This window comes from Pseudomonas sp. RIT288 (assembly GCF_000631985.1).
Taxonomy (GTDB): domain Bacteria; phylum Pseudomonadota; class Gammaproteobacteria; order Pseudomonadales; family Pseudomonadaceae; genus Aquipseudomonas.
This window is the reverse complement of the sequence record NZ_JFYN01000004.1, coordinates 56718-103238: the sequence shown is the minus strand read 5'-3', so window position 1 is coordinate 103238 and position 46521 is coordinate 56718. Positions and strand designations below refer to the sequence as shown.

Annotated in this window: 34 protein-coding genes (1 of these 34 cut by a window edge); 9 read left to right on the top strand and 25 right to left on the bottom strand. The window is 59.7% G+C overall.

Going from position 1 to position 46521, the window contains the following annotated elements; all coding sequences use genetic code 11:
* Positions 1–276, top strand: a 276-nt coding sequence (locus BW33_RS30115; RefSeq protein ID WP_236645199.1) for a hypothetical protein, incomplete at its 5' end; no start/stop codon positions are given.
* 13 nt (positions 277–289) lie between these two features.
* Positions 290–1948 (top strand): phosphoethanolamine transferase, encoded by a 1659-nt coding sequence (locus BW33_RS05935; protein ID WP_047597736.1) that lies wholly within the window; start codon positions 290–292, stop codon positions 1946–1948.
* A 127-nt stretch (positions 1949–2075) separates the two neighbouring features.
* On the opposite strand, the gene BW33_RS05930 is transcribed toward BW33_RS05935, so the two are convergent.
* The 11 genes from BW33_RS05930 to BW33_RS05880 all read right to left on the bottom strand — a co-directional run bounded on the left by BW33_RS05930 (position 2076) and on the right by BW33_RS05880 (position 12825).
* On the bottom strand, positions 2076–2354 hold the full coding sequence (locus BW33_RS05930) for a DUF971 domain-containing protein (protein WP_047597734.1): 279 nt from the start codon (positions 2352–2354) through the stop codon (positions 2076–2078).
* Entirely contained in the window at positions 2351–3313 is a 963-nt protein-coding gene (locus BW33_RS05925; RefSeq protein ID WP_047597732.1) for a HEAT repeat domain-containing protein, read from the bottom strand. Before BW33_RS05925 ends, BW33_RS05930 begins: the two co-directional genes overlap by 4 nt.
* Positions 3310–4158 carry an ABC transporter ATP-binding protein gene (locus BW33_RS05920; RefSeq protein WP_047597729.1) on the bottom strand — a complete coding sequence of 283 codons (849 nt, stop codon included), beginning with the start codon at positions 4156–4158 and terminating at the stop codon, positions 3310–3312. Before BW33_RS05920 ends, BW33_RS05925 begins: the two co-directional genes overlap by 4 nt.
* Positions 4158–4940: an ABC transporter permease gene (locus BW33_RS05915; RefSeq protein ID WP_047597727.1), complete on the bottom strand. Its 783-nt coding sequence runs from the start codon at positions 4938–4940 to the stop codon at positions 4158–4160. Before BW33_RS05915 ends, BW33_RS05920 begins: the two co-directional genes overlap by 1 nt.
* Positions 4941–5076: 136 nt before the next feature.
* Positions 5077–6501, bottom strand: a complete 1425-nt coding sequence (locus tag BW33_RS05910) for an ABC transporter substrate-binding protein (RefSeq protein WP_177327462.1) — start codon at positions 6499–6501, stop codon at positions 5077–5079.
* A gap of 211 nt (positions 6502–6712) precedes the next feature.
* The gene (locus tag BW33_RS05905; RefSeq protein WP_047597722.1) at positions 6713–6958 is read right to left on the bottom strand and encodes a 4Fe-4S dicluster domain-containing protein; all 246 of its coding nucleotides are present in this window, start codon (positions 6956–6958) and stop codon (positions 6713–6715) included.
* 25 nt (positions 6959–6983) lie between these two features.
* Positions 6984–8714 carry a fumarate reductase/succinate dehydrogenase flavoprotein subunit gene (locus tag BW33_RS05900; protein ID WP_047597720.1) on the bottom strand — a complete coding sequence of 577 codons (1731 nt, stop codon included), beginning with the start codon at positions 8712–8714 and terminating at the stop codon, positions 6984–6986.
* Position 8715: 1 nt separating this feature from the next.
* The gene (locus BW33_RS05895) at positions 8716–9462 is read right to left on the bottom strand and encodes a GntR family transcriptional regulator (RefSeq protein ID WP_047597718.1); all 747 of its coding nucleotides are present in this window, start codon (positions 9460–9462) and stop codon (positions 8716–8718) included.
* A 211-nt stretch (positions 9463–9673) separates the two neighbouring features.
* Positions 9674–10642: a Gfo/Idh/MocA family protein gene (locus BW33_RS05890; protein ID WP_047597714.1), complete on the bottom strand. Its 969-nt coding sequence runs from the start codon at positions 10640–10642 to the stop codon at positions 9674–9676.
* 25 nt (positions 10643–10667) lie between these two features.
* A complete protein-coding gene (locus tag BW33_RS05885; RefSeq protein WP_047597712.1) occupies positions 10668–11555 on the bottom strand; it encodes a Dyp-type peroxidase in 888 nt (295 codons plus the stop codon).
* Positions 11556–11787: 232 nt separating this feature from the next.
* Entirely contained in the window at positions 11788–12825 is a 1038-nt protein-coding gene (locus BW33_RS05880; protein WP_047597709.1) for an AraC family transcriptional regulator, read from the bottom strand.
* A 210-nt stretch (positions 12826–13035) separates the two neighbouring features.
* Here BW33_RS05880 and BW33_RS05875 point away from each other — a divergent pair, with 210 nt between their 5' ends.
* The 3 genes from BW33_RS05875 (at position 13036) to BW33_RS05865 (ending at position 14706) form a co-directional block, all read left to right on the top strand.
* A complete protein-coding gene (locus tag BW33_RS05875) occupies positions 13036–13983 on the top strand; it encodes a SphA family protein (protein WP_047597708.1) in 948 nt (315 codons plus the stop codon).
* A gap of 272 nt (positions 13984–14255) precedes the next feature.
* Positions 14256–14447: a type II toxin-antitoxin system RelB family antitoxin gene (relB, locus tag BW33_RS05870; RefSeq protein ID WP_003225628.1), complete on the top strand. Its 192-nt coding sequence runs from the start codon at positions 14256–14258 to the stop codon at positions 14445–14447.
* Complete coding sequence (locus BW33_RS05865; RefSeq protein ID WP_047597707.1) at positions 14437–14706, top strand: type II toxin-antitoxin system RelE/ParE family toxin; 270 nt, start codon at positions 14437–14439, stop codon at positions 14704–14706. The genes relB and BW33_RS05865 overlap by 11 nt, the downstream gene beginning before the upstream one ends.
* A gap of 65 nt (positions 14707–14771) precedes the next feature.
* On the opposite strand, the gene BW33_RS05860 is transcribed toward BW33_RS05865, so the two are convergent.
* From BW33_RS05860 to gspG, 9 genes are all read right to left on the bottom strand, one after another.
* Positions 14772–27269: a filamentous haemagglutinin family protein gene (locus tag BW33_RS05860; protein WP_047597704.1), complete on the bottom strand. Its 12498-nt coding sequence runs from the start codon at positions 27267–27269 to the stop codon at positions 14772–14774.
* A 191-nt stretch (positions 27270–27460) separates the two neighbouring features.
* On the bottom strand, positions 27461–28573 hold the full coding sequence (locus BW33_RS05855) for a substrate-binding domain-containing protein (protein WP_047597702.1): 1113 nt from the start codon (positions 28571–28573) through the stop codon (positions 27461–27463).
* Between the two features lie 473 nt (positions 28574–29046).
* Positions 29047–30258 (bottom strand): type II secretion system inner membrane protein GspF, encoded by a 1212-nt coding sequence (gene gspF / locus BW33_RS05850; protein WP_003225634.1) that lies wholly within the window; start codon positions 30256–30258, stop codon positions 29047–29049.
* Positions 30258–31664 carry a type II secretion system ATPase GspE gene (gspE, locus tag BW33_RS05845; protein WP_047597701.1) on the bottom strand — a complete coding sequence of 469 codons (1407 nt, stop codon included), beginning with the start codon at positions 31662–31664 and terminating at the stop codon, positions 30258–30260. Before gspE ends, gspF begins: the two co-directional genes overlap by 1 nt.
* 304 nt (positions 31665–31968) lie before the next feature.
* Positions 31969–34350 (bottom strand): type II secretion system secretin GspD, encoded by a 2382-nt coding sequence (gene gspD / locus BW33_RS05840; protein WP_047597700.1) that lies wholly within the window; start codon positions 34348–34350, stop codon positions 31969–31971.
* Positions 34347–34895 carry a type II secretion system protein GspM gene (gene gspM, locus BW33_RS05835; protein ID WP_047597699.1) on the bottom strand — a complete coding sequence of 183 codons (549 nt, stop codon included), beginning with the start codon at positions 34893–34895 and terminating at the stop codon, positions 34347–34349. The genes gspD and gspM overlap by 4 nt, the downstream gene beginning before the upstream one ends.
* Positions 34888–36072 (bottom strand): type II secretion system protein GspL, encoded by a 1185-nt coding sequence (gspL, locus tag BW33_RS05830; RefSeq protein WP_047597698.1) that lies wholly within the window; start codon positions 36070–36072, stop codon positions 34888–34890. Before gspL ends, gspM begins: the two co-directional genes overlap by 8 nt.
* The gene (gspK, locus tag BW33_RS05825; protein WP_047597696.1) at positions 36069–37022 is read right to left on the bottom strand and encodes a type II secretion system minor pseudopilin GspK; all 954 of its coding nucleotides are present in this window, start codon (positions 37020–37022) and stop codon (positions 36069–36071) included. Before gspK ends, gspL begins: the two co-directional genes overlap by 4 nt.
* Positions 37023–37030: 8 nt before the next feature.
* A complete protein-coding gene (gene gspG / locus BW33_RS05820; RefSeq protein WP_047597695.1) occupies positions 37031–37489 on the bottom strand; it encodes a type II secretion system major pseudopilin GspG in 459 nt (152 codons plus the stop codon).
* A gap of 148 nt (positions 37490–37637) precedes the next feature.
* On the opposite strand from gspG, the gene gspI reads away from it, so the two are divergent.
* The gene (gene gspI / locus BW33_RS05815; protein ID WP_047597694.1) at positions 37638–38012 is read left to right on the top strand and encodes a type II secretion system minor pseudopilin GspI; all 375 of its coding nucleotides are present in this window, start codon (positions 37638–37640) and stop codon (positions 38010–38012) included.
* A 244-nt stretch (positions 38013–38256) separates the two neighbouring features.
* On the opposite strand, the gene BW33_RS05810 is transcribed toward gspI, so the two are convergent.
* Positions 38257–38616 (bottom strand): DUF6124 family protein, encoded by a 360-nt coding sequence (locus BW33_RS05810; RefSeq protein ID WP_047597692.1) that lies wholly within the window; start codon positions 38614–38616, stop codon positions 38257–38259.
* 571 nt (positions 38617–39187) lie between these two features.
* Between BW33_RS05810 and BW33_RS30070 the strand changes: the two genes are divergently transcribed.
* Positions 39188–40447, top strand: a complete 1260-nt coding sequence (locus BW33_RS30070; RefSeq protein WP_201771623.1) for an HNH endonuclease — start codon at positions 39188–39190, stop codon at positions 40445–40447.
* 103 nt (positions 40448–40550) lie between these two features.
* On the opposite strand, the gene BW33_RS29850 is transcribed toward BW33_RS30070, so the two are convergent.
* The 4 genes from BW33_RS29850 to BW33_RS05790 all read right to left on the bottom strand — a co-directional run bounded on the left by BW33_RS29850 (position 40551) and on the right by BW33_RS05790 (position 42835).
* Positions 40551–40718 carry a hypothetical protein gene (locus BW33_RS29850; RefSeq protein ID WP_160168813.1) on the bottom strand — a complete coding sequence of 56 codons (168 nt, stop codon included), beginning with the start codon at positions 40716–40718 and terminating at the stop codon, positions 40551–40553.
* An 84-nt stretch (positions 40719–40802) separates the two neighbouring features.
* Positions 40803–41132, bottom strand: a complete 330-nt coding sequence (locus tag BW33_RS05800; protein WP_236645198.1) for a hypothetical protein — start codon at positions 41130–41132, stop codon at positions 40803–40805.
* Between the two features lie 171 nt (positions 41133–41303).
* Positions 41304–41690 carry a hypothetical protein gene (locus BW33_RS05795; RefSeq protein WP_045122058.1) on the bottom strand — a complete coding sequence of 129 codons (387 nt, stop codon included), beginning with the start codon at positions 41688–41690 and terminating at the stop codon, positions 41304–41306.
* A complete protein-coding gene (locus tag BW33_RS05790; protein ID WP_047597688.1) occupies positions 41687–42835 on the bottom strand; it encodes a hypothetical protein in 1149 nt (382 codons plus the stop codon). Before BW33_RS05790 ends, BW33_RS05795 begins: the two co-directional genes overlap by 4 nt.
* A gap of 627 nt (positions 42836–43462) precedes the next feature.
* On the opposite strand from BW33_RS05790, the gene BW33_RS05785 reads away from it, so the two are divergent.
* Together BW33_RS05785 and BW33_RS05780 are read left to right on the top strand one after the other, a co-directional pair.
* Entirely contained in the window at positions 43463–45256 is a 1794-nt protein-coding gene (locus BW33_RS05785) for a hypothetical protein (RefSeq protein WP_152546087.1), read from the top strand.
* A 451-nt stretch (positions 45257–45707) separates the two neighbouring features.
* Positions 45708–46521, top strand: the 5' portion of a protein-coding gene (locus tag BW33_RS05780; protein ID WP_047597684.1) for a PIN-like domain-containing protein. The gene runs 605 nt beyond the window's last position; only the first 814 of its 1419 coding nucleotides appear in the window; it begins with the start codon at positions 45708–45710; the stop codon falls past the right edge of the window.

Here is a 46521-nt window from a genome sequence, read left to right as displayed (position 1 = left end):
CACCGCCAGTCGGCCTGGGTCGGCGATCCACAAAAATCAAAAGATCGCAGCCTCGTTTCACTCGTCAGCTCCTACAGAAGAAGACGACTCGGGAACCGTGTAGGAGCTGCCGCAGGCTGCGATCTTTTGATTTTGATTTTAAAAAGCAAGATCAAAAGATCGCAGCCTTCGGCAGCTCCTACAGGGAATGGGGTGTTTGTTACGAGATGTTTACGAATTTTTTACTATTGCTCTTCTACAGTTACGCGCGTTTCCGCGCGTGTTCTATTCGAGTAGAGGAATGTCTGTAATGGCTTTGGGCAAAGGACTGCGTTTACCGTCCATCACTTCCACCCGCCTGGTGCTGCTGTTTTCCCTGGCACTGGTGGCGCTGTACAACCTGGCGACCTGGAAGGCGCTGGGTACGTTGATCACCCTGCAAGGCGCGCACAAACTGGCGTTTTTCGCTTCGTTCGGCCTGTTCCTGTGGGCGGCGATTACCCTGCTGCTGACCCTGGTGTCGTTTCGCTGGACGCTGAAACCGGTGCTGAGCGTGGTCGCTCTGCTCTCGGCCTGCGCTGCGTATTTCATGAACGAATACGGGATCACCATCGACACGGTGATGATCCAGAACGTGTTCGAAACCAACCCCGGCGAAGCCGCCGCGCTGTTCAACGGCAAACTGCTGGCTTACGTGTTGCTGCTCGGCGTGCTGCCAGCGGCGCTGATCTGGCGCTGGCCGGTGAGTTATCGGCCGTTCTTTCGTGGTCTGCTCAACAAGCTGCTGGTGATTGCCGCTTGCGTGCTGGTGGTCGGTGCCTCGGTGGGCGCGTTCTATTCGACCTACGCGCCGATTTTCCGCGAAGAAGACAAGCTCACCCACTTCATCAACCCGACCAACTACATCTACGCCATCAGCAAATACACCAAGCAACGCCTGGGCATCAAAAAGCACTTTGTGGTGCAGGCCATCGGTGAAGACGCGGTGATGAGCGCGAAAGCCGCCAGCCGCGAAAAGAAATCGCTGATGGTGTTTGTGGTCGGCGAAACCGCTCGCGCCGATCATTTTTCGCTGAACGGCTATGCGCGCGAGACCAACCCCGAGCTGAGCAAACTGGACATCCTCAACTTCACCCAGGTGCACTCCTGCGGCACATCCACGGCGGTGTCGGTGCCGTGCATGTTCTCGATGTTCCCGCGTGAGGACTACAGCGACAAGAAAGGCAAAACCTACGAAGGCCTGCTGGATATCCTGCAACGCGCCGGCGTGCAGGTGCTATGGCTGGACAACAACAGCGACTGCAAAGGCACCTGCCTGCGCGTGCCGCACCGCGACATCGCGAAGAACCAGCCGGGGCCGTTCTGCGACGGCAACAACTGCCTCGATGAGGCGCTGCTGGCCGACCTGCAAAGCTACATCGACAGCCTCAAGGGCCACGCGATCATCGTGTTGCACGCCGACGGCAGCCACGGCCCGGAATACTACGAGCGTTATCCGCAAGCGCTCGAACGCTTCAAGCCGATCTGCCACACCAACCAGTTAGGCAGTTGCAGCCGTGATGAACTGGTGAACGTATACGACAACACGATCCTCTACACCGACCACTTCCTCGCCAAGGTCATCGAGTTGCTCAAGCGCAATCAGGACACCCTGGAGACTTCGATGCTGTACGTCTCCGACCACGGCGAATCGCTGGGTGAAAACGGCCTGTACCTGCATGCCGCGCCGTATGCGTTGGCGCCCGAGGCGCAGACGCATGTGCCGATGGTGATGTGGTTTGGCAACAACACTCTGGCGCAACTGGGGATTGACCGCGATTGCCTGCAAGGCAAGACCGGACAGCCGGATCTGAGCCATGACAACCTGTTTCATTCAGTGCTGGGGTTGTTCGAGGTGAAGACCGCGCTGTATCAGCCGCGGCTGGATGTGTTTCATGGTTGCCGGCCATCCATGACGGCTGCGCAGTAACCCGGAGTTGCACCTATACCCTTGCAGGAGTGAGCCTGCTCGCGATAGCGGTGTGTCATTCAACAATGATGTCGGCTGATACACCGCTATCGCGAGCAGGCTCACTCCTGCAAGGGGCTGTGGCACATCAAGAATCGAGCTGTGCCAGATAGTCCCACGGGTAGATCCCGCGTTGATGTCCGTCGCTGAACACCAGTTGCACGCCGTAGCCCTGCGGGTTGATCTCGATCAGACGAACACGCTCATCCACCAGCGGAGTCATGCCTTTCAGGCGAAACGCGCGGCACTGCGAGCACGGGCACTGGCGGCGCAGTTCGGCGTGATTGAACACCGATTCACGTCCGTCCGGCCAGCTCAGGCGCAACGTCTGAGCGCTCTGCGAGTTGCCCACCGCCTGCGGGTTCATTGCAGTTGACTCAGGGCAATCCGCACCGCTTTGCGCACTTCCGGATCACCGTCATCCTGCGCCGCCTGCAACGCCGCCGCCGCGCCGCGATCATGCAACTCACCGAGGGCCAGCGCGGCTTCCTTGCGCAGGTTGCTGATGCGATGGCCGAGGGTTTCGATCAGGGCGTCCAGCGCCGGCACAAAACGCAGGCGACCGAGGCTGCGGGTGGCGCGCAGGCGCACTTGCCAGTAGTCATCACCGAGAGCTGCGATCAACGCCGGACCGGCGTCGCTGTGGCCGACTTTGCCCAGGGTTGTTGCCGCTTCTTCGCGCACTTGCCAGGCAGCGTCCTGCAGCGCCTGACGCAAGGCTGGCAGCACCTCTGCGCCGGATGCCAGACCAAGGGCACCGGTGGCGGCGCGGCGCACTTCGGTGTCCGGGTCGGCGCTGGCCAGTTGCGCCAATGCCGGCAGTGCGTCGAGCTGCTTGAGCCAGCCGAGCACGCCTACGGCTTCGCGGCGCACGTTGGCGTCGGCATCGCTCAACGCGGTGATGGCAGCCGGTGCAGCCTCGGCAAAACGCAACTCGCGCAGTGCCCGAAATGCAGCGATTCGCACGCTGACTGCAGCATGATCGGTCCACGGCAGAATCACCCGACCTGCGGCTTCAGTTTTGAGCAGGCTCAGACTTTGCGCGGCGGCGGCCTGCACTGCCGGAGATGGATCGGTCAGCGCCTGACAGAGCGCAGCCACCACCGGTTCGTCTTCCCACGCCTCCAGCAGCCGCGCAGCTTCGGCGCGGACTTCTTCGGCCGGATCTTCACTGAGTTTTTCAACCAGCCACAGCAGGCCGTCCGGCTCCTCCAGATCAGCCAGTTCGATCAGGGCAATGCGTCGCACACCGGCATCGTCAGCGGTCAGACGCGGTTGCAGGGCGAGGATGTCGTCGTTGTCGGTCACAGCAAAAAATGAGGTCATAGGGCAAATCGCGGCAAAGGGTTTTCGGGAGGCAGGCCGAGCGGGTTGAGGCGCGGCAGCGGTCGGGAGTTGTCGTGGCGCAGCAGGTCGAGGCAATGGCGCTTGAGGCGAGAAAATTCGGCGCTGGTCACCAGCTCAGTGGTGCGCGGACGCGGGAAGTCCAGGCGCAGGTCTTCGATGATTCGCCCCGGACGTGCGCTCATCACCAGCAAGCGGTCGGCGAGAAACAGCGCCTCGTCGATGTCGTGGGTGACGAACACCACGGTGGTACGAATTCGCGTCCAGATGTCCAGCAGCAGCTCCTGCATGTTCAAGCGGGTCAGGGCATCCAGCGCGCCGAACGGTTCGTCCATCAGCAACAGCCGTGGACGATTGACCAGCACCCGTGCGATCTCCACCCGTTGCTGCATGCCGCCGGAGAGCTGATCGGGCCAGCGCTCGGCGAAGCCGTCGAGGCCAACCAGTTTGAGCATTTCATCCGCCGCGCGTTGGCGTTCAGCCTTGCCGATGCCACGCATCTTCAAGCCGAAGGCCACGTTGTCGCGCACCGTGCGCCACGGAAACAGCGTGTGATGCTGGAAGACCATGCCGCGTTGTGGCGACGGCCCGGACACCTCGCCGCCGTCGACTTTGAGGCTGCCGGTATGAGCGCTCAAGTGCCCGGCGAGTGCGCCGAGCAAGGTCGATTTGCCACAACCGGACGGGCCGAGAATGCACACGAACTGACCCGGCTCGATCTGGCAATCCAGACCCTGCACGGCTTCGAACGCGTGCTGACCTTCGCCAAGAACGATCGACAACTGGCGAATATCAATCCGCCCTTCGGGGGTTTGCATCGCGCTCATCAGGCTTTTCCTCGTGGTCGGTGCCAAGGCGTGAACAGCCCGCCCAGACGCTTGATCAGCAGACTGCTGCCCATGCCCAGCACACCGATCAGCAGCATGCCGACGACGATGTCGGCGTAGTTCTGAATGGTGTAGGACTCCCAGGTGTAGTAGCCGATGCCGAACTGCCCGGAGATCATTTCCGCCGTCACCAGGCAGAACCACGAGGTGCCCATGCCGATAGCGAGGCCGGTGATGATGCTCGGCGCAGCGCCCGGCAGAATCACTTCAAGCAAAATCGCCCGGCGCCCTGCCCCGAGGCTTTTGGCCGAGGCGATCAGCCGTGGATCAACGCCTTCGACGCCGTGCACGGTGTTGAGCAGGATCGGGAACAGCGCGCCGGTGAAGGTGATGAAGACCATCGACAGCTCCGATGACGGAAACATCAGGATCGCCAGCGGAATCCACGCCACCGCCGGGATCGGCCGCAGCACTTCCAGCGGTGGCAGCAGCAGGTCTTCGGCCCATTTCGAGCGGCCGATGGCTAGGCCCAGGGCAATGCCGATGATCAGTGCCGCGAGATAGCCGGCGAACACCCGGCTGAGGCTGGCCGTCAGGTGCTGCAGCAGTTTGCCGGAATCGCCCAACCCCAACGCCGCTTCGATCACCGCCAATGGAGTGGGCACGTTGGCGAAGGTGACGAGGCCGAGGTTCCAGTGGTGGCTGGCGGCGAGCTGCCAGAACAGCAGGCAGAGCAGCAAAGAAGCAGCCCTTGGAACCCAGCGCTTAACAGAACTGAACATAAATATTCCTTTCAACCGAGATCCCCTGTAGGAGTGAGCCTGCTCGCGAATGCGGTGTGTCAGTTGTTGATGTGTTGTCTGACACAACGCTATCGCGAGCAGGCTCACTCCTACAGTTGACCTAGGTGTTCTCGGGTTAGCGGGTGGCTACAGCCTGGGTCGTGGCATCGGTAAAGTCGAAGACCTTGCCGCCCTGCGCCGCCGCATATTGCTGCGCCTGGCCCTTGAGCAGGAATGCGCTCAAGCGCCCCTTGGCATCACTGGCAAACCACGCCTGATCGGCGAGCAACTTGATACCGCTGTCACTGGCCTGCGCATACACCGCGCGGATGTTTTTGCCTTGCTGCTTCAGCGCGGCCAACGCGGTGAAGGCCGATTCCGCCGAGGCATACTGGCGCACCTTGTCTTCGCCGCGCACCCAGATTTCGGCGACGTGGCTGAAGTCTGTGATGGCTTTGCCGGTCGCCGCATCCAGCGCTTGCAACGGCGTTTGCGCGTAGTTGGCGAGTTGCGCGCTGTAGTCCAGATTCGAGGCCTTGAAGGCGGCGCGGAGGTACTGATCGTCGATGAAGGTGTTGAGGTCGAGGCCGCGATCAGCCTTCTTCAGCAGCTTCAGGGTGTCGATCGCCGTGCCCACTGCCTGACGGTATTCCGGCTTCCAGCTCAAGTCGCGGGTCTGCACGCCGAGCGGGCCGTGGAACAGGTAGTTGACCTCGGCATCGACGCCGGTGACCTTGGCGATCAGCTCGCTGTACTTCTCAGGCTCAGCAGCCAGCAACTGATTGGCCTCGATGCTCGCCCGCAGGTAGGCGACGACGATTTCCGGGTACTGTTTCGCGTAGGCCTGATCCACCAGTGCGCCGTGGAAAGTCGGCGCATTGGCCTGGGCGCCGTCGTAGATCTTGCGGGCGAAACCACGACTCGGGAACAACTCGGCGAACGGCACGAAATCGGCGTGGGCGTCGATCTTGCCGGCCTGCAACGCCGAGCCGGCGACCTCCGGTGGCTGGGCGATGATGTTGACATCTTTCAGTGGATCCCAGCCCTGCTCCGCCACCGCGCGCAGCAACATGCCGTGGGCGGTTGAAGCGAATGGCACCGAGATGGTCTTGCCCTTGAGTTCGCTCAGCGCCTGCACCCTGGACGCGCTCGGCACCACGATGCCGTTGCCGCTGCCCTTGATACTGCCCGAAAGCACGCTGATGAACAGGCTGTGCTTGCCGGCGGTTTCGAACGCCACACCGTTGAACGCGCCGGGGAAATCGGCCATGGCGCCGAAGTCGAGTTTGCCGGCGACCATCTCGTTGGTCAGCGGCGCACCGCTGGTGAAGTTTTTCCACTGCACATCGTATTTCGCGTCTTTGTAGGCGCCATCGTGCGGCAGGTATTTGTCGAGCAGACCAAGCTCACGAATCAACAGCCCGCCGGCGGCGCAGTTGATCGTGGTGTCCTGGGTGCCGATGGCGATACGGATGGTTTCGGCCGAGGCCGACAGGGTAAATGAAGCCAGTACCAGACCGGCGATTGCTGCACGCAACATGAGTGTTTCCCCTCGAATCATTTATTGGATGTTCGTCTCCGCCGCGATCAGGGCGCGGTGGGAAACGAGGGGGTTTCGGTTATTCCAGCGTCCGGGGTATGCCGGATGGCTTATGGTTTGCCACAAATCCCTGTGGGAGCGAGCCTGCTCGCGAAAGCGGTTTGTCAGGTGTCGATGTGCTGGCTGGATCACCGCATTCGCGAGCAGGCTCGCTCCCACAGTGGATCGGGTTTCACCGCAGTAAATAAGGGATGTCGACTTTGACGGCGCCAGTCGGGCAGTCCTTTTCACACGGCATGCAGTACCAGCACTCATCAAATGCCATGTAGGCCTTTTGCGTGGACGGGTTGATCGCCAGCAGGTCCATCGGGCAGACGTCGACGCACACGGTGCAGCCCTTGTCGGCGATGCATTTGTCCTCGTCCACGGTGACCGGGGCGTTGGAGCGGAAGAAGATTTCCTGGGCTTGATAGGCCATGGTTCAGACTCTCTCTGGTGATGCATCAAGCGGCGAAAGCGCCCACCCGCAAGCGGTCGTAAGCCTGCATTTCTTCGGCATCGAGCGGGATGATGTACGGCTCGACGGGTTTCTTGAAACTGGTCATCCGGCCGTCTTCACCCTTCTTCAAATGACAGTGGCAGAACCACTCGTTGTCGTTGCGCTGCGGGTGATCGACGCGGTAGTGGTACAGGCCCCAGCGACTTTCGGCGCGGAACAGCGAGGCCCGGGCGGCCATTTCCGCGCAGTCGCGGATCACGCTGGTTTCCATCGCGCGCATCAGTTCGTGGGCGTTGTTGGCCTTCATCTGATCGAGGTCGCGCTCGATGTCGCTGAAGCGTTGCAAACCGATCTGCATTTTCCTGGTCACTTTCGGCGGTTGCAGGTAGTCGTTGACGAAGCGTCGCAGCTTGTACTCGACCTGCGCCGGCGGCAGACCCTGTTCGCGATCCAGCGGCGCGTAGACCCGCGCTTGCTCTTTCTCGATCTGCGCGGCATCCAGCGTCGAGAACTCGCGCCCGACGACGAAGTCCGCGGCGTTGTGCCCGGCAAACCAGCCGTAGGTGAACGCACCGAGCATGTAGTTGTGCGGCACCGCGGCCATGTCACCCGCCGAGTACAAGCCCTTCACCGAGGTCTCGGCCCGCTCGTTGACCCACACCCCGGACGCCGAATGGCCGCTGCAAAAACCGATCTCCGAGATGTGCATCTCGACCATCTGCGTGCGGTAATCGGTGCCGCGATTGGCGTGGAACTGGCCGCGACTCGGGCGTTCGTTGCTGTGCAGGATTTCCTCGATGTTCTGAATGGTTTCCTCGGCCAGGTGATCGAGTTTGAGGAACACCGGGCCGTTGCCGCTTTCCAGTTCCTGGTGGAACTCCCACATCATCTGCCCGCTCCAGTAGTCGCACTCGATGAAGCGTTCGCCCTTGTTGTTGGCGGTGTAGCCGCCGAGCGGGCCGGTCACATAGGCGCACGCCGGGCCGTTGTAGTCCTTGATCAACGGGTTGATCTGGAAGCATTCGAGGTTCGCCAGCTCGGCCCCGGCGTGATACGCCATGGCGTAGCCGTCACCGGCATTGGTCGGGTTTTCGTAGGTGCCCATCAGATAACCCGAGGATGGCAGACCGAGGCGACCGGCCGCGCCGCACGCAAGAATCACCGCTTTGGCCTTGATCACATGGAAGTCGGCGCTGCGGCAGTCGAAGCCCATCACGCCGTTGACCGCGCCCTCCTCGTCGGTGAGCAAACGGGTGCAGACCAGTCGGTTGGTGATGCTCACCCGCGCGCGTTTCAACTGCCGGTAGAGGACCTTTTTGATGTCGTGCCCTTCCGGCATCGGCAGGACGTAGGCGCCCATGTGGTGGACTTTTTTCACGGCGTAATCGCCGGTTTCGTCCTTCTCGAACTTCACGCCCCAGCGATCCAGTTGCTCGATGGTTTCGAAGCTATGAGTGGCATAGGCGTACACCGCCGCCTGATTGACGATGCCGTCGTTGGCGATGGTGATTTCCTTGGTGTACTGCTCCGGCGTCGAGTGCCCGGGGATGATCGCGTTGTTCAGGCCGTCCATGCCCATGCTGATCGCACCGCTGCGCTTGACGTTGGCTTTGTCCACCAACAACACGCGCAAGTCGCGGTTCTTCTCTTTGGCCTTGATCGCCGCCATCGGGCCGGCGGTGCCGCCGCCGATCACGACGATGTCGTATTCCTGTTCCAAGGTCTTGCGAGTCATGTCACGCCCCTTTTTGCCGGTCGATCCGCAGACGGTACTGGAACGCATCGCCACGGTAGTAAAGGTGTTCGAAGTCCAGCGGCTGGCCGTTGGCGTCGTGGGTCAGACGCTCGATGCGCATGATCGGCGAGCCGGCCTCCACGTTCAGCGCCTGGGTCAAATCGCTGTCGGCCAGCACCGCGTCAATCGCCAGATCGGCGTGGCCGAGGGCGATGCCGCAGTCGTTTTCCAGAATCAGGAAGATGTCGCGAGTCACCAGATCGGCCTTCTCCAGCCGTTCGCCGATGGCTTTGGGCAGGTAGGTGATTTCCAGAGAGATCGGTTCGCGGTTGATCAGGCGTACGCGTTTGATCTGCGCCACGGTCTCGCCTTCGGCGACTTGCAGGCGCTCGGCCACACGTTTGTCGGCGGGGATGAATTTGAAGCTGCGCAGGCGGTTGATCACCTCGTAGCCGCGCCCGGTCATGGACTCGGCAAGGCCTTGCAGGCTGCTGACGTTTTGAAAGGTTTTCGGCTTGGCGACGAAAGTGCCCTTGCCGTGGATCTTGAAGATCAGCCCTTCTTTCTGCAGATCGCCCAGCGCCTGGCGCACGGTGATGCGGCTGACTTTGAACAGCGTGCCGAGTTCGCTTTCGGAGGGCATCTGGCTGTCTTGCGGGTATTCGCCATCGAGAATGCGCGCACGCAGGACATCGCGCAGTTGGGTGTGCAACGGGACGCTACTGAGGGACAGGACGTTATCGGTCATCAGGGATCACTTGTTATAACGAGTTATGACGTGATCTTAGAGACGTTATGACAAGCTTGAGAAATACCGAATGGGCATAACCTTAGATGCTTCACACGATCGTTTTTTTGTAGGAGTGAGCCTGCTCGCGATAGCGGTGTATCAGAGACGAATCCGGTGTCTGACACTCCGCTATCGCGAGCAGGCTCACTCCTACAGGGGGAATTGCTTACTACTGGCGCTTGAGGATCTGATCCATGACCCAATCGGTCTTGAGGGCTTGTTCGGCGACTGCCGGATGGTTTGAATCACCACGAATATGTGCATTCATGCCCAGCACGTGATGCCACTGAATGTGCTCGTGATGCGCGATTTCCAGGCTGATCTGCTCATCGGCAAATAGCTGCACCGAATGCTCGTCAAACACGGAGAACGCGATGCGACCCTGACTGCCAATGATCTCCACCCGGTCCTCGCGGCGATCCGCCACAAAGCTCCAGCAACCCATGCCCAGCGCTCCGGAGGCGAAGCGCCAACTGGCGCTGACTGCGTCTTCCGCCGCATACAAACCGGCCTGACGCGCAGTGAAACCGGCGACTTCGACGATGTCGCCGAGCAGGTACTGGAACAGGTCAAAACCATGGCTGGCCAGATCGGCAAAGTAACCGCCACCGGCCACGCTCGGGTCGGTTCGCCAATTGGCGCTGCCGTCCAGATCCGCCGCTGACGGCGCCTTGGTCAGTGTCCAGCTCAGGTGCCGCACCTCACCGATGCGGCCCTGCTCCAGCCATTGCCGCACTTGGGCAAAGCGCGGCAACGAACGACGATAGTAAGCAACGAACAAGTGCAGACCGGCGTCAGCAAACGCCTGCTGCATCTCGCGGCTTTGCCCGGCGTTGAGCGCCATCGGTTTCTCGACGCAGCAATGCTTGCCGGCGGCAGCAACTTTCAGGCTGTAGGCATGGTGGCTGTCGGGCGGCGTGGCGATGTACACCGCGTCCACCTCAGGGTCGTTGATCAGCGCATCGACATCGGTGTAGACCCGGGCGATGCCGTGGCGCGCAGCGTAATCGCTCACCGCTTCAAGGCGCCGGCCCATCACCGCCACCAGCGCCGAGCCGGGCGCCTTGTAGAAGGCCGGCCCGCTCTTGCGTTCAGTGACGCTGCCGCAACCGATCATGCCCCAACGCATCACGTCCATGGTCAATTCCCTTTGTTTGAAAAACTCAGCCGATGCGCAACGCACGCAGATCGAGGTGGCCGTCCTTGATTGGCGGGCACCAGTAGTAGCCGCCGGTGATTGGCCGGCTGATGCGATACAGACCGTCAGTGATGCCGTCTTCCAGACCGCTCATGCGCCGCAGTTGGGCTTCGAAGGCGTCCAGCGAAACACCGAACGCGAGGAACATCAGGCCGGCACGCTCGCCTTCGATCCACGGCATCGAACGCCGCACGACGAACGCTTCGGGGGCGAAGCTTTCCTGCGCGGTGCGTTTGACGTGGGCGGAGACCGGCGCGTCGTCGATCTCTTCGTTGTCGCTCAAGCGACGGCCCATGATGTTGTCCTTGTCTTCGGCGGACAGCTTGTGGAAACCCTTGAGGTCGTGCTGCCACTGCTGGATCGCGGCGAAGCTGCCACCGACCAGACCATCAGCGCCCTCGCCCAGCAACGCTGCAGCGATCGCGGCGTCCTCGTGCGGGTTTTCGGTGCCGTCTTCGTAGCCGGTCAGGTCGTGGCCGTCCTTGTGGCGGAAGGCTTCCTGGGCCTGTACCAGGCGCAGCGCCGGGGCCAGCGCGGCTTCGAAAGCGTTGCAGCGATTGAGCAATTCACCCCGGTCGACACCGTGCAGCCAGACCCACAGCGCGTGCTGGGTCGACGGGTTTTCCACGCCGACGCCGGTCATGGCCGGGAAGCTGCGCAAACCGTCGATCTGCACGTTCAGCGCTTTGGTCAGGGATTCACCGAAACCGATCACAGCCGACTTGCCGTCCACCAGGTTCAGCAGGTTGTCGATCGCCTGCGGCAGTGCTTCAACCGACGCAAGGGCGAAAAACAGGTGACGTGCTTGCGCAGGAACGGGGGTGGCGAGAATGCCCGGCTGGTAGTAACTCATGTGAACTCCTTGGGAAAGTGCGCGGGAGTTTACCTGTAGCCGGAGATTTTGTGGGGCTGAGATACTGATGAGTGGCGCACGGAAGCCTGTGGCGAGGGAGCTTGCTCCCGCTCGGGGGCGAAGCACCCGCAAACCCCGCCGGCATGGTGTGTCTGGAGAAATGGCGTGGCAGGTTTTGGGGCTGCTGCGCAGCCCAGCGGGAGCAAGCTCCCTCGCCACAGGGGATCGATGTCTAAGCGGTGCTTGTGTCATGCCGCCACGCACTCGGGCTCATCCCCGTCCAGCGCTTGAACGCCCGGCGGAAACTGCGCACGTCGCTGTAGCCGACTTCTTCGGTAATCCGCTCGATCGGCATGTCCGGATTGGCCAGCAGACTCATGGTCCGCGCCTGACGTACCTGTTCCAGCAGCGCTTCGAAAGTCAGCGCATGCTCGGTCAAACGGCGACGCAAGGTGCGGCTGCTCATGTTCAGATCGCCGGCGATCTTTTCGATATGGCTGCCCCGGCTCAAGTCCCGGGCAATCGCCCGTTCCACCGCCTGAATCAGATCGAGTTTCTGGTGTACCTGCGCCGCTTCCAGCTCCAGCAACGCAACCGCCTGACGCAACGCCAGCGAATGATGATTGGGCAGGTTGACGTCCAGCCACCGGGCATCGATCAGCATGCGATTGTGCAAACATCCGAAGCGCACATCGGGCCCGAGCAAGCGGTGGTATTCGCTCAGGTAATCCGGCGCAGCGTGCACAAACTCAACGGCGACAGCCTTGAAATCATGGCCCGCCAAGGCCCGGCCATACACCAGCAGGCTGGCGAAAAACTCCTCGACGGCGAACACCTGCACATCGGCAAACGGCAAGCGACATTCGGCATCGACGTGCACCTTATCGCCGACCACATCGACGCTGGACACCACGATTCCGCCGGAGGTGTGCTGATGGCGGATGCCGAGGGCAAAGGCGTCGCGCAAGGTCTTGCACAGCGACAACACATGCCCGAGCAAGCCCAGTGTGCCCAACACATTCTGCGCGCCGACCCACAACCCCAGCCCCTGATTGGGCAGCACTTTGAGCGCGCGCTGAATCATCGCCACGGCCTGGCGGTAGGAAATCCGCTGCGCCGGATCCTGCAGATCTTCGAGGCTGAAACCCAGGCCACGGCACAGGCTTTCGGGGTCGATGCCTTTGTTCTGCACGACTTCGGCGAGGGTTTGCAGGAGAAACGGCGAGACCAGCGCCAATTCGAAAGTGGGGTCTTGGACTTTTACGTTCATGGGGGCTGACATTCCGGATCACGCTTGATTGTTATTTTTGTTACCGGTTATGTCGAAGGAAGTTAGCACAGGGTTGACCGACTGTCCGCAGAAGCCCCCCTAACTGTCCGCCAATACCCTGCCCCGTCGGGCGCCAAGCGCTTATTTCTAGGGTGCCGGACGGTCTGCGTACCGGCGCCACGTCCCACCACAATAATAATGAGGACAGCCATGAGCCCGAACCGCGCCATTTTCCCCTTGCGTCTGGCACTGACCTTGCTCGGTTGCACCGCGTCCCTGCAGGCCCTGGCCACCGAAGCCGGCGTCGACAACATCGGCCCCGGCACCGACGGGTTCTTCATGCTGCCGATGGAAGTCGACAGCCTTCCGCAGAACATGGTCGCGTTCAACCTCTACTACAACCATTACAAGTCGACCAAGCTCAACATCAGCTCGTTGGGCGGCAAGGTGCCGAATGTCGAAATCGAATCGACGGCGGTGATCCCGCGCATTGATTACCTGAGCCCGGTGCGCGTGTTCGGCGGGCGTCTGGCCGGCTACATCGCCCAGCCCTGGCTGAAGCAGGAAGTCTCGGTATACGGCCTCAGCGATACTCGCGAAGGCATGGGCGACACCACGATTGCGCCGATCATCCTGTGGGACATGGGCAAGAATCTGACCCTCGGCGCCGCCGTTGAAATCACCGTGCCCACCGGTGAATACAGCGTCGATCGGCTGGCCAACACCAGCAACAATTTCTACACCTACAAGCCGCTGTTCTCCTTCACCTGGCTGCCGACCGACAAGACCGAGGTGTCACTGAAGACCACCTACAGCTTCAACGAGAAGAACAAGGACACCGACTACAAGTCCGGGCAGATTTTTCACTTCGATTATTCGGCCAGCTACAAGATCACCGACGATGTGATGCTCGGTCTCAACGGCTATTACCTCAAGCAGACCACCGACGACAAACAATACGGCCACACGGTGCAATTCGCCGGGCAAGACGTGAATGACGGCGTGCGCGGCCAAGTGTTCGCGATTGGCCCGGCGTTGCATTTCACCTTTCTCAAGTACGCCAGCGCGGAGATTCGCTGGGCCAAGGAATTTGACGTGGAAAACCGGCCGGAGGGCGAAATGCTCTGGGCCAAGGTCAGCATTCCCTACGCCTTCTGACCTCGACCTGTAGGAGCTGCCGCAGGCTGCGATCTTTTGATCTTGCTTGTAAAAAACAAAGTCAAAAGATCGCAGCCTGCGGCAGCTCCTACACGGGCGGTGTTGTTGTGGGCGAATCCGATGACAACGTGCGTCGATTTTCCCTTATGGGCAAGGGAAACGTCTGACATCTTTCCCGCCAGCGCTTCGGGATACTTCGCACTTCGTCTTGCCAGTGACGACAGCGAGCCACATCCCCCTTAGACTGCTTCACATTGATCATGGAGGTCATTATGAGCGCCGAACTTTCACTTATCGTTTCAGATTTCGAAACCCCAGAGCAGGCCGCCAGCTACGATCGCTGGTTCCGGGCACAGGTACAGGCCTCGATGGATGATCCGCGGCCCAACATCCCCCACGAGCAGGTGATGGCCGAGATGCGCGCCCTCATCGAATCGAAACTCAACAAAAACAGTGCGGGTTGACTGGCGACCTGAAGCTCGCACTCAACTCTGGCAAACCCTGAACTACATCGCTGACCGTAACGCCGTTGCGGCCAGTCAACTGAACGCCGCCATCGAAGCGGCTACCTCGGCCCTTCCACGTCACCCCTACCTTTATCGCTTCGGCAAGGTCGCCGGTACCCGGGAAATCGTTGTCCATCCCAACTACGTCGTGGTTTATCGGGTGACCGACCGGATCGAGATTCTCAACCTTTTGCACGCTCGACAAGCGTATCCCTAAGCTTTCCGCATCCACATAAAAAAAGGGCGACCCACCGGCCGCCCAAAGTACTACACGAGAGTCTTTTACAACGTCAGTTGCCCACGCTCCTCTTCGGTCAACTGCTGCCTGGCCTGTTCATCCAGCGCCCCTGCCCCCAACACCTGCACCGGGCTGTTCGGGTTGTATCCGGTCGCCGGGGCACGACTGGCGCCATCTCGGGTCGGCGTCAGTTGTTCGTTGCCGAAACTCAGCACTTGCACGGTGAACACCGACGCCTGGCTCTGCCGCGCTGCCGCTTGTTGCTGACGCGCCACGTCCTCAGCGGCCTGGGTCGCCGAAGACGCCGCCGAACTGGCCGAGGTGATCGCGCCGGTGTTCACCGACGCCACCACCGGTACGCCACTGGTTTTGCCCTGCACCGCGATGTTGGCGGCGTTGACCACGGTCAGCGCGGCGATGTTGACGTTGCCCGAGACGCGAATCCCCGCCTCGCCCGCATCAATGGTGCCCAGCGGCGCGATCAGGTCGATGTCGCCGGGCGCCACTTCGGCAATCGGGTTAAGGGTGGCGATACCCGCACCGGTGCTCGGCACCGATGGTGACAGCGTCACGTTGCCCCAAGTGTCATAGACGCGTTTTGGCGGGGTGTAGACCACGGTGGTTTTCGAGCCGCGACCGGCGTTGATGTCGCCCTCGGCGGACCAGCCGAGGATCGAGCCGCCGAAGGTGGTCATGATCCGGCTCTGGCCGAGCAGGATGCTGCCCTGCGAGTAGAGCTGAATGTTGCCCGAACCCTGGGTGATGATCCCGGCGGTGGACGGTGGCGCCGCGCCTTCGATGCCGAACACCTGACCGCCGCCCGGCGTGAGCATCTGGATATCGCCGCCGAACAGCGTCTTGACCCCTGCTCCGCCATACAGCGTGATGTCGCCGTCGTAGCGGAGCGGATTGCCCGCCACATCGGTGCTCGGGAACAGCGCAGCGATGGCGTTGCGACCGCGCAGATAACTGCCTTTGCGCGGGCCGTCAGCGTCGTTGTATTCCAGGCCGCCGGCGCGCAGTTCGGCGAAGTACACCTTGCGGGCGAAGATTGCCTGCTCGGCACTCGGCAGCGCGGCGTAGAACGCCTGTGCCTGTTCTGCGTTGCCGCTGAAGCCGTAGCCGAGCGTCAGCCAGCTCTGCAACTCGTCGAGGTAGGTCTTGACCACTTTGCCCGGCTGACCGTTGAGAGCGGCATTCGGATCAGCAAGGTTCTGCGGGTTCAGGTAACGCGCGATGAACCTTGTGTAATCCGGCCCCTGCGCGCCCACGCCCGCCTGCAATACCACGCTGGCACCAGGCCGCGGATCCCCGGCCATTATCGCGCCGAGGCTGGTAATGCTGGCGCGGTTTTCCATCAGGATGTTGCGCCCGGCATTGATATCCAGCGTGCCAGGGCCGGCGATATCGAAACTGCTGTAGAGAATGTCGCGGCCCGCCGAGACGCGCGATACATCTCGCGGATCGTTATGAACGAACAGGTTGCCGGTGGAAAAAATGTTCTCCTTGCCGCTACTCATTTCCACTGTCGGCGCGGCCGCAGGCTGCCCCAGGGTAGTGCCGGAAGCAACGATGTCGCGTCCGGCGATCATCCACACAGGCCCCGCCGCTTCGTACCAGGTGCGTCCGGAAGTGGAAAAGCTCAACGTTTCGCCACTGCGAATGCCCACCAGGTCCCCCGTCAGCGCATAGAATCGCGCCGGCCCCTGTACGTCGTTCAATCCCGAGTAGCTGTTGGGACCGAAGGCAAACAGCGGATATCGCACGTTGCCCTCTGGCGCCACGCCATCGTCGCTGTAGTTGGTGCGCAGCGGTTTGCCGGCGCTGCTGTTGGCGTAGGCATTGAATGCCGGGTTGAACGGGGTAGCCATGGCCATCGGACTGGCCCCCGACTGGTTGATCGCATAGCCACCGGCGTAGATAGAGTCACCTGCCAACAGTTCAAACTGTCCCGACTTCGACGGCGCGAGAAGCAGCGAGTAACCTTGCAGCGGGTAGTTGTTTACGCCAGTGAACGTCGCGGATGGCCCCGCATAAATGGACCCCTGGCCCGCCACCGCGCGCAAAATCGATGGATAGACAAATCGACCGTCGGTAGGCGAGGTATTGCGGCCCGTGATCAGGCCGTTGGATGTACTGAATTCGGCTATCTGCGTGCCCGGCGTCAGGTTCCCGCCAGCCGAGAACAGATCGATTGCGGTGTGGTCCGTCCACAATGAAAAGCCACTCAGGATGCCGCCCTGCTGGACGCTTGCGTCGGCCGCCATGATCGGGCTGGCGTTCATCAGACTCACTCGCCCAGGATCCGCTGCACCGCCCAACACCAGATCTCCGCGGCTGCTCAGGCTCATGCCCGAGTCCCCCGGAATCAGCACCACGCCTCCGGAAGCGCTACCGGTGGTCGAGGTAAACGGATCAAGTGCGCGGGTTTCCCGAAGATCATTGAACACGGCGCCGGCGCCGTACTGCAGGTTGATGCCGCCGAGTGCTCCACCCGTCATGTGTGCCGCGCCGCGCAGGTTGATCAGCGCGCCCTGTAGATCATGATTCGGTTGGCCGAAGCCGGTTTCTCCGGCCCGCGCTTGCAGCGAAGGGTTGAGCGTGCCACCGATACGAATGTCCATGTCACCCCCACCGGTCATCTGCACGCTGCCATCGCTGGCAATTCGACCGGTGCTGCCTACCGCGACGATCAGCCCCTGACCGCGCGGGTAGTAAACGGCATCGCCAATCGGTTTGAGCATGCCGGCATCACCACCAGCCCGCAGGCTGATATTGCCACCGCCCAAGGTGCCGAAACCGGTGAAACCCACCAGGTACGGCTCAGTATTGATCTCCCGGTCTGAGTTCATTTGGGTGGAATAACTGCCGAAGTTGATCCACCAGGCCGTGGGCACATCCGGGGCTCCCGTACCTTGGCGCCACAGCCAGTTGCCCACTGCCACACTGGCCATCTGCTCGCGGAACCCGCCCGCTGTCGATTGGGCTTTCGTCCCGACCGAATCACCGGAGACCGAGCCACCGGCATTGATTGTCAGGTTGCCCCCCATCTGCGGATACCAGGCCTGATAGAGGCTGTCGCTACCGCCGTCGACCCATTTTTCATAAGCGGCACCGGCCGTGCCCAACACCGAATTGTTATCCGAAAGATGCCCGCGTGGCTGGTTATAGAGCGGATCGATATTCGCTGATTGGGTGCCGGCGGTGTACACGCCGAACGGTGAATCCATGCTCAGATTGCCTGCGGCAATCAGGTCGAGATCACCCGTGCCGGTGCGCAGAACACTGAACATCTGCGTATGGGCCTTGGCCGTTTTCCCGGGATTGTTGCCGATGCACAGCTCTGGCTGCAGATCACAAATGAATTGAGCCTCCTCGGGAACCGGTTCGTAGTCCGGCCCCATTCCGCTGCCTGGCGCCCAGACCCACCGGGCCATGGGTACGCACAAGTCGGCAATCTGCTGGCAATACTCGAGCATGTCATCAGGGACCGGCTCGTAGGGAGTAAAGAAGGGATTATCGGGAGCCCAGACCAGCTTGCCCGTCGCCGTGGTGATGTTGACGCCGTAATGACTGTCCGCCAGCCGCAGATTGCCTTCAGGGGTCAGCGGTTTGACCGCACGGCTGTCGGCCGCAGCAAGATCGGCCCCGGCGACCGCGCGCATCGACCAGGACGCACTGCCCGACGGCAGCATGCTGGCCAGCGCCCAGTTCTTGCCCTGTTGTGTGCCGTTGAACGGCCGCAATTCGATCAGCGAAGTGCCTTCGGCGAGCTTCACATCGGTCATCGACGGAATCAGCGAACCGCGCAGCAAGGCCAGCTCGCCCTTTAATTTCACCCCGGAGAAGGTCGTCAGATCTGCATCGTAAACGCTGGGCAACGGCACACCCTTGGGCCAGTTCAGCGCTTGCAGGGCGGTGGCCTTGTTCAAACGAATGCCGGCCCCCAGGCGTGTGTCGGCAGGCAACGTCACGCTGTCGCTGAGCAGCGTACCGGCGGCATACAGCAGATTTCCGTTGCTGTCGTGAATCGCCCCCGTCAGCACGGTGCCGGCGCTGAAGGTATACGTCTCACCCAGCACCGCTTGAGTCGGCAGCAATGTGCCGCTGGCCAAGACCGCGCCCTGGAGGGTCACGTCGTAATTGAGCGTGACGCCTATCGGGAACTGTGTCCCTTCAGCCAGCGAAACACCGCTGCCCGGCACGATCAGATCGCCACCGAACGGCTGCACACCGGCAATCAGTTTCCAGCCAGCGTCATCCTGGGTTTCCGGTGGCGGCGCGAAGCCGTCGTTGATGCTGCCGTAAATATCGAGGTTGCCACCGGCACGAATCACCAGGCTGCCGGCCTCCCCTGACCCGTACACCGACGGGTTCAGTCGCGTGTGCGGATTGAGACTGGCGTAACGATAGCCGGACAAATCCAGATCGCCCTCCACCACCAGATCACCGTCGGCTGTCTTGCTGGCGATTTCCACGCCCGGCCGCAAATGGAATGCATCGGCGTAGGTGGCGTTGTTCAGCCCGGCGAGTTTGCGTTGCAGCAAATCGTTGTTGCCCAGTGCGGCGTTGATGAAGTCGTTGCTGTCGCCATGAATGCGTTCAAGCATGGCCTGATCAATCACTTGATACGGCCGGCCACTGACCGCCGGATCGACGCCATCGCGGGCATCGGTATAGCGGCGCAAACCGTTGAGGCCGATGGATCGTGCGCCCTGAATGGTCAACGCACCGCTGGCGTCGATGGCGATGTCATTGCTGCCCAGACGCGGCGCGTTCAGCTCCAGCGTACCGCGCAGCATTCCATCGTGTTGCCCGGCGAGGAAACCGGGCACGGCATCAGTGCCGTGGCGCAGGTCGATGCGCGCGCCGCTGTCCAGCGTGAGCAAGCCATCGCCGGAACCGAGTTCGACCGTGGCACGGTTCGGCGCATCGATGATCTCCCCGTAGCTGTCGACCCGCAGTACGCGACCATGGGCATCGAGTACGCTGTTGCCCGCCAGGGTCAGACCGTTTTTCGCCGACAGACGAATGCTGCCGACACGCTCGCCGCTGGCGTCGATCAGACCAGCCACCGTCAGGCTGCCATTGTCCACCGAGACATTGACCTCACCGGCCTTGAGGCCGTCGCCGATCACCAGGTTGCCTTGCTTGAGTTGCAGGCTGCGGCTGCCGAACACCTGCCCGGCATTCAAGCGCTGATTGAGCGCGGCGAACTGCTCGGTGGCGTCACCACCCAGGCGCTGCGCGCGAATGTCCACGCCACCGGCCTTGTACGGCACCAGCGTGCCCCCGGCGTCGTAGTAACCGCTGCTGCCGCCGACAATCTCGCCTTGCAGATCGACCATCCCGGCCGCATCGGCCAGAGCGACGACGCTGAGGTTACCGGCCTGATTGTTCTTCGCCGACAGATCGATCCGCGAGCCCGCGGCCTGACGGATATTGCCGTTGGCGCTGTACAGCGATACGTCGCCGCCCCAGCTGTACTTGCTGACATCGTTGAACGGCAAGGTACGTCCGGCCAAGTCCAGCACGGAACTGCCACCGAGGGTCAAATCGCCTTCGGACTTCACCGTCAGCTTGCCGCTGGCCAATGCGATACGGCTGTCGAGCACGACATCGCGGGCTTCAAGGTTCAACTCCGCACCCAGGGCATTGGCCACGCTGGCAGCCCCGGCGCCGCTTAAGCTCAGGCTATTGCCGGCCTTGAGCAGGCTGACTGATGCCGCCTCGCCTGTGAGCAACGGCGTACGCAGATTCAGATTACCTCCGCTGTAGCTGTAACCCTTGACCGGATCGTAGGCGCCCTGCTCCTGATACACCGCCAGGCTGCCCTTGTGATTGGCGGTGAAGCGCTCGCTGGCGCTCAGGTTGACGTTGGCGAACCCCAACGCCAGACGATTGTTCTGATCCAGACCGCTGGCCTGAGGCATCGGTCCGTAACCCAGCTCGATCCGCTGGGCCTGAATGTCCAGCGTGCCGCTGCCGGTGCCCGCGCCGCCCGTGATGATTGCGCCCGGGCTCTGGGTGGCGCCGTTCCAGATCAGGTTGGCGGTACGGATACTCGCCACGTCGCTGGCGTTGCCCAGACCGTAGATCGCCGGAGTGACCAGTACCAGATTCTGCAGTTTGCTCTGGCCGGTCTGTGGATCGATCGTGTCGAGGCTGACGCTGCCGTAGAAATTGAAGGCGTCGCGAGTGGTCAGGCTCAGGGTTTCCAGGGCCGGCGCGCCAAACTGCGTATCACCGCGCAGCAAGCGGTCGAGTACGTTCTGGTTGAGCGTGAGGCCGGCGGGCACGCGGCTGCCCGCCGCTGCAAGTGCTTCGGCGCTGCCGGCATTGACCGAGCCGACCGACAATGCCAGATGACGGGTGCCGAAACGCACCGCTTCACCGAGTTCGAACTGGTTATCCGTGGCAGCAGTGATACTGCCGTTCGAATACAGCAGGGCCGGATTGCTGCACACACTCGTTGCGCAAGTGCCGATCCGGATGCTGCCCGCGCCGGTGATGCCACTGGCCAGCTCCGGCGCCAGCACATTGGTCCAACCGTTGGAAACGATCAACAGGCTGGAACCTTTCGGCTCATAAACGTAACCGGCCAGCGAGTCGTAGGCCACGTTGCCACGCCCCAGCGTATTGATCCCCCCCCCCGCCTCGACCGTGATGCCGCCAAGCGTTGACGTGGTGCGCAGCAAAACCTGCGGCGCAGACAGAATCGCCCCTTCACGCAAGACAATACTTTCACTCGTGCCCAGGAAGCCGATGATGTTAGCGGTCGTGTTGTACAAGATATTCGGCATCGCACCGATGGTCAGCCGCCCCGCGTTGAGGCTGTTGAGCGTGTCGGCGTACAGCGACACACCGTTGAAACCAGGTGTCGATACACGGCCCGCACCCAGTATCTCGAAGCTGCTCCCGGCGTTGCCGCCACGTACCACCGCCGTGCCGGCCATGCCGCCCTCGGCAGCCTCGAACAGCGTGCGCCCGTTGAACTGCAAAGCGATGTCTTGCTTGCCGCCGGGGACCAGGCGCAGATCCAGTATCTTGCCGTCCATTGGTGCCAGCGCGCGTGGCACACCGCGCCGGGCGGCGTCGCTCTGGATGAATTGAGAGAAACCGGTTTCGTTGTACTGCGAGTAACGACGCAACACATCGGCTGACGTGAGAATCACCTGACTGGCCAGGCTGTCACGCAGGCCGGTATTGGCAATCGACAGCTGCCCGCTGCTGGTCCATGAACCATTGCGCAGTGGCAACGCCCCCGTTGTCACGCCGGGTGCTGCCTGACCGTTTACCTCAACCCGGAACGCACCAGGCATCAGGGCAAACGTTGACGGCAACAGTGTGTAAGTACCCGCCGCCAACCCCGGCACCCCGGTGCCAATGGTGAGCTGCTGGCCAATGCGCGGATCGACCGCACCCGCTTCGGCCAGCATCGGCGCATAGCTGCTCTGGTTGCCGGGCACGATGGCATACACCGGGTTGCTCGCCAGCCCCGGCAGGCTGAAGGTGCCGTCAGCCGCATTGCGCACCAGCGGGTTGAAACGTGCATCGGTGGAACCCCCGCGACCGGACACGAAACCGGCGCCACGCAGATCGCCACCGCCGGACAGGTCGATGACCGCGCCGCTCTGCACATCCGCGTACTGCGTGCCGATCGACACGCCTGATGTTTCGCCAGTGATCCCGTTGAGCATCACGGATTTGCCGTTGTAGCGATAGTCGATACCGTCCGTGGTGCCGCCGTACGGCATGACCAGACCGGCGCCGCTGACCGAAGTCAGACTGCCCGGCAGGAGACGAACCTCGTGAGTGGTGCTGAGCAAATCGTCACCCAATACGATCTTGCCCAGCGGTGCACGCAAGACACCGCCCTGTTCGATGTCGGCGGCAGAAAGAATCAGCGTTCCGAATGCCGAGTACGGCACTGCAGCCGGTGCAGCTCCGTGGCCGCTGATCCGCAAGGTGTGTTGAGAAACCGGAACGGCGCCCTGATAACCGGCACGCACCTCAGCCTGAATACCGGTGGCGGGATAGATCTGCGCCGCACCGAGGTTCAAGTCGCCCGGCGTCCACAGCCTGGTTTTCTCCGCGCCATCATTCGGCGCGAGGAAGCGCAGGTCGCCGCTGCTGTCGAGGCTCACCAGACCGAAAGCCCGACGGCTGTATTCAACGGCCGGCGCCTGCCGTTGCAGGATCGAACCCTGAGTCCCGAAGGACAGGCCATTGCCTACGTCCAACAAGTTCGCGGAGGCATTGAACGTCGCGTCAGACAATCGGGCCGTCGGGCCAGGGAGCAACCGTGGGCGCATCATGCTGAAGCCGGCAAAGTAGGTGCCCACCCCTGAAAGACGCAGGTATGGAGCACTCAAATCAACCCGTGCCGAGCCTTTGGAATTCTCGGCAAGAGACAGAGCTCCGGCGAAGAGACTGAGGCTCTGGTTCATGCGCAGATTGACGTCACCGTCAAACGACAACAGACCGTTGCTCAGCAGGCTGAGATTGTCGAAACCGCCCGTCATCAAGCCATCGGCACTCAAACGGGCTTGACCGTAACGCAAGCCATCGGCGCCTTCGCCGGGTTGCAGATTCGCGGGCAGCCGCTCGTTTCCTGCCGCTTGACCAATGATCATTTCCCTCGGCGAGCGCACCGCGTTGCTCGCCGAATCGGAATACAACGGCGTCTCCAGCGCCAGTTCCAGACGACCACCCGCCGCCCCGACGCCACCCGCCGCCGCACGCAAGTTGCCTTCAACGAAAAGACCGTTATAAGAACTCAAACTGATGCGCCCGCCGTCCGTTGCGATACGAGTCGGGCCTTGACCGGCGATATCCAGAACGGCCTCGGTGCCCGAGGCATCCAGCCGCGCGCCCGGACGCACAATCACGTAGGCATCGGCAGCCGTGGCGGTTGCCAGTTTCGAATCGATCTCGCCGCCGATGATGATGCTGCCGCCCTTGCCGACCTGCCCGTAAGTGCGGCCCAGGGTGTCGGCCGCCGTATTCGCACGCCCGGCGACATCCAGCACGGCCTGCTCGCCGATCCAGATCGAGCGGTCATGTGCGTTCGGTTCCGCCGTTTGAATCGAAGTGGCCGGCTGGATCGAGCCGAATTGTTGCTGACGAATATCGATCGTGCCGCCCCAGGCATTCAGTTCACCGTCGACGGTGATCTGCCCGGCACCACGCAGCTTGATGCTCTGCCCCGGGTCGACGCTGATGCGCGAGCCACGGCCCAGGGTCAACGGGCTGTTGGCCGCGTCTATCAGACCGACCAGCGTCGCGCCACCTTGCAGTGACAGGCTGGCACCGGCGCGTTGGGTCAGCACGCCCTTGGTCGGGTTTTCCTGGAACAGCGTCGGTGTCCACAGCTCCAGCGCCGTTCGCGGATCGACGCCACTGACCTGGTTGGGTGCCGCATCACCGAAACGGTACACCGGTAGGGTCACATCAATCGCGGCGCCTTCGGCGACGTCGAGCCCGCTGAGACCGATCAGGTTGTAGGCGGAGAACCCCTTGCTGAACAGGTCGGTGGACAGTTGCAGGATGTTGTCTGCCAGGGCTTTATCCGTCGGACCAACGAGAATTCCGTTGGCCTGCACCATCAAGGTGCCGCCGCCTGTGACGCCGTAACCGCGTAGTTCGCCATCGAGGTTCATACGGGTTTTGCCAGGTGCGGAAATGGCACTGGACTCCAGCGTCAAATCACCGCCCTTGCCGCCCCGGGTCTTGCCATTGGCGAGTATGGCGCCACCGGAAGAAACGTCGAGCAGGCTGCCGGCAGCGACGTCGATATCAACGCTGCTGCGGATCGATATCAGGCCACCGTTCAGATACGCGAGGCTGGCGTTATCGTCCGGGTTGGTGCGCAGGTTGCTCCACAGCCCTCGGGTGTCGAGATGCACGCCCTCGGCGATGCGGGTTTGCGTCGTTTTTTCGGCTTTGGCCGCCAGGCGAGTGTCGGTGTTTGCGCCACCATTGAACTGATTGAGTACGTTGCCCAGACGCAGACTGCCACCGCGAGCAGTCAGGTCGGCGCCGATCTGAACATCCGGGGCGTACAGAGTGATGTCGCCACCGCTATCGACCGACAGCGCCCCGTCAACGGCGATCTGATCCTTGGCCGAAACCTTGAGCGCACCGAGGCGGAACCCGCTGAGCTGATCGTTATCAAGATACAGCTTGCCCTTGCGGGTATCGGACACCGCGCCGGTGAGGTTCGGATCATTTCCGGCAACCGGGCGCGCGCCACCGATCTGCACCTGATCGAGCAATGGATTGAGGGTGTAGAGCAGGCCATTCGACGCCGCGACGAAGGTCGGGTAGTAACTGCCGACAATCAACTGCGCACGCCGGGCCAACGCGGTCTGGCTCTGCTGATAGCCGTCGAGCACCGGTTTCGGCGCCTGGTTCTGCCGTTCGCCCTGATACACCTCGCCGATCATTTGCCCGTCGAGGACCGCATTGGCCGTGGCGATCACCAGTTGTCCGGCGTCGCGACCCACGGTGTAACCCGACTCGAAACGCGAGCGCGGGGCAATCAGCGGGCTGTAGTAATAACTGGTCTGCCCCCAGCGTTCACTGCTGTCTTCATAACCTTTGTAGAGGCCGGTGTAGAGCAGGTCCCCCGGCGCACGCGACACTTCATACAACTTGCCGTCGGTGCCACGCAGCCAGCTCTGGCGGATCTCGCCGCTTTGCACATCCAGGGTGCCGCCGGACAGGTTGATCAACGAACCTCTTTCTGTGACCACGTCGTTACCGGCAAAACTCACTGTGCCGCCCTGAGCCATCCACTCGCCGACACTGTGCCCTTGGGTGCCGAGATAACCGCCGACTTCCAGCAGACCACCGGCGGTGTACCAGCGATCGGTGGCATAACCGTTAGTGCCCGCCGGCACATACACCAGATCGCGCACATCGACCCAGATGTCATTGCTGTTGAGCGCGCCTTTCTCGCGGTTGACCGAGGCATCGCGCTGCTCGTTACCCTGCACGTTGATCTTGATGCTGTTGTTTTCCATTGCCACTTTGACGCCGAGGGCGCCGGACACATCGATCATTGCGCCGTCGCGCACCAGGCTGCGGCGTTGTGCATTGACCGCGACCTGACCGCCGGTGGCCAGGGTGATCGAGCCGCTCTGGAACTCGACAGTGCCGCCGCTCTGGATCTCGACGCGTGACTGGTCGCTACGGACCCGGTTATTGGCCGTGACGCCCGTCAGCGCGGCCTGATGCTGGCTGTCGAGGGCGGTCAGGTCACTGCTGTCGAGCATGATGGCCGTGGCGCTGCCCTGCCCCAGCGTGACGCTGCCGCTGCTGTCGGTGCTCGGGTTGGTCAGGTGAATCGTGCCCCGCGTCGCCACTGAAGTGCTGGCGAGCAACACACCGTTCTGCACCACCTCATGACCGGTCAGGGTGATGTCGCCGGTGGCGGACTGGATCAAGCCGTTGTTGGTGACGTTGCCCGCCACGGCACCGACCTTGAAGCCGGGAATGACTTCGTTGCCGAAGGTGGTGGACAGCGCATTACCCTCGGTGCCCGAGCCCTTGCGGATGTAGAAACGGTCACCGGCGGCGAGCACGGTCTGGCCCTTGACGGAGTTGATGCTGCCGTCGTTCCGCACTTCATTGCCGAGCAGCAGCGCATAGCCGCCGGCATCGGTGGAAGCCGCCGGCTTGTGGGTTTCAATCGACGCTCCGCGCTCCACCAGCACTTTGCCGGCCGCATCGGTGAAGGTCGGCTGACTGCCGGTGCTGTCGAAATACAGACCCCGGTCGCGGAACTGGATATCGGTGATGTTGGCGGCAGCGGCCACCAGGTTGCGCACGTTGACCTGACTGCTGCCGCTGAAGACGATGCCGTTGCGGTTGATCAGCATCACCGTGCCGTCGCCTTTGATCTGGCCCTGGATCTGGCTGGCCCGTGCGTTCGGGTCGTTGACGCGGTTGAGCACTGCCCAATTCGACTGCTGGGCGAAATCGACCGTGGTGTTGCGGCCGACGTTGAAAGTCTCCCAATTGAGGATCGCCTTGTCGGCGGTCTGCTCGATCTTCACCGTGGTCTTGCCATCGACTTGAGTCTGCTGCGGGCCCTTGGCGTTCAGCCAGCCCTGGGTCAGGCTGTTGTCGACCTTCAAGCCACCCTCGCCGAGGCCGTCCGGTACAAACTGCACCGTGCCCAATGCGGCGGCACGCCCGGCAGCCTGCGCCGCCTGTTGCGCAGCAATCGCCGCGACGGTGTTGTTCAGGGTCTGAATCGAGCGCTGCAACTGCGCATTGGCCTTCTGCTGCTGGGCCAGCGGCGGTGTCATGCCCGGCAAGCCGCCCACGCTCGGACGTGCCGCTGCAGCCTGTTGGGCTGCGCCCTTGGCGGCAAACCAGCCCGAACTGAACGCCGTCTGCGCCTGCGCACTGCCCGCCACCAGACACAATGCCACCGCGTGCGCCAACGGCTTGAGCAGCCATAACGACGGCTCGACGGTTTCACGCTTGGAGGACAGAACGTTGGTACGACGACGGGATGGGCGAGCGAGCATCACTACGAGATCCTTTTTTGATTGCCACATATGGCCGCAGGCGCGCAAAAACCTGCTGTTACGACATAGGCCGTTGGCGAAGGGCGCGACCGAACGGATGTCACACAAACTTCATGTTCGGCGTGTATTCGAGCCAAAAAAAATGACGGCAACCCAAAGGTTGCCGTCATCAGTGTTACGACCGCGCGAGCTTACAAAGGACGACCGATAGCGTTGCAGACGCTGGCGTTGTTGATGTCCAGGTTGTTGCCCGAAGAGTTGGTGACGAAGTTGGCGGTCACAGCGGTTTTCCAGGCGTTAGGCACAGCGACGAATTTGTGAGCCTGCGTCGCGGTGTTGTTGCCCGGGTTGCTGTAGTGGGTGGTCAGGAAGGCTTTGACGGCCGCGGCCACGTTTGCATCCTTGTAGCACTGACCGAAAATGAAGTTGGTGTAGGCAGCCAGTTTGTAACCCGAAGCCGGGTTAGCCACCACTGGCGACCAGTTGGCAGGGTTTGCAGCCTGGGCTGGCGTCGAAGGAGCCGACACCGACGACAGTGCCAGCGTGACGTTGAGCGAAGTTGGCTGAACACCGTTGACGCGAGCAACAACAGCGTTGCTGGTAGCGTCGACACCGTCCGGACCGACGTAACCGATCGAGCCGTCAACCGCGTTCACGGTAGTGGCGACATCAGAAGTGTTGGCGACGCCGACCCAGTTCGACGGCAGTGCCGAACCGGCTGGCAGACGCGCGTTGGTGAAGGTGGAGCTGGTGGCGAACTGAGTCGGGCAGACCGAGTTCAAGTGACGGCTGAGGATTTCCGAAGTGCCGCTGGAGACGTTGCGGTAAACAACGCGAATCGGCGTGGTGTCGGACGTGCCGAGCAGCTGGCCCCAAGTGGTTTTGGCACCGGAGAACGCATCGCACAGCTGAGCGCTGGTCAGGTTCAGCGCGGTCTGGCCGGCTTTTTTGTACGGGATGGCAACCGAAGTGGCCACCGAAGGCAGTTGAATCAGCGGGCCGTACGAAGCGCCGTAAGTGGTGTTGTAGGTGCTGATTTCCGCAGCGCTGAGGATCGAGTCGCTACCGGCGAAGTGCACGGTGCCGGTGGTGCTGAAGCCGGCCGGGTTGTTGGTCAGGAAAGCGGTCTTGCCGGCCCCGCTACCCACGGCGGCGTAGCTGAAGCTGGCTGGCAGGATGCTGTCGGCCGAACCTTTGTACAGAGCGGCTGGCAGAGTGGCGCCACCACCGGTAACGGCCATGGCTTGAGCGGAAGCCAGGGCGGCGACGGTCAGGGAAGCGGCGATCAGAGTGCGCTTGAACATGAAGAATCTCCTTTTCAACGATGGTTGTGAACACAGGTTTTCAGGGGTCTTGCATGACGCTGGAAAGACTCACCGCTGACCTTCGCAAGCGGGGTCTGTGGTTAAGTCGCACTGAGAAATTCGCAGCTTCCAGTGACAGATAAAGGAAAAAACCTCGGGAGCTGCGCGGTGTTTTTCAGGGGATTTTCTCGGGTGTATGCGGGGGATTTCGAGGGCTCTGGATCGTGGGTTTGGCTGAAACTGGCTGCAGCCGTTGCGGGGTGGTTGCAGATGACAGAAAGGAGAACCCGAGGATGGGGGAAACCTGACTCGGGTGATGCTGAAGCCTTGGAAAAAAGTCTGAATTTTTTGTTGTCCGGACCGGCCCCTTCGCGAGCAGGCTCGCTCCCACATTTGAAATGCGTTCCCCCTGTGGGAGCGAGCCTGCTCGCGAATGGGCAAGCCCAGACACCATCAAAACACCAGACACACCACTACTGGACCAGTTGGTTGATCTCAATGATCGGCAACAACACCGCCATCACAATCACCAGCACCACCCCGCCCATCACTACAATCATCAGCGGCTCGAGCAACGCGGTCATGCCCATCGCCCGCCGTTCGATATCGCGGGACAGCGTTTGCGCCGCACGCTCAAGCATCGGCGGCAGTGCGCCGGTTTTCTCGCCGCTGGCGATCAGGTGAATCAGCACCGGCGGAAACACGTTCTCCACCCGCAACGCCGCCGCGAGGTTCACCCCTTCGCGAACCTTGGCCGTGGCGTCGCTGACACTCAGGCTGAGTCGATCATTCGATAATGTCTGCCGCGCCGCCTCCAGCGCGCGCAACAACGGCACCCCGGCACCGCCGAGAATCGCCAGGGTCGAGGCGAATCGTGCGGTGTTCAGGCCCAAGACGAAACGCCCGATCAGCGGCAATTTCAGCACCCGATGATGCCAACTCAACCGCGCCGCCGGATTGCGCAGATACAGGCGCCAGCTCCAGAAAGCGCCGGCGATCAGCGCCGCACACAACCAGCCCCACGCCCGAATGAAATCACTGGCGGTGAGCATCGCCAAGGTCAGCCCCGGCAAGTCCTGCCGCGCTTGGGAAAAGGCGCTGACCACCTGCGGCACCACGTAACTGAGCAGGAAAATCACAATGCCGATCGATACCAGCCCGACCACACCCGGATAGATGAAAGCGGTGAGGATCTTGCCGCGCAGGTTGTTGCGCTCCTCGATGTAATCCGCCAGCCGCTCCATGACCTGCGCCAGATCGCCAGACTCCTCCCCCGCAGCGATCAACGCGCGGTAGATCTCCGGAAAATCCCGTGGCCGTGCGGCCAATGACTCGGCCAGACGCATGCCGCTGCGCACATCGGCGCGCACCGCACTGAGGGTGTGAGCGATGTGTTTTTTTTCAGCCTGCTCCACCGTCGCGCTGAGTGCCGCTTCCAACGGCAGGCTGGCACCGAGCAGGCTCGCCAGTTGCCGGGTGGCCCAGGCCAGGTCGTTGTCCGACATGCGCGCACTGAACAGACCGCCGCCGCCATGCTGGGCGACGTTGCTTTCCTTGTGCACCGACAACGCGGTCAACCCACGGCTGCGCAACACGCCGAACGCAGCGCCCTGACTGTCCGCTTCCAGATGCCCGGACTCGATCTTGCCGGTGGCGTCGGCGGCTTCAAAACGATAGCGATTCATCAGGCGTCCCGGGTCACACGGAGGATTTCTTCAGGGGCGGTGGCACCGCTGCGAATCCAGCGCTCACCGTCCTCGCGCAGACTGAACATCCCGGCCTTGGCCGCCGCCGCACGCAAGGCCTGCTCCCCTGCCCCTTGATGAATCAGGGTGCGGATGTCGTCGTCGATGCAGAACAATTCGTGGATGCCGGTGCGGCCGCTGTAGCCGGTATGGTTGCATGCGGCGCAGCCCACCGGTCGCCAGGTGCCCGGGGCTGCCGGGTCTTCCTGTTTGCACTCCTTGCACAGCCGTCGCACCAGCCGCTGAGCCAACACCCCGAGCATCGACGAGGCCAGCAGAAACGGCTCGACACCCATGTCGATCAAGCGGTTGACCGCCGACACCGCGTCGTTGGTGTGCAGCGTCGCCAGCACCAGGTGACCGGTGAGCGAAGCCTGCACGGCGATTTGTGCGGTTTCCAGGTCGCGGATCTCGCCGATCATGATGATGTCCGGGTCCTGACGCAGAATCGCCCGCAATGCCAGGGCGAAGGTCATGTCGATCTTGGCGTTGACCTGAATCTGGCTGATCCCCGGCAGGTCGTATTCCACCGGGTCTTCGACGGTGAGGATGTTGCTGGTGCTGGCATCCAGTCGCGCCAGCGCCGCATAGAGGCTGGTGGTTTTGCCGCTGCCGGTGGGGCCGGTGACCAGTACGATGCCGTGGGGCTGGCGGATCAGGTGATCGAGTTTGGCCAGCACCTGCGCGTCCATGCCGAGGGTTTCCAGGTGCAGGCGCCCGGCCTGCTTGTCGAGCAAACGCATCACCACCCGCTCGCCATGCCCGGTGGGGACCGTTGAAACGCGAATGTCGATCGGTCGCCCGGCCACGCGCAGCGCGATACGACCGTCCTGCGGCAGGCGTTTTTCGGCGATGTCGAGTTGGGCCATGATCTTGATCCGCGACACCAGCGCACCGTGCAACGCCTTGCGCGGCGAGACCACGTCGCGCAGGGTGCCGTCGACCCGGTAGCGCACCACCGAATGGGTTTCGAACGGTTCGATATGAATGTCGCTGGCCTCATCGCGTGCAGCCTGGGTCAGCAAGGCGTTGATCATGCGGATCACCGGCGCGCCGTCCTGAGTGTCGAGCAGGTCGGTGATTTCCGGCATGTCCTGCATCAGCCGGTCGAGATCGACTTCGTTTTCTGCTGCGCCAACCACAGCGGCGGCGCTGCCGGTGTCGGCGTAGGCCGTGGCGAGCAGACCATCGAGTTCGTCATCGCGCACGCGCTTGAGCGACGTTTCACCGAACTGCCGCCGCACCTCGCTGATCGACCAGCCTGGCGTCGATGGGCACACGGTCAGCACCCCGTCGCACAACAGAATGCGTTGGGCCTTGGCCCAGGCGTAGGGAAGTGAACTCATCGCATGCCATCCCCAATCCCTGTGGCAATGCGATCCCCTGTAGGAGCTGCCGCAGGCTGCGATCTTTTGCTTTTAAAGATCAAAAGATCGCAGCCTTCGGCAGCTCCTACAGGTCCAAGGTCGTCCGCCATTCCTGTGTTTCTTGTGGCGAGGGGATTTATCCCCGATGGGCTGCGCAGCAGCCCCGAAACCTGACATCCGAATACATCTGACTGACCGCGTGCATAGGTTTTGGGGCCGCTTCGCTGCCCATCGGGGACAAATCCCCTCACTACAGGGTTACTTCTCAGATTGAGGACTCTGTTCAAAAGCGTGTGCTCCCTTCAATCGGCACAGCCTTGATCGTCGCCCTCGGCCCCGTCCCCGGCACCACCGCCGGCACCCCCTGCGCCGCCGTCGGCAACTGCGGCGCCTGCATGTCCGGCATTGCCCAGCTGCGTTCCGGTTGCAACCCGCCCTGGGCGCGGCGCATGAAGTCGTAGCGGTTGAGGGTGATGCTGCGCCCCGCTTCGCTGTCGCGGATGATGTACGGGCGCAGGAACACCATCAGGTTGGTCTTGCTGATCGCCCGGCGTTCGTTGCGAAACAGCGCGCCGATCCCCGGCAAGGTGCCCAGCCACGGCACCGCTTCGTTGCTCTGGCTGTAACCGTCCTGCAGCAAGCCGCCGAGCACCATGATCTGGCCGTCGTCGAGCAGAATGCTGGTGTCGATCGCGCGCTTGTTGGTGACGATCCCCGCCGACGTCGCGCTGGCCGAAGCGCGTTCGTCGATGCTGCTGACTTCCTGATAGATATCGAGCTTGACCGTGCCGCCCTCGGAAATCTGCGGCCGCACATTCAGCTTCAACCCCACCTCTTCCCGGGTCACGGTCTGGAACGGGTTGTTGCTCGTGCCCCCACCGCCAGTAACGTAGCTGCCGCTGACAAACGGAATGGTCTGGCCGACAAAAATACTCGCCGCTTCGTTGTCGAGGGTCAGCAGGTTCGGCGTCGACAGCACGTTGGTGCCGCCCTTGCTCTTCAGCGCCCGGGCCAGCACTTTCAGGTCGAGAATCTTGCCGATGCCGGGGATATCGACGGTGCCGTTGACGTAGCCGAGGTTCAAACCCTGCGGCAGCACATCGAGACTGGTCTTGCCGTTGAGGTTGATCCCCGATCCGCCGAGGTTGGCCCCGCCGATCACACCTTTACCGCCGAGATTGCCGGTCTGCCACTGCACGCCGAATTCGCTGGCATCGTCCTCGCCGACCTCGACGATCAGGCTCTCGATCACCACTTGCGCACGGCGCTGGTCGAGCAGATCGATGACCTCGCGCAGGTTGCGATACAACGGCTCCGGCGCGGAAATCAGCAAGGTGTTGGTGGTCGCATCAGCTTGAATCGTCACCCCGCCGGCGCTGAACGCAACGTTCTGCTCACTGGCCTGACTACCGCCGCTGCCGGTCGAACTGCTGCCCTGCGCATAACTGCCGCCGGTGCTGCCAGTGCTCGACGTGGTCGAGGTGTTGCCACTGGTTTGCGTGCCACTCTGCGCACTCGATCCGCCATTGTTGTTGCCATTGCTGCCCATGGCACTGAGCACCGAGCGCGCACTGTCGCTGGTGCCGCTTTCACTCTCGCCGGTGAGCAAACCGCGCAAGGCTTGCGCCAGTTTCGCCGCTTGCGCGTTACGCAAATAAACCACGTGCAGGTTGCTTGGATTGCTCTGCGCGTTGTCGAGTTTGTAGATCAGATTGCGCGCCAGCTCGGTGCGCTCGGGGCTGCCGGCGCGGATGATGATGGTGTTGGAACGCGGGTCGCCGATCACCGCGATTTTCTGCGTCGGGTCGTTGCCCGGCGCGTCGAGCAGATCCGCAACCATCGGCGCGATGTCGGCGGCGATGCCGTTCTGGATCTGCACTACGTCGGTGTCGATCGCGCTCGGGGTGTCGATGGTCTGGATCAACTGGGCGACGCGCGTGAGGTTCTCGGCGTAATCGGTGACGACGATGGTGTTATTGCCGGGGTAGGCATTGATCGGGTTGTTCGGCGAGACGATCGGGCGCAGCACCGGAATCAGGTTCACCGCGTTCTCGTATTGCAGGCGAAAGGTGCGGGTGAGCATGCCGTTCCCAGCCGGTTTGTCCGGGCTGTAGATCGGCCCGCCGAGCAGTTTCGCATCGGCTTCCGGCACCACCTGGGCGACGCCGCCGACATCGACCACGCTGAAACCCTGCATGCGCAACGCCGCCAGCAACATGTCGTAGGCCTGCCGCGCCGGCACCTGACCTTCCGAGACCAGCGTCAGACTGCCCTTGACCCGAGGGTCGACCAGAAACTGCTGGCCGGTGGAACGCGACAACGCGCGCACCACCGCTTGAATATCGGCATCAACAAAATTCAGCGTCACCGGTTGATCGCCCAGCGGATTGCTCGGCAGTGTGCTGCCACGTGGGGCGCCGCCACCGCGTGCGCGTTCGGTAATGTTGTGCATCTGCCGTGGTTGCGGCGCGGTTTGTGCCTGGGCGCGTTGACGATCGAGCAGCGCATCACCGCTGCGCTGGGTGTTGGCCAATGGACGGCCGAGTTCGCTGTCCACCAGCAACGGCGGCTGGTTCGGCGGCGTGGTGGTGTTGCTGCACGCGCTCAACGCCATCAGCAGCATCGGCAACGCCATGCGCGCCGGTTTGGATCCTGACCCCTTCATGAAGCTTCCTTAGCGCCCAGCGCCTGATCCATGCGAACGGTGCCTGACAATGTGCCGGCAGTGACTTCGGTCGAAGCGTTGTCGGCGCGTTGCAGACGGGCCTCGACCACTTGCAGAGAAAGTTGTGCCGGATTGCTCAGCAGCCAGTCGAGCACTGCATCGGCCGGCGCCGCGTCGAACGTCAATTGCCATGCGCCGGCCTCCCCGGCCTGCAATTGATAGTGTCCGGCCAAACCGCTGGCTTGCAGCGTCTGTTCAAGCGACTGCGCGAGACTTTGCCCTTGCGGACGTACGCTGACCTCGCGCAGCAGCACTTCAAGGGCTTCGGTCTGCGCGCGCAGCTTTGGCGTTTCGGCTTGCCAATAAGTGATTTTTTTCAGCGGTGGCTGAATCAATGCGACCCACACCAACAGCGCCAGCAGCACCGCCGCCATGCCGCCGACCATGCGTTTTTCGCGCAGGGCCAGCGCCTGCCAGCGCACCTGAAGCTGCGCGCTGACGCGCTGCCAACGGGCGCGGTACACCGCGAGCGATGCCTTATTCATCTTCTGCTCCGCTGTCGTCAGCGCTTTCGTCGGGAGTGGTGACTTCGTCGCTCGGGCGCAGCAGCCAGCCTTCATCGTCAGCCGTCGCACTGATCCCGAACTGGGCCAATGCGGCTTGCCAATCCTTGTCCTTGTCATTAGCGCCGCGCCGGGCGTCGGCCAGCAGACTCAACTGCAAGGTGCCGTCGACAAACGTCAGGCGCTCGACCGTGCCGGCCATGAACGGCATGCCACTGCCGGCCTGCAACACCAGCCGATTGAACGGCTGCGCCGGATCCTCCGCCGCGCCCTTCTGCCGCGCCGCCAATTGCTGACGCGCCTGCTGCAGCGGATTGAGGATCACCGGCAACTCGGGAAAGGCCTGCTTCACCCGTTGCGCCATGTGCGCCTTGAGCTGCTGGCCCTGACTGGCTTCGCGGGCGGCATACAGGTTCAAACCGATGACCCACACCGCCACCGCCAATGCACAAAGCCCCAGCGCCCGGCCCCAACCGCGATGCTCGGTGCGCTGCTGTTGCACCGCGCCCTGCAGGCCCCAACCGGGCAATGGCCCGGTCCAGCGCTGCGCCTCGGCCATCGGCAATTCTGCTTCCGCCGGCGCTGCCGAACCGATCCAGTGCAGCGGCGTGCCACAGCTCAGCAGCCAATCGCCAATCTCGTCGTCGAACAGCGGCTGCACCCGCGCCACCTGCACGCTTTCGCGCAGCAACAAATGGCCGTCCTGCCGACAAGCCACCGTGCCCGGCAGCACCGGCAAGCGGTACGCCGCCGGGTATAAACCACGCAGATTCAGACCGGCCTGCTTCAGCAATTGCCCCAGATGCTGCAAACGCTGACGCGGCGCCCAGGCGATCTGCACCTGCCCCGCTTCATCCCGCGAACTGTGAGCGATGTGCATGTCGTTGCTGTCGCCGAGCATCAAGGCCTGCGCCGCGCATTGCACCGCCGCTGCGGTCTTGTTCGCCGGCAATGGCGGCAGATCGATGCTCGCCAGCAGGCTGTCGGCCGGGTGCAGAAAAATGTTGAGCGCTGGCTGCTTCGCTAACTGCCCCAGTTGGCTAAAGGTCTGGCGCTGCTCACGAATGACCTGCCCCTGCCGATCCAGCCACGCGCAGTCCAATTCACTGTCGAGACTCAACTGCGCCAGTGGCGGCAAACTCACACGCAACTGACTCATACGCCCACCCGCGACCAGATCACCTGCGGCAGACGATCCTCGCTGCGGTGCAGCAAAGCATCGAGGCTGACCCGCCGCTGATCCCGCCGCGCCTCGCCGCGCAGGCGAAACCAGTCACTGGTGATGCCGACCTTGACGCTGGTCAGCTCCAGATTCGGCATACGCAAGCGGTTGACGAAATCGCCACGGTTGATGAACCAGCGCCCGGCGTCACGCTCATTGATCAGCGCCTGCGCGCGCTCCAGTGACAACCCCGGCACATAAGCGGCCAGCACCGGCGCGGTGGCGGTATTGCCATTGAGCCAAGTGGTCGCCGGAATCACCGTCAGGTACGGCGCCAGTTTGCCGATGACCGCGTCATTCACGCCCTCGACGCTGCGCAGATCCTCGACACTGCGCAGCATCGGCAACTTCGGACTCTGCGGTTTACGCGAAGCATTCGGCGAAGTGGCGCGGCCACTGTCAAAGGCGTTTTTGCTCGCGGTGTTTTCGACAATCTGCGGGTTCAACAGGTACGGATAAGAGCCGATCACCCGCTGACTGATGCGCTGACTCAACCCCGCGCTGACGCCAATCAACTCGCACAGCCGCTGAAACGCCTGCACCTGCGCCTCATCAACACGCTCGTTGGCCACCAGATTGCGCAGGTTGAACTTGCCCTGCTCATCCTCCAGCCGCCCCTCGAAACCCTGCGCATTCAAGCGCTGCGCCCACGGCTGATCGAGCCGGGTCAACGGATCGCGCTGCCGCGCATCCCAGAGCAATTGCCGGCTGATCTCCAGACCACCGTGCAACACCCACCGCCCCTGCACCCGCTGCTGATCCGCCTCCAGCGCACGGGTCGAAACGCTCTGCCGGGTCAACATCCCCGCCGCAATCACCGCGACCACGGCCGCGATCAACAGCGCACTGATGATCGCCATCCCCTGCTGGTTCGATTGGCTGTTCATCACCGGCCTTACAGCTGCCAGGAACCGATATCGGCATTCACGCCGTCGCCGTCAGGCTGACCGTCGGCACCGAGGGAAAAGATATCGATCTCGCCATTCGCGCCGGGGTTGAGGTACTGATAAGGACGACCCCACGGGTCATTCGGCAAACGCTCCAGATACGAACGCCAGTTGCTGTTCTTCGCATCCGCCGGCCGCTCCACCAGCACTTTCAAACCCTGAGTCATGCTCGGATAAGTGCCGTGATCGAGGCGATACAACTTCAGCGCCTGCATCAAACCGCCAATATCCTGCTTCGCCGCCGTGGCCCGCGCCTGATCCGGCCGGTCCAGTACCTTTGGCACCACCATCGCCGCCAGAATCCCGAGAATCACCACCACCACCATGATCTCGATCAGGGTAAAACCCTGCTGCCCATGGGGCATCCGGCTCGGTCGTCCGGGCTGTTTGAACTGCGCGATATCCATCTCGACATTCCCTTGGCTTGATTCGATTCGACGCGCAGTGTTGCAAGAAGATATGTCAGGGATGTTGAAAATCCTCGGGAGTTTTCGTCGTCAAGCCGTCAAGGACGCGGGTTAGGGTCGAGGGCTGTATTTCGGTTTTGGGCCATTTATGCCTACGCGCTCCCGAGAAAACGGATTCACCCTGATTGAAGTGCTGGTGGCGCTGGCGATCATTGCCGTGGCGATGTCGGCGGCCGTGCGCGTGGCGGGGTTGATGACGCAGAGCAGTGGGGTTTTGCGGGATCGGTCGATTGCGATGATTGCTGCGCAGACACGCATGGCGGAGCTGCAACTGGAAGGTCGATTGCCGACCGGTGTGAAAGCCGTTGATTGTGATCAGGGACGCCTGCTATTGCGCTGCGAACAAGCCATCGCCACAGCCGAAAACGGCCGATTGCTCAAGGTCGGCATCCAGGTCTTCAACCGCAACCAGGACGCCCCGCCCCTGGCCCGCCTGGAAACCCTACTGAATCGCCCCCTGTAGGAGCTGCCGAAGGCTCGGGCCGCGATCGGACGATCTTTTGTTCTTGTTTTTTAAAATCAAAATCAAAAGATCGTCCGATCGCGGCCGAGCCTCCGGCAGCCCCTACACAAACATCTCAGGCAACAAAACAACGCATGCCCCACACGATATCCGCAATCAGCCTGAAACCCTGTGGGAGCGAGCCTGCTCGCGAAGGCGCCAGAATGAACACCCAATCAATCACCAAGTGTCCCCGACACCTACATCACCCCGGCAACTGCAAATTATCCAAAGCCCGATTCACCGCCAACTCCCCGAGCATAATCAACTGCGCAATCCCCGCCAGCGCGTGCCGCTGCGACACCGGCAACAAACTGGCAATGTTCTGCGCGAGGGTTTTGGCCGAAGCGAGTGTTTCACTGGCATCCACCAGCAGTTCTTCGGTTTTGTTGTCCGCCGTCACGGCATACATCCCACGGATTTTACGCGGCGGCGGCGTGGAACCGGGCGGACAGAGGTAATGATCGAGGGCGCGGTCGGCGGCTTCGTGGAGTTTTTTGGAATCGATGGATTCGTAGGGGGAAACCGAGGCGGTTTCGGGCGGGTTGGGTGTTGGTTTGATCATGAGTGAATCTCCAAATCTTAGAAAAGGAGCCATCATCTTTCGCTACCAAACGAAGGGGTGGTGGCCATACGAAGGTTGGTAGACCGGTGACTTGGAAAACCGGCGCGCCCGAAGACGCCCTGCGCATGGCCACCATAAATACACAGCCCCAAAAGGGCCTGCATCGGGTGACGCAATGCGCCAAGTCCAAGCCGGGCTACCAAACCCGATCGCTGATTCGTCAGCGACCGAACCACAATAGAACCCGCTCCCAAGGCGCACAAGCCGGCGGATTCTGGCGTAGCTGTAGGCAAAGGCGCAAGGATATGTAGCCTGAGAGAGTGTCTGGAGATGTTTTTTTAAACGTTGGCGTTTATCGGAGCCTCACTCAGTCACCTCGTCCTTCAATAAACCACCCCCAGGCTCGAACTACGACGTGGACAACAGTTCGGTTATTCGAGCAACTACGTCGCCTTCAAATCGCCAACCATCGCATGGACAAATGACTTACTGGATGCTGCACCGGTAAACTTGCATCTGTTTGAAAAATTCCTGCATCACTTCTGAACCTAAAATTGAATGGAGTCAGCATTTGGCTTATTACGTCTTCAACATCGGCTTACCCGCCACTTCCGAGTGGTGGGCACAAAATCTGGACCGAAAGGTCATTACGGCCGGCTACAAAGGCCAGTCAGGTGATCGTGGAGACATAATCCTAAATCAGCTTATTCCGGGCGACTGGGTCATCGCCTATGTCAACGGTCATGGGTATGTGGGTGCAGGGATAGTCCTCGGTTATGAAACATACCGATTGCACCTCCAACTTCCGAGTGGTTCCTTGTCGGACCATCGGCACGAACGTGCAGTTGACTGGCGATATTTTGTTGAGGATATAAGTCATGCAGTCAACATCGATGAGGCTAATCGGCAGCAGCCCCGACAAACCAAAGAGAGCATTGATTCAGAAAAACATGCCGAAAGGATGATTGGTGAAATCCAGGCACGCTCAGGGGACAGAAAAGGCAGGCATGGCAGGCTGCGGTGGGAGCTTGTCAGAGAAGCAGTATTTGACCTTGGGCGTGCTGTATCCGTGGCCGAGGTAAGGGCGCTGATCGCAATGCGAGATCCACAGTTCAATTCAGAAAATATCAGGCCCGATCTGGAGAAAATGTCAGTCAATAGCGATATCAGGGCCCATTATCAAGGCGTGAAAAAAGGACGCAGAAGTGATTCTGGGCATGCTGCCGACAGGCTATTCAAAACGTTCTCCTTCTCCGAGACAAAGGTTCGGTACGAACCCTATATTCCTGAGGTTCATGGGGTTTGGATACTGGAATACGACTTTGCAGGCAATGGCAAGGTATACCAGGCGCCGCAAACATTGATTGCACATGCTGCGACATTAGCTCGTCGAGAAGTCGACGCGATTGAGATGGCACCGATCGATAGCGAATTAGATGGTCGGAAGCGAGTATTGATGCAGGTTGCCATGCGGCAAGGGCAGTTTAATTTCCGTTCGTTGATGCTGGTCGCGTACGAAGAGAAATGCGCAGTCACGGGATGTTCTACGGTTGATGTGCTTGAAGCCGCACACATCATTCCATATCGCGGCATCCATACAAACCGAACTGATAATGGACTGCTTCTGAGGTCGGACATCCACACATTGTTCGATATGGGGCGTCTTTGGATTGACCCAAAAACGATGGCTGTTCGTCTCGCCAGCGATATGAAAAACACTGATTATTGGCAATATGAAGGAGTTAAAATTTCTCTGCCAAAATCTAGAAATGACTGGCCGAATCCTAAGCATCTGACCAAGCACATTGAAGACTCAAGCCCTGCAAAGTAGAGAAGACAACAAAAGAAAACAAAGGGGTTGATTTATTTTCTGGGAATAGATCAGTCCCTTTCCCTTCAAAGCAGGCGTCCAAACACTGGAAATTACTCCCCATTCAGCTAATTGAATGATAATAGGGCAGACTTATTTCTCTCTCACTAGCCTCGACAGCATTGAAAAATAAATCCGTCCCGTTTTCGTACACGCCTATCCAAAGAACAATCCCCACCAGACCAATCATCGCCATGAAAAGAAGTACTGTATCAACAACATTCAAACTCATTCGCCCGCCTAATAAATCTTCCCACTGACCCTGTACCTGTTGCACCTACAAGTGTTCAAACAAGGGAAAAAACCTGATGCCAGGTTATTTGAGAACTCCTGATTTACCCAAAGCAACAAGTAAAACCATCGCAAAAAGCAGCACTATAGCGCTCCATTGCATCCATACAAGTTTCTGCCTGAGTGAGGCCGGAAAGCTTGCTACATCCTCGATGTTAAGCGTGCCGCGCCTGATGTAGAAATTCGCATACGTAACGAGACCAGAGGCGCCACCTACCAAAAGCAATCTGCCCCACGCACCACCGTGCTTCAACGCAGCTAACCTAGTGCCGGCAGAGCTGTTTTTGAGGTGTTCAAGGATCACGTCCGTCTTGATGTGCGCAATGTGGAGCGCAATCCCGATCCAGATGAGCATTGAGATAATCACTAGGCCACACAACCCCCCGACTCCTAGTTCAGCGGTATTCATATAGTGACCTCATAAAATCCTTCCGCCAGTCGGCTCACCTGACACCCGTCTGTTTAAACATCAGCACTTATCGAGACTTCACTGTGCCTACGGCGCGACCCGCGCAGTTCAGAGGCGCTAAACGAAACCTGATTTAACAGCTATTCCGAAGCTGATCATGACCAACAACAGGCAAATAACGCTCCATTGCAGCACTACTAACTTACGCTTGAGATGGGGTGGGAAACTGGCCAAATCTTCGGAGCTTAGCTCGCCCCTTTTCAAGTAAAACCTGGGGAATGTGACGATGCCCGATATACCACCCACGAGCAGAAGCTTTCCCCAAGGTCCACCGTGTCGAAGTGGAGCGCGCGTCATGATGGCTGAGCAATTCTTTAGGTGCTCCAACATCAAATCCATCTTCGTATAGGCCAGGTGCAAACAGACTCCTATCCAAAGAATAAGCCCTGCCAGATCAACGACGGCAATGGATAGAAGTACCTTATCAACGACGTTCAAACTCATTTACTTGCCTCATAGATCTTCTGACCGGCCCACTCGCCTGTAGCCCCACCAAGGGCCCCACCAGCGTATGAACCTGCAGCTACGACGATGACGCCACATGCCAAGGTTGCCATGCCACCTGTAGGCACACCTAAGCCGACACAGATAATCCCCGCCGTGGAGCCGGTCAAAAACGCACCGGTAGCAGCACCGCCGGCCACTCCTCCGACGAAGTTACCACCCTCGGTATATTTGATCTTTTCACAGGCGTCTTTGTTACCTGCCGCACAGACTTCTTGAACCTTCATATAAGACGCCCCGCCCCCTACGGCTGTACCAATCCAGCCGCCGTACTTAACAACCTTGGCGGCTCTGGCGACACCTTCCGTATGAGTGGCGTAGCCAGGAATCTGCCCCGGAGCCCCCGCCAGACTCCAGTGATGCACCAGACTTTTGCTGGATATGCCGAGGGCTGATTTCAGGCTCGGATGATCAGGGAAGCCGATGCCCTTTCTGGTTAAACCGGTGAGCTGTCTATCAAGCTTGGCAAACAAACGCGCACGTTCAGCAAAGAACTCTGAGCTACGCAAGTGACCGTCACGCTGAAAACTTTTCTGGTGCAACGCTTCGATTTCCTTCAGCGAAGTTTTCACGTCCTCCAGGTTCTTGGCGAAAATCGATTCCCCCACACCGATTGATGTTGAACCTTGCGAAAGAATGGATTCAATCTCGCTCCGATAGCGAACCATGAAGCTCGCCTCTTCATCGCTCATGGGTTTGAGTGCCGCATCCACCTTCTGAGCCGCTTCCATGAGCAACGCTTCTTCACGCGTGCACTGCGGATTGTTCGGATCACTCAACACGATAAGTTGACCGGGCTTGGCATATCCGGTGACGTGAGGGTTGAGGCGCGTGAATTTCTCAAGCGTTGCCCCATCCGGCTTATCGAACAGTGCAGCTTCTAGCGCAGAGCGTGGCATGACTTGCTGAACGATGTAGAAACCGGGTTCAGCTGGCGCCTTCGCAGCAGCCGGTTTCTCCGCCGGAGCCTCGGGGTATTCCGCCCAGTATTTGGCGTGCAGGTCGGTCGGTTCTACGCCGCGATAGACCTTTTTTCTTGGCGGGTTAGGTAGTGCGGGCTTTGGTACATTTCCATATTCACTCATGCATCATCCTTGTCATTTCGGGAATCCTGACTTGAGGTTCTGACAGCCGAACGCTATCGGAAAGCCCAAGTGCTGGCTGTAGGACGAAGCCTAAAATGCTATGCCCTAGCTGCGGATTCCTGCCATTCGTGGGGGGCGCAGGATAACTGGTGAGGGGAAAAGGTTGTATGGCAGCAGATGGCCATCTCGTAGCGTTACCAGATGAATTGCGTGCGTTGATCTATTTTTCACACCCGATGGCTGCTTTCGGCCAAAAGCGGACGCACGTGCCGACTGCTCTCGAGCCATAGGTGCCATTTACGAGAGGTTTCTTTTTTCGAAAGCTGCGAGTCTGAAAGCTGACAACAAAAGCTTGGGCAGATGCGCGGTGTACATATAGCGATATGAGAGTCGCGATGCCTATATTGTTCGATTTGATCTGCGCGTTCGTGCTTACGCCAAGGAATTATTAGCCTGACCTACTAGACTCAAACTCCTGTTGTCTGAGCGCGGCGCTGGCTAGGGCTGCCACAGCAAACGTTGCGGGTGTAGGCAAAATGGCACTACTCTTCGCCCGAATGTCGTATATATCGTTTTTGAATCCAGAATGCCATGCGGGCGAAATTATTACTTGAAAGGTCGAAAAAGATGGTCGATAGAAAATTAAAAAAAGGTATCAAGCCAGTGCCAGACGAAAGATCATTAATAATAGCTGAACCCGCCGCGAACACTATCCCTAAAGTTTGCTTGGTAGATATGGACTCTGACGTTCTCAGTCTATTGAAGCAGAAGCGCTATGACTGCACGATTGCAACTCTGGGAGGAGAAGTTGAGACTCCAAAAAATAGGCCGGGCATGCAAAGTTTCCTTCGTCCACAGGTTCAGTTGCCTTCGAATCTTCATGAGTTTCACGTTGTCGTAGTGGACTTGGCGATGAATGAAGTCGTTGACGAGGTTGAAGCGCGCGCTGATTTGAAAAATACTAGCGGAAAAAAAGCGTACGCATTAGTAAGCTCTTATCCTGAGCAAGTATTTAATTCGAAAGGGTTTGGCGCTCAGAGGTTTTCGCACGAAATACGAGAGGTTCTCGAAAGGGAGTCTGTCGTAGTTATTTTTGCAGCGGAAAATCATAATGTTCACTATGATCTTGCAGAAATCGGAATGCATGGTACAAACATTGTACAGCAATTGGATTGCGATACATTACGACTGTGCGATGGCATAAAGAACTTTAAGAATAAGTTTGGTAGGACAGTACAGCTTTACAAGGAGAATACTCGTTTTCATTCGCTTCTTGGTAAATACCTTGATGGCGCCATGTATGAAGTTTTTTTCTATCCTCACACAGTTTTCAAAAATGGGAAGAGTGAGCCGGATGAAAATTTTGTACCTCTACTGACTAACGCTGCGGGAGAAGTTGTTGGGTATGCCGTGTTTGTTAATAAAGGCGCTGTGTTTGTTTTACCGCAAATAACTAAAAAACCAGATTTTCTCGTTGAATTATTTGACGAGCTTGCAGCAATTTTTCCAGAAGTACTCCCCTATAATGGTATGTTTGGATGGCTAGACGATGGGTCCTGTTCGCTCCCCGGCGAGGAGGATATCCGAAAGGAGCGTGCGGAAATCGAGGCGAAATTTGTAGCCGATATTGCCGAAAATGAAGCGGCACTTGACGGCTTGAGAAAAGAATTAAATTTCCTCAGAGTTATGCTTTCTGGTACCGGGGATGAATTAGTAGTTGCCGTGCGGGATTATCTTATATGGCTGGGTTACTCCTCCGCGAAAACCATGGACGAACACAGTGAAGATGTCTTGGAAGAGGATATTCAGGTTGAACTTGAACCTGGCCTGTTAGTGATAGAGGTTAAAGGTATAGGTGGTACATCTAAAGATAAGGAATGCGCTCAGATTTCTAAAATTAAAAATAGACGTCAAGAGGAAAGGAAGGCTTGGGATGTTACAGCTCTGTATATCGTTAACCATCAACGATACGTTTCCCCCAAACTTCGTACCAACCCTCCTTTTACAGAGAACCAAATCAAGGATGCGCAGCTGGATAAGCGAGGTCTGATCACTACGTATCAACTATACAATGCTTATTTGGATATCGTTCGTGGACTGGTAACTAAAGGTGATGTTCGAAAGCAGTTGCTTGAAATTGGGCATGTAAAAATCACCCCGCCTGAATTGATTGAAATAGGCATTGTCAAGGAAGTCTTTCAACAAGGACGAATAGCCATCCTACAGCTGGGTGAGGCGACCGTATCTCTTGGCACTAAGCTATACGTCCTAAAGAATGATGCCTACGAAGTTAGGGAAATTATAGGCCTAAAACTAAACGACTTGGATATGAATGAGTGTACAGGTGGTGAAGTTGGCATTCAGCTAGATGCTGCTATAAGAAAAGGGAGCCAGATATATATGTCTGCCTTCGCAATTTAGGGTTCAGACAATTGGAAGTACGATCTTCGGTCGTTATCGTAATGGGGGGGGGGAGGGGTTTGGACTGATAGATTCAGACGGCCGCAAGCTGTTGTTATCATGACTCCTATTGCAAAAAAAACCTGACAATTCTGTGCTAAGCTTTTCTTTTATTTGAATAAAGTTAAAACATGGCTAGCAAATTCTTCTCAATTGCACCAGAGAAAGATAGCGTGAAGTACTCAACGCTAGAAGTAGCGCTAATGAGCGCTGGCTCTAATGTCAAAGATAGAAGCGAATGTTAAAATCGTTGAAAGTGCTTGAGTTGCCCTGGCTGGAGTGGTGAGAAAACTAGATTTGATAATCGGGCTAGTCCACTTAAAAAGGTGACGAAATAATTTTCATAAATTTGCCGAAAGCGAACGCAGCAAAACCGGTGTGATCTGCAAATTAAAGAGACCTTAGGTGAAAAATGACAAATACAAGTGACCAGATTGATATCTTATTAAAAACGCATTGTGAGCTTGATCAAGATGCTTTAGATAAGCTTTGGGAGAAAGGTACCTTTGTCTTTGACTCAAATGTGTTATTGGACTTATACAGGCTTCCGCAGGAAGCGAAAAACGAACTGTTGTCCGTGCTGAGAAAACCCGAAATAAAGAACAGAATATGGATTGCTTTTCAAGGCCTGCTTGAGTTTCTTAACAATAGGCATGATGCCATAGGCGATCAGAAAAGCAAATTTGAAACCGTGCGCGGGAAGCTTCGGCAAGCAATATCAAGCTACGAGGAAACTTTCAAGACGTTAAGTGTCGAGCTGGCTAAACTTAAGCTTCGGAGAAGGCACTCACTGATAAACCCGGAAAAATTCATATCCACAGAAAATATAGCAACTGGCATTAATTTTGTTTACGACTTCATCGACGAGTTGAACGATCTTGAAAAAAAGCAACGGGACGTCCACGATGAAGATGAAACAAAAAAAGATGTTCTAAACATTTTTCAAGGAAAAATTGGGCGAGGCTTAAGCAAAAAACAAATTGCAGATTTATATTTGGCTGGTGAGAGTCGTTACAAGAATGAAGTACCTCCCGGCTATAAAGATAAAAACAAACCTCATTCTTACTTTGTTCTTGATGTTGAGTACAAATGCAAATTTGGTGATTTGTTGTTTTGGCATGAGGTTATAGATAAAGCAAAAATAGAAAATCTTGAATACGTCATTCTGGTAACGGGCGACGTGAAAGAAGATTGGTGGTTGGAAAAAAGAGGAAAGAAATTAGGGC

Bases quoted from the DNA above. Each gene is read 5' to 3' on its own strand.
- BW33_RS05790 (WP_047597688.1), bottom strand. From the start codon at position 42,835: ATGAGTGAATATGGAAATGTACCAAAGCCCGCACTACCTAACCCGCCA.
- gspM (WP_047597699.1), bottom strand. From the start codon at position 34,895: ATGAATAAGGCATCGCTCGCGGTGTACCGCGCCCGTTGGCAGCGCGTC.
- BW33_RS05890 (WP_047597714.1), bottom strand. From the start codon at position 10,642: ATGGACGTGATGCGTTGGGGCATGATCGGTTGCGGCAGCGTCACTGAA.
- BW33_RS05810 (WP_047597692.1), bottom strand. From the start codon at position 38,616: ATGATCAAACCAACACCCAACCCGCCCGAAACCGCCTCGGTTTCCCCC.
- gspE (WP_047597701.1), bottom strand. From the start codon at position 31,664: ATGAGTTCACTTCCCTACGCCTGGGCCAAGGCCCAACGCATTCTGTTG.
- BW33_RS05925 (WP_047597732.1), bottom strand. From the start codon at position 3,313: ATGACCTCATTTTTTGCTGTGACCGACAACGACGACATCCTCGCCCTG.
- BW33_RS05895 (WP_047597718.1), bottom strand. From the start codon at position 9,462: ATGACCGATAACGTCCTGTCCCTCAGTAGCGTCCCGTTGCACACCCAA.
- BW33_RS29850 (WP_160168813.1), bottom strand. From the start codon at position 40,718: ATGAGTTTGAATGTTGTTGATACAGTACTTCTTTTCATGGCGATGATT.
- BW33_RS05880 (WP_047597709.1), bottom strand. From the start codon at position 12,825: ATGAACGTAAAAGTCCAAGACCCCACTTTCGAATTGGCGCTGGTCTCG.
- BW33_RS05795 (WP_045122058.1), bottom strand. From the start codon at position 41,690: ATGAGTTTGAACGTCGTTGATAAGGTACTTCTATCCATTGCCGTCGTT.
- BW33_RS05800 (WP_236645198.1), bottom strand. From the start codon at position 41,132: ATGCTCATCTGGATCGGGATTGCGCTCCACATTGCGCACATCAAGACG.
- BW33_RS05855 (WP_047597702.1), bottom strand. From the start codon at position 28,573: ATGTTCAAGCGCACTCTGATCGCCGCTTCCCTGACCGTCGCCGCCCTG.
- gspI (WP_047597694.1), top strand. From the start codon at position 37,638: ATGCCTACGCGCTCCCGAGAAAACGGATTCACCCTGATTGAAGTGCTG.
- BW33_RS05860 (WP_047597704.1), bottom strand. From the start codon at position 27,269: ATGCTCGCTCGCCCATCCCGTCGTCGTACCAACGTTCTGTCCTCCAAG.
- gspF (WP_003225634.1), bottom strand. From the start codon at position 30,258: ATGAATCGCTATCGTTTTGAAGCCGCCGACGCCACCGGCAAGATCGAG.
- relB (WP_003225628.1), top strand. From the start codon at position 14,256: ATGAGCGCCGAACTTTCACTTATCGTTTCAGATTTCGAAACCCCAGAG.
- BW33_RS05785 (WP_152546087.1), top strand. From the start codon at position 43,463: ATGGTCGATAGAAAATTAAAAAAAGGTATCAAGCCAGTGCCAGACGAA.
- BW33_RS05930 (WP_047597734.1), bottom strand. From the start codon at position 2,354: ATGAACCCGCAGGCGGTGGGCAACTCGCAGAGCGCTCAGACGTTGCGC.
- gspL (WP_047597698.1), bottom strand. From the start codon at position 36,072: ATGAGTCAGTTGCGTGTGAGTTTGCCGCCACTGGCGCAGTTGAGTCTC.
- BW33_RS05905 (WP_047597722.1), bottom strand. From the start codon at position 6,958: ATGGCCTATCAAGCCCAGGAAATCTTCTTCCGCTCCAACGCCCCGGTC.
- BW33_RS05885 (WP_047597712.1), bottom strand. From the start codon at position 11,555: ATGAGTTACTACCAGCCGGGCATTCTCGCCACCCCCGTTCCTGCGCAA.
- BW33_RS05915 (WP_047597727.1), bottom strand. From the start codon at position 4,940: ATGTTCAGTTCTGTTAAGCGCTGGGTTCCAAGGGCTGCTTCTTTGCTG.
- BW33_RS05875 (WP_047597708.1), top strand. From the start codon at position 13,036: ATGAGCCCGAACCGCGCCATTTTCCCCTTGCGTCTGGCACTGACCTTG.
- BW33_RS05920 (WP_047597729.1), bottom strand. From the start codon at position 4,158: ATGAGCGCGATGCAAACCCCCGAAGGGCGGATTGATATTCGCCAGTTG.
- BW33_RS05900 (WP_047597720.1), bottom strand. From the start codon at position 8,714: ATGACTCGCAAGACCTTGGAACAGGAATACGACATCGTCGTGATCGGC.
- gspD (WP_047597700.1), bottom strand. From the start codon at position 34,350: ATGAAGGGGTCAGGATCCAAACCGGCGCGCATGGCGTTGCCGATGCTG.
- BW33_RS05910 (WP_177327462.1), bottom strand. From the start codon at position 6,501: ATGATTCGAGGGGAAACACTCATGTTGCGTGCAGCAATCGCCGGTCTG.
- BW33_RS05935 (WP_047597736.1), top strand. From the start codon at position 290: ATGGCTTTGGGCAAAGGACTGCGTTTACCGTCCATCACTTCCACCCGC.
- gspK (WP_047597696.1), bottom strand. From the start codon at position 37,022: ATGAACAGCCAATCGAACCAGCAGGGGATGGCGATCATCAGTGCGCTG.
- gspG (WP_047597695.1), bottom strand. From the start codon at position 37,489: ATGGATATCGCGCAGTTCAAACAGCCCGGACGACCGAGCCGGATGCCC.